This window comes from Rahnella woolbedingensis, from assembly GCF_003602095.1.
GTDB classification, from domain to species: Bacteria; Pseudomonadota; Gammaproteobacteria; order Enterobacterales; family Enterobacteriaceae; genus Rahnella; species Rahnella woolbedingensis.
In genome coordinates this window covers 57,672-115,342 of sequence record NZ_RAHH01000001.1, presented here as the reverse complement: position 1 = coordinate 115,342, position 57,671 = coordinate 57,672, and the positions used below count along the sequence as shown (strand labels likewise).

At 53.3% G+C, this 57,671-nt stretch carries 51 protein-coding genes and 3 tRNA genes (2 of these 54 cut by a window edge); 29 read left to right on the top strand and 25 right to left on the bottom strand.

Annotated features, from left to right (window positions below):
- Window positions 1-110: the final stretch of a type II toxin-antitoxin system tRNA(fMet)-specific endonuclease VapC gene (gene vapC, locus D6C13_RS00515; protein WP_120130900.1), read on the top strand. It extends 310 nt beyond the left edge of the window; 110 of the gene's 420 nt are visible here — the last part of the coding sequence; its start codon lies beyond the left edge, outside the window; its stop codon occupies window positions 108-110.
- Here the strand turns inward: vapC and D6C13_RS00510 are convergent.
- Window positions 96-1,298 carry a glutamine amidotransferase-related protein gene (locus D6C13_RS00510; RefSeq protein WP_120130899.1) on the bottom strand — a complete coding sequence of 401 codons (1,203 nt, stop codon included), beginning with the start codon at window positions 1,296-1,298 and terminating at the stop codon, window positions 96-98. The two genes, vapC and D6C13_RS00510, sit on opposite strands and share 15 nt — an antisense overlap.
- Before the next feature lie 270 nt (window positions 1,299-1,568).
- Between D6C13_RS00510 and D6C13_RS00505 the strand changes: the two genes are divergently transcribed.
- The 5 genes from D6C13_RS00505 (at window position 1,569) to D6C13_RS00485 (ending at window position 7,229) form a co-directional block, all read left to right on the top strand.
- Window positions 1,569-1,644 (top strand) — tRNA-Asn (locus D6C13_RS00505).
- 132 nt (window positions 1,645-1,776) lie between these two features.
- Complete coding sequence (locus tag D6C13_RS00500) at window positions 1,777-2,475, top strand: RluA family pseudouridine synthase (protein WP_120130898.1); 699 nt, start codon at window positions 1,777-1,779, stop codon at window positions 2,473-2,475.
- Window positions 2,476-2,675: 200 nt separating this feature from the next.
- Window positions 2,676-3,995 carry a shikimate transporter gene (gene shiA / locus D6C13_RS00495; RefSeq protein WP_120130897.1) on the top strand — a complete coding sequence of 440 codons (1,320 nt, stop codon included), beginning with the start codon at window positions 2,676-2,678 and terminating at the stop codon, window positions 3,993-3,995.
- Between the two features lie 120 nt (window positions 3,996-4,115).
- A complete protein-coding gene (locus D6C13_RS00490) occupies window positions 4,116-5,564 on the top strand; it encodes an AMP nucleosidase (protein WP_120130896.1) in 1,449 nt (482 codons plus the stop codon).
- A 234-nt stretch (window positions 5,565-5,798) separates the two neighbouring features.
- A complete protein-coding gene (locus tag D6C13_RS00485) occupies window positions 5,799-7,229 on the top strand; it encodes an EmmdR/YeeO family multidrug/toxin efflux MATE transporter (protein ID WP_120130895.1) in 1,431 nt (476 codons plus the stop codon).
- A 9-nt stretch (window positions 7,230-7,238) separates the two neighbouring features.
- Here D6C13_RS00485 and D6C13_RS00480 read toward each other — a convergent pair whose 3' ends face one another.
- Together D6C13_RS00480 and D6C13_RS00475 are read right to left on the bottom strand one after the other, a co-directional pair.
- Window positions 7,239-7,925, bottom strand: a complete 687-nt coding sequence (locus D6C13_RS00480) for a response regulator (protein WP_167457964.1) — start codon at window positions 7,923-7,925, stop codon at window positions 7,239-7,241.
- Window positions 7,926-7,932: 7 nt separating this feature from the next.
- Window positions 7,933-9,576: an ATP-binding protein gene (locus D6C13_RS00475; protein ID WP_120130893.1), complete on the bottom strand. Its 1,644-nt coding sequence runs from the start codon at window positions 9,574-9,576 to the stop codon at window positions 7,933-7,935.
- 367 nt (window positions 9,577-9,943) lie between these two features.
- On the opposite strand from D6C13_RS00475, the gene D6C13_RS00470 reads away from it, so the two are divergent.
- The 9 genes from D6C13_RS00470 (at window position 9,944) to D6C13_RS00430 (ending at window position 18,027) form a co-directional block, all read left to right on the top strand.
- Entirely contained in the window at window positions 9,944-11,308 is a 1,365-nt protein-coding gene (locus tag D6C13_RS00470; RefSeq protein WP_120130892.1) for a 2-hydroxycarboxylate transporter family protein, read from the top strand.
- A 35-nt stretch (window positions 11,309-11,343) separates the two neighbouring features.
- Window positions 11,344-12,213, top strand: coding sequence for a fumarylacetoacetate hydrolase family protein (locus tag D6C13_RS00465; protein WP_120130891.1), 870 nt, complete (start codon window positions 11,344-11,346; stop codon window positions 12,211-12,213).
- A gap of 86 nt (window positions 12,214-12,299) precedes the next feature.
- Window positions 12,300-13,394, top strand: a complete 1,095-nt coding sequence (gene citC / locus D6C13_RS00460; protein WP_120130890.1) for a [citrate (pro-3S)-lyase] ligase — start codon at window positions 12,300-12,302, stop codon at window positions 13,392-13,394.
- A gap of 15 nt (window positions 13,395-13,409) precedes the next feature.
- Window positions 13,410-13,700, top strand: a complete 291-nt coding sequence (gene citD, locus D6C13_RS00455; RefSeq protein ID WP_120130889.1) for a citrate lyase acyl carrier protein — start codon at window positions 13,410-13,412, stop codon at window positions 13,698-13,700.
- Window positions 13,697-14,572 carry a citrate (pro-3S)-lyase subunit beta gene (gene citE / locus D6C13_RS00450; protein WP_120130888.1) on the top strand — a complete coding sequence of 292 codons (876 nt, stop codon included), beginning with the start codon at window positions 13,697-13,699 and terminating at the stop codon, window positions 14,570-14,572. Before citD ends, citE begins: the two co-directional genes overlap by 4 nt.
- Before the next feature lie 30 nt (window positions 14,573-14,602).
- Complete coding sequence (gene citF / locus D6C13_RS00445; RefSeq protein WP_120130887.1) at window positions 14,603-16,129, top strand: citrate lyase subunit alpha; 1,527 nt, start codon at window positions 14,603-14,605, stop codon at window positions 16,127-16,129.
- Window positions 16,129-16,668, top strand: a complete 540-nt coding sequence (gene citX / locus D6C13_RS00440) for a citrate lyase holo-[acyl-carrier protein] synthase (RefSeq protein WP_120130886.1) — start codon at window positions 16,129-16,131, stop codon at window positions 16,666-16,668. Before citF ends, citX begins: the two co-directional genes overlap by 1 nt.
- Window positions 16,646-17,485: a triphosphoribosyl-dephospho-CoA synthase CitG gene (gene citG / locus D6C13_RS00435; protein ID WP_120130885.1), complete on the top strand. Its 840-nt coding sequence runs from the start codon at window positions 16,646-16,648 to the stop codon at window positions 17,483-17,485. The genes citX and citG overlap by 23 nt, the downstream gene beginning before the upstream one ends.
- Window positions 17,482-18,027, top strand: a complete 546-nt coding sequence (locus D6C13_RS00430; RefSeq protein WP_120130884.1) for an RBBP9/YdeN family alpha/beta hydrolase — start codon at window positions 17,482-17,484, stop codon at window positions 18,025-18,027. Before citG ends, D6C13_RS00430 begins: the two co-directional genes overlap by 4 nt.
- 16 nt (window positions 18,028-18,043) lie before the next feature.
- Here the strand turns inward: D6C13_RS00430 and D6C13_RS00425 are convergent, their stop codons facing one another.
- Window positions 18,044-18,520, bottom strand: coding sequence for a DUF805 domain-containing protein (locus D6C13_RS00425; RefSeq protein ID WP_120130883.1), 477 nt, complete (start codon window positions 18,518-18,520; stop codon window positions 18,044-18,046).
- A 63-nt stretch (window positions 18,521-18,583) separates the two neighbouring features.
- The gene (locus D6C13_RS00420; protein WP_120130882.1) at window positions 18,584-19,654 is read right to left on the bottom strand and encodes a LacI family DNA-binding transcriptional regulator; all 1,071 of its coding nucleotides are present in this window, start codon (window positions 19,652-19,654) and stop codon (window positions 18,584-18,586) included.
- Window positions 19,655-19,932: 278 nt separating this feature from the next.
- Here D6C13_RS00420 and D6C13_RS00415 point away from each other — a divergent pair, with 278 nt between their 5' ends.
- A complete protein-coding gene (locus D6C13_RS00415) occupies window positions 19,933-21,189 on the top strand; it encodes a maltoporin (protein ID WP_120130881.1) in 1,257 nt (418 codons plus the stop codon).
- 287 nt (window positions 21,190-21,476) lie between these two features.
- Here D6C13_RS00415 and D6C13_RS00410 read toward each other — a convergent pair whose 3' ends face one another.
- The 6 genes from D6C13_RS00410 to D6C13_RS00385 all read right to left on the bottom strand — a co-directional run bounded on the left by D6C13_RS00410 (window position 21,477) and on the right by D6C13_RS00385 (window position 28,711).
- On the bottom strand, window positions 21,477-21,794 hold the full coding sequence (locus D6C13_RS00410) for a PTS sugar transporter subunit IIB (RefSeq protein ID WP_120130880.1): 318 nt from the start codon (window positions 21,792-21,794) through the stop codon (window positions 21,477-21,479).
- A gap of 77 nt (window positions 21,795-21,871) precedes the next feature.
- Window positions 21,872-23,941: a beta-galactosidase gene (locus tag D6C13_RS00405; protein WP_120130879.1), complete on the bottom strand. Its 2,070-nt coding sequence runs from the start codon at window positions 23,939-23,941 to the stop codon at window positions 21,872-21,874.
- A 64-nt stretch (window positions 23,942-24,005) separates the two neighbouring features.
- Window positions 24,006-25,157, bottom strand: a complete 1,152-nt coding sequence (locus tag D6C13_RS00400) for a glycoside hydrolase family 53 protein (protein ID WP_244212606.1) — start codon at window positions 25,155-25,157, stop codon at window positions 24,006-24,008.
- Between the two features lie 64 nt (window positions 25,158-25,221).
- Window positions 25,222-26,073, bottom strand: coding sequence for a sugar ABC transporter permease (locus D6C13_RS00395; RefSeq protein WP_013574912.1), 852 nt, complete (start codon window positions 26,071-26,073; stop codon window positions 25,222-25,224).
- 13 nt (window positions 26,074-26,086) lie between these two features.
- Complete coding sequence (locus tag D6C13_RS00390) at window positions 26,087-27,388, bottom strand: carbohydrate ABC transporter permease (protein WP_120130877.1); 1,302 nt, start codon at window positions 27,386-27,388, stop codon at window positions 26,087-26,089.
- Window positions 27,389-27,484: 96 nt separating this feature from the next.
- Window positions 27,485-28,711, bottom strand: a complete 1,227-nt coding sequence (locus D6C13_RS00385) for an extracellular solute-binding protein (protein ID WP_120130876.1) — start codon at window positions 28,709-28,711, stop codon at window positions 27,485-27,487.
- 276 nt (window positions 28,712-28,987) lie between these two features.
- On the opposite strand from D6C13_RS00385, the gene D6C13_RS00380 reads away from it, so the two are divergent.
- From D6C13_RS00380 to D6C13_RS00365, 4 genes are all read left to right on the top strand, one after another.
- Window positions 28,988-30,091 carry an ABC transporter ATP-binding protein gene (locus D6C13_RS00380; RefSeq protein ID WP_120130875.1) on the top strand — a complete coding sequence of 368 codons (1,104 nt, stop codon included), beginning with the start codon at window positions 28,988-28,990 and terminating at the stop codon, window positions 30,089-30,091.
- Window positions 30,092-30,243: 152 nt separating this feature from the next.
- Window positions 30,244-31,398: an ABC transporter substrate-binding protein gene (locus D6C13_RS00375; RefSeq protein ID WP_120130874.1), complete on the top strand. Its 1,155-nt coding sequence runs from the start codon at window positions 30,244-30,246 to the stop codon at window positions 31,396-31,398.
- A 47-nt stretch (window positions 31,399-31,445) separates the two neighbouring features.
- On the top strand, window positions 31,446-33,419 hold the full coding sequence (gene cirA / locus D6C13_RS00370; RefSeq protein WP_120130873.1) for a catecholate siderophore receptor CirA: 1,974 nt from the start codon (window positions 31,446-31,448) through the stop codon (window positions 33,417-33,419).
- A gap of 84 nt (window positions 33,420-33,503) precedes the next feature.
- On the top strand, window positions 33,504-34,463 hold the full coding sequence (locus D6C13_RS00365) for a D-2-hydroxyacid dehydrogenase family protein (RefSeq protein ID WP_120130872.1): 960 nt from the start codon (window positions 33,504-33,506) through the stop codon (window positions 34,461-34,463).
- 63 nt (window positions 34,464-34,526) lie between these two features.
- On the opposite strand, the gene tmaR is transcribed toward D6C13_RS00365, so the two are convergent.
- Together tmaR and D6C13_RS00355 are read right to left on the bottom strand one after the other, a co-directional pair.
- Complete coding sequence (gene tmaR / locus D6C13_RS00360) at window positions 34,527-34,859, bottom strand: PTS system regulator TmaR (protein ID WP_120130871.1); 333 nt, start codon at window positions 34,857-34,859, stop codon at window positions 34,527-34,529.
- Between the two features lie 157 nt (window positions 34,860-35,016).
- Entirely contained in the window at window positions 35,017-36,114 is a 1,098-nt protein-coding gene (locus tag D6C13_RS00355) for an FUSC family protein (RefSeq protein ID WP_120130870.1), read from the bottom strand.
- Window positions 36,115-36,340: 226 nt separating this feature from the next.
- Here D6C13_RS00355 and sbcB point away from each other — a divergent pair, with 226 nt between their 5' ends.
- On the top strand, window positions 36,341-37,768 hold the full coding sequence (gene sbcB, locus D6C13_RS00350; protein ID WP_120130869.1) for an exodeoxyribonuclease I: 1,428 nt from the start codon (window positions 36,341-36,343) through the stop codon (window positions 37,766-37,768).
- Window positions 37,769-38,030: 262 nt separating this feature from the next.
- On the opposite strand, the gene D6C13_RS00345 is transcribed toward sbcB, so the two are convergent.
- Entirely contained in the window at window positions 38,031-39,407 is a 1,377-nt protein-coding gene (locus D6C13_RS00345; protein WP_120130868.1) for an APC family permease, read from the bottom strand.
- A gap of 462 nt (window positions 39,408-39,869) precedes the next feature.
- Window positions 39,870-41,288, bottom strand: coding sequence for a glutamine synthetase family protein (locus D6C13_RS00335; protein ID WP_120131029.1), 1,419 nt, complete (start codon window positions 41,286-41,288; stop codon window positions 39,870-39,872).
- A gap of 340 nt (window positions 41,289-41,628) precedes the next feature.
- Here D6C13_RS00335 and puuD point away from each other — a divergent pair, with 340 nt between their 5' ends.
- From puuD to D6C13_RS00320, 3 genes are read left to right on the top strand one after another with little or no spacing between them, the layout of a single operon-like run.
- Complete coding sequence (gene puuD / locus D6C13_RS00330; RefSeq protein ID WP_120130866.1) at window positions 41,629-42,432, top strand: gamma-glutamyl-gamma-aminobutyrate hydrolase; 804 nt, start codon at window positions 41,629-41,631, stop codon at window positions 42,430-42,432.
- Between the two features lie 4 nt (window positions 42,433-42,436).
- Window positions 42,437-42,994 (top strand): HTH-type transcriptional regulator PuuR, encoded by a 558-nt coding sequence (gene puuR, locus D6C13_RS00325; RefSeq protein ID WP_120130865.1) that lies wholly within the window; start codon window positions 42,437-42,439, stop codon window positions 42,992-42,994.
- A 50-nt stretch (window positions 42,995-43,044) separates the two neighbouring features.
- On the top strand, window positions 43,045-44,358 hold the full coding sequence (locus tag D6C13_RS00320; protein WP_120130864.1) for an NAD(P)/FAD-dependent oxidoreductase: 1,314 nt from the start codon (window positions 43,045-43,047) through the stop codon (window positions 44,356-44,358).
- Window positions 44,359-44,403: 45 nt separating this feature from the next.
- Here the strand turns inward: D6C13_RS00320 and D6C13_RS00315 are convergent, their stop codons facing one another.
- Entirely contained in the window at window positions 44,404-44,598 is a 195-nt protein-coding gene (locus tag D6C13_RS00315; protein ID WP_120130863.1) for a hypothetical protein, read from the bottom strand.
- 194 nt (window positions 44,599-44,792) lie between these two features.
- On the opposite strand from D6C13_RS00315, the gene D6C13_RS00310 reads away from it, so the two are divergent.
- A complete protein-coding gene (locus D6C13_RS00310) occupies window positions 44,793-46,520 on the top strand; it encodes a potassium/proton antiporter (protein WP_120130862.1) in 1,728 nt (575 codons plus the stop codon).
- A gap of 42 nt (window positions 46,521-46,562) precedes the next feature.
- On the opposite strand, the gene osmE is transcribed toward D6C13_RS00310, so the two are convergent.
- Window positions 46,563-46,895, bottom strand: coding sequence for an osmotically-inducible lipoprotein OsmE (osmE, locus tag D6C13_RS00305; protein ID WP_112291944.1), 333 nt, complete (start codon window positions 46,893-46,895; stop codon window positions 46,563-46,565).
- 243 nt (window positions 46,896-47,138) lie between these two features.
- On the opposite strand from osmE, the gene D6C13_RS00300 reads away from it, so the two are divergent.
- Entirely contained in the window at window positions 47,139-47,738 is a 600-nt protein-coding gene (locus tag D6C13_RS00300; protein ID WP_120130861.1) for a cupin, read from the top strand.
- Window positions 47,739-47,745: 7 nt separating this feature from the next.
- Here the strand turns inward: D6C13_RS00300 and D6C13_RS00295 are convergent, their stop codons facing one another.
- The 5 genes from D6C13_RS00295 to D6C13_RS00275 form a co-directional block, all read right to left on the bottom strand.
- Complete coding sequence (locus D6C13_RS00295; protein WP_120130860.1) at window positions 47,746-49,371, bottom strand: methyl-accepting chemotaxis protein; 1,626 nt, start codon at window positions 49,369-49,371, stop codon at window positions 47,746-47,748.
- 97 nt (window positions 49,372-49,468) lie between these two features.
- Window positions 49,469-50,539, bottom strand: a complete 1,071-nt coding sequence (locus D6C13_RS00290) for an ABC transporter ATP-binding protein (protein ID WP_120130859.1) — start codon at window positions 50,537-50,539, stop codon at window positions 49,469-49,471.
- Complete coding sequence (locus D6C13_RS00285; RefSeq protein WP_120130858.1) at window positions 50,532-52,301, bottom strand: ABC transporter permease; 1,770 nt, start codon at window positions 52,299-52,301, stop codon at window positions 50,532-50,534. Before D6C13_RS00285 ends, D6C13_RS00290 begins: the two co-directional genes overlap by 8 nt.
- Window positions 52,302-52,377: 76 nt before the next feature.
- Window positions 52,378-53,466, bottom strand: a complete 1,089-nt coding sequence (locus D6C13_RS00280; RefSeq protein WP_120130857.1) for an ABC transporter substrate-binding protein — start codon at window positions 53,464-53,466, stop codon at window positions 52,378-52,380.
- A gap of 198 nt (window positions 53,467-53,664) precedes the next feature.
- Window positions 53,665-54,555 carry an SDR family oxidoreductase gene (locus D6C13_RS00275; RefSeq protein WP_120130856.1) on the bottom strand — a complete coding sequence of 297 codons (891 nt, stop codon included), beginning with the start codon at window positions 54,553-54,555 and terminating at the stop codon, window positions 53,665-53,667.
- Window positions 54,556-54,692: 137 nt separating this feature from the next.
- Between D6C13_RS00275 and D6C13_RS00270 the strand changes: the two genes are divergently transcribed.
- Window positions 54,693-55,637, top strand: a complete 945-nt coding sequence (locus tag D6C13_RS00270) for an AraC family transcriptional regulator (protein ID WP_120130855.1) — start codon at window positions 54,693-54,695, stop codon at window positions 55,635-55,637.
- Between the two features lie 66 nt (window positions 55,638-55,703).
- On the opposite strand, the gene D6C13_RS00265 is transcribed toward D6C13_RS00270, so the two are convergent.
- Window positions 55,704-55,791, bottom strand: a tRNA-Ser gene (locus D6C13_RS00265).
- A gap of 195 nt (window positions 55,792-55,986) precedes the next feature.
- Window positions 55,987-56,074 (bottom strand) — tRNA-Ser (locus D6C13_RS00260).
- A 269-nt stretch (window positions 56,075-56,343) separates the two neighbouring features.
- Between D6C13_RS00260 and yccA the strand changes: the two genes are divergently transcribed.
- Window positions 56,344-57,009 carry an FtsH protease modulator YccA gene (gene yccA / locus D6C13_RS00255; RefSeq protein ID WP_120131028.1) on the top strand — a complete coding sequence of 222 codons (666 nt, stop codon included), beginning with the start codon at window positions 56,344-56,346 and terminating at the stop codon, window positions 57,007-57,009.
- Between the two features lie 107 nt (window positions 57,010-57,116).
- On the top strand, window positions 57,117-57,446 hold the full coding sequence (gene tusE, locus D6C13_RS00250; RefSeq protein ID WP_120130854.1) for a sulfurtransferase TusE: 330 nt from the start codon (window positions 57,117-57,119) through the stop codon (window positions 57,444-57,446).
- Between the two features lie 6 nt (window positions 57,447-57,452).
- Here tusE and yccX read toward each other — a convergent pair whose 3' ends face one another.
- A protein-coding gene (gene yccX / locus D6C13_RS00245; protein ID WP_120130853.1) for an acylphosphatase crosses the window boundary here: on the bottom strand, window positions 57,453-57,671 show its 3' portion. Its footprint extends 60 nt past the window's final position; the window shows 219 of its 279 coding nt (coding positions 61-279); its start codon lies off the right edge, out of view; it ends in the stop codon at window positions 57,453-57,455.

Sequence of the window (57,671 nt, the reverse complement as noted above, 5' to 3'; positions counted from 1 at the left end):
AGGCACGCAGCGCTGGCATGGTAATGGTGACCAATAATATGCATGAGTTCACCCGTGTTGACGGACTGCTGACGGAGAATTGGGTGGGTCCGTCTTTAACGGCGCTGTGAGCCCGCTGCTTTTAAAAAAGCTACCAGCAATGGATGCGGTTTCACTCGCAATGACGACAGTTCCGGATGCCCTTGTACCCCGAGATAAAACGGATGGTGTGTAAACTCAATGCCATCAGCAATTTTCCCAGAGATATCAGTTCCGCTGATGCACAACCCGTACTTCTCCAGATCGGGTTTCAGTTCAGGTTCAAGATGAAAAAGATGGTTGTAGCGCACCGTACATTCATCGCCGAGGATATCATTTAACCTGCTGCCAGGGCGACAATGCATCTGGTGATCCCCAAGGCGATGAACCGGAAATGTCGGCGTATCCGTCAGCGGTACAAAGGTTTTAATTTCGGCATCTGGATCAGCTTCTGCCAGATTGGCTTTCGTCGAACCTAACATTTTCTGCACGATGGCCGTGGTCATGATTTGCATGCCCAGACAAAGCCCGAGAACAGGAATATTACGGTTCAGCGCGTAATGCGCCGCACAGGTTTGTCCGGTAACATTGCACATAGCCGAACCTCCCGGCAGCAATATCCCATCAACGTTTTCCATCACCTCATGCAGATGATCTTCCAGCGCCTGAGGTGCGGCGTACACCATATCCAAAGATAACGACAGCGCATCTGCGGCGTCCCCCAGAGCAGCCAGGGTGGCAGGGTAAATACTGCACTGGTCAGACTGAGTACCGACCAGTGCAATGCGCAATGACGGTCCGGTCTGTGGCGGCATGTTCTGATTTATCCAGCGCCCGTAGCGGTCACGCCACCAACATCCTGACGTTTCATCGGTATGACCGTGACGGTTGAATGCATAGCCCTGATTGGCGCGTTCAACCGTAACCAGTTCATAATCCAGCGCGTTGTCCCGCACCTGTCGGGCGATTTGCGTGAACTGGATAATCTGCATCGGCCCGAGCGGAATCACCACATCCTGTGTGCCGTAAGTGTTGAGCAGGTCTCCAAGTTCCATGATTTTTCCGGCGCTCTGTGGATTCATTCGCTCAGTCCACAACAAACCGCTGGTCATCAGTTGTCCTTCGCCGATAATGTGCTGGCAGGCATCCGGATAACGTGCGATATCCCAGCTCACCGGCAGATGGGCTAACGGTATGTGCTTAAGTGCCGCCAGTATTGCCGCCATCGCTGCGTACAACGATGGTTCAGGTGTGTCATGTGCAACAAAAATAAAAGACATAAGACAACCTTGAAATAGAGAAGAGAAATTACAGCATTTTGCCGATCCCGAAGTCACTCAGATAAGCTGCCGTGCTGTATCTGCGGCGCAACCACGATGACACACACCACCATGATTAAGTTTAATCGCGAAAACGAGGAGCGCAAAAACAAGCCCTTTTGACTCTATTGTCAACAACTTGACCAAAGTATCAGCAAACGAACACATTTATAGATTTTCCCCTTTGACATGCCACGGGGCAGTCGCTATTATTCGCCCCGTTCCAACGATTCCTCTGTAGTTCAGTCGGTAGAACGGCGGACTGTTAATCCGTATGTCACTGGTTCGAGTCCAGTCAGAGGAGCCATATTAGAAACGCCCGCTTAAGGAAACTTAAGCGGGCGTTTTGCTTTTGTGTTTTTAGCGTCTGTCCGGTTAACGTCGCCACCCGCTTTAAAATTCGTTATCATCCGCTTCCACTCTGCCGCCGGTTTTCCTGATGTCTGCGATTATTGATACCTTTATTGCCCCGCCTTGCCATGAAACGATCGAGATTCTCTTGCAGGACGAGCATCTGGTGCTTATCAATAAACCCTCAGGATTACTCAGTCTCTCGGGGAAAAGTCCGTTAAATCTGGATTCTGTTCATCACAGGCTGGTCAAGCTATTCCCCGGCTGCACCCTGATCCACCGTCTGGATTTCGGCACTTCCGGCCTGATGGTGCTTGCCCGCAATAAAGTGATCAATGCCGCCCTCTGCCAGCAGTTCAGCCAGCGCGCAGTGACAAAAGTGTACAGCGCACTGCTCTGCGGACATCTTGATCAGGACGAAGGAACGATAGACGCACCGATTACTAAAGACCCTGCGTTGTTCCCGCTGATGTCAATTGGTGCGGCCAACGGCAAGCCTGCGCGCTCCGGTTATAAGGTGGTGGAGCGCTTTTATCACGAACTGGCAAACGGAACGTCACTGCCATTAACCCGGGTCCAACTGATGCCGGAAACCGGGCGCACTCACCAGCTTCGTATCCATTGTCAGCATCTGGGCCACCCTATTTTTGGCTGTGATCTGTATGGCGGCCTCCTGCAACCCGGCACTGAACAGACTCCAAGACTGATGCTGCATGCCAGTGAACTGCACTTCGTTCACCCCGTCAGCCTTGAGCGGATCGCAGCACGCAATGACAGCCCGTTCTGAAAACGAAAGTTTCTGCAGCGCTCCCACATACTCCATTCCCCTGCGTTAAATTCCCCTTCAATTAGCAAAAGCGTTTTTAACCTGGCGGTTGACGCTGTAGTCTCAGTAGCGGTTTTATTTAGCTGCGCGCCGGATAAAACCCAATTACCTATTTTAATAACTAAAAAAAATTAAAAATTTTAGAAACGGACAGGACAATTATGGACTCTATGCTCACCGCCCCCCGCCCCGATCAGAAGACGCCTTCCTATCAACGTGCCCGCCGGGCAGCCTGGGGCAGCTTCGTTGGAGCAGTCGTAGACTGGTTCGATTTTTTACTTTACGGCATCACCGCCGCGCTGGTGTTTAACAGCGAGTTCTTCCCGCAGATCGACCCGGCAATGGGCACGCTCGCCGCGTTTGCCACCTTCGGCGTCGGCTTTTTATTCCGCCCTCTCGGCGGCATTGTCTTTGGCCATTTCGGCGATCGTCTGGGCCGTAAACGCATGCTGATGATGACCGTCTGGATCATGGGCATCGCCACCGCGTGCATCGGTATTCTTCCTTCTTTCGCGACGATTGGCTGGTGGGCTCCGGCGCTGCTGGTCACCCTGCGCGCTATTCAGGGGTTTGCGGTCGGTGGTGAATGGGGCGGCGCAGCACTGCTGGCCGTTGAAAGCGCACCTTCCGGGAAAAAAGCCTTCTACAGCAGCGGCATCCAGATGGGTTATGGCGTCGGCCTGTTGCTCGCGACCGGCCTGGTATCGCTGATAAGCAGCCTGACAACGGATGCGCAGTTTATGAGCTGGGGCTGGCGTTTGCCGTTTCTGTTCAGCGTGTTACTGGTGCTTGGCGCACTGTGGGTGCGTAATGGCATGGAGGAATCGGCCGAGTTTGAACGTGCTCAGCAAGAGCAGCCCAAAGAAGCAAAAAAACGCTTACCGGTATTCGAAGCACTGTTTCGCCATCCCGGCGCTTTTTTGAAGATAATTCTCCTGCGCCTGTGCGAATTGCTGACGATGTACATCGTCACTGCATTCGCCCTCAACTACTCGACACACAATCTGGGAATGTCGCGGGAACTGTTTCTCAACATCGGGCTGCTGGTCGGCGGCATCAGTTGTGTGACGATCCCGCTGTTCGCCTGGATGGCAGACAGGTTCGGGCGCCGCCGAATCTACATCACCGGCGCATTAGTCGGCGCACTGAGCGCCTTTCCGTTCTTTATGGCACTCGAAGCCCGGTCCATTGTCGGCATGGTGGTCTTCTCGTTGCTGCTGGCAAATATCGCCCACGATATGGTGGTGTGCGTGCAGCAGCCTATGTTTACGGAAATGTTCGGGGCGGGTTATCGCTACAGCGGCGCGGGCGTGGGTTATCAGGTCGCCAGCGTGGTAGGTGGCGGATTTACACCCTTTATTGCCGCCGCATTACTGACTTTCTCAGGGGGGGCATGGCATTCTGTCGCCCTCTATCTGATGGCCGGTTGTGTCCTCTCGGCACTCACGGCGATATTTATGAAAACGTCTCAGCCGCACTGAACAGCAAACCTGTTAAAAAAGCATCATCCGGCTCGGATGTCCGAATAAAACATTGGCGGCACGGGCCAGACAAGCCATATTTAGAGTGACTGATGATGAACGAAGCACAAAGGAAAACGTATGAATAACAAGTCCCTCACCGCTTCACAGGCGATTGAGAAGCTCGAAGAGATGTACAACAACTCTGTGGCCGCACTGCGGGTGGCGATTAAAGACTTCATCGTTGAAGGGACGCTGCCTGAAAGTAATGCGCGTGCCGCCGGGCTGTTTGTTTACCCGGAATTGCGCGTCACCTGGGACGGTGTAACGCCAGCTAAAAATCCGACCCGTGCCTATGGCCGTTTCTCCCATCCCGGCCGTTATGCCAACACCATCACGCACCCTGAATTGTTCCGTCACTATCTGCTTGAACAGCTTTCCCTGCTGGAAGAAGAATATGAAGCGGTGATCGAAGTCGTCCCTTCCCAACAGGAAATTCCGTATTCATATGTGATTGACGGCTCGGATCTGATGCTTGACCGCTCGATGAGCGCCGGTCTGGCGAAGCATTTCCCGACTACTGAACTCTCGCAAATCGGCGATGAAACCGCAGACGGCCTCAGTTATCCCGGCGATATCTTCCCGCTGTCGCATTTCAATGCCCTGCGTGCTGATTTCTCGCTGGCGCGCCTGCGCCATTACACCGGCACGCTGATCGAACATTTCCAGCCGTATGTGCTTTTCACTAACTACACCCGTTACGTCGATGAATTTGTAAGCTGGGCGTGCGCGCAGATTGCCGATCCTGACAGTCCTTACGAAGCGCTGGCGTGCGCGGGAAGCGTATTCATTACCGCTGAGACACAGAACCCGGAACAGGCTGTGTCTGATCTGGCCTGGAAAAAGCATCAGATGCCGGCCTATCACCTGATTGCCCGCGATGGCGCAGGCATTACGCTGGTCAATATCGGCGTCGGCCCGGCCAATGCTAAAACCATTTGTGACCACCTGGCGGTTCTGCGCCCGCATGTCTGGCTGATGATTGGACACTGCGGCGGATTACGTGAAACGCAGTCGATTGGTGATTATGTTCTGGCACACGCCTATCTGCGTGATGATCATGTTCTGGACGCCGTTCTGCCACCGGATATCCCGATCCCAAGTATTGCCGAAGTGCAGCGCGCGCTGTACGACGCCACGAAAAAGATGAGCGGAATGCCGGGTGAGGAAGTGAAGCAGCGTCTGCGTACCGGTACGGTTGTAACCACTGACGACCGGAACTGGGAATTGCGCTACGCGGCGTCGGCACTGCGCTTTAATCTCAGCCGCGCCGTCGCCGTCGATATGGAAAGCGCGACAATTGCCGCGCAGGGTTACCGGTTCCGCGTCCCTTATGGCACGTTGCTGTGCGTATCGGATAAGCCACTGCACGGTGAAATCAAACTGCCTGGTCAGGCGAACAAATTCTACGAAGGCGCTATCTCAGAACATCTGCAAATTGGTATCTGCGCTATCGACCTGCTGCGCGCCGAGGGCGATCACCTGCATTCACGCAAATTGCGCACGTTTAATGAGCCGCCGTTCCGCTGAGAACCACGCCAAACTTCCCTAAACAGCTCGGGTTGCAGCCAGGCGGCAGATGTGACAATTCCGATGAGCTGACATTAAGTCAGTGATTCGGGTTGTTAAACGCAGCCAACGCCTCTGCGGCAACAAATATGACGGGGAATTAAGGATTTCCTTAAAAAAGACTTTGCATAATGCAGAGTCTTTTACCATCATAAATTAAAACGCTGTTCTACTTTCTTCCACACTGGAACTCTCTTGCAAAACGTCATCGTCTCTTTGCGCAAAGCCATCGAGCGCACGCCCTGGTATCCGAAACGGCGTTCTTACCGTACGTTGTTCTGGCGCGAAATCACGCCCCTCGCTGTCCCCATCTTTTTTGAGAATGCCTGCGTCCTGCTGATGGGCGTGCTGAGTACTTTTCTGGTCAGCTGGCTGGGCAAGGAAGCAATGGCGGGCGTCGGTCTCGCTGACAGCTTTAACATGGTGGTGATTTCATTCTTCGCGGCGGTCGATCTTGGGACGACGGTCGTCGTGGCCTTCAGTCTGGGTAAACTGGATCACGAACGCGCCCGCGCAGCCGCACGTCAGTCGCTGGCCATCATGACCGTTTTCGCCGTGCTGCTGGCCATACTTCTGCAATTTTCCGGGCATGTGATCATCGACATGATCGCCGGCAATGCAGAGCCGGAAGTCAAAGAACTGGCGCTCTCTTATCTGCAGATGAGCAGCTGGAGCTATCCGGCGGCAGCCATCGCGCTGATCGGTTCCGGTGCTTTGCGGGGAGCGGGTAACACCAAAATTCCGATGTTGCTGAATGGCGGAATGAATATCCTCAATCTGGTTATCAGCAGCGTGCTGATTTATGGTTGCTTCGGCTGGCACGGGTTGGGCTTTATCGGTGCCGGTCTCGGGCTGACGATCGCCCGTTATATCGGGGCGATTGCGGTCATTTTCGTGCTGATGGTCGGGTTCAATCCGTCGCTGAAAATCTCGCTGAAAAGTTATTTCCTGCCGCTGAATACCAATATTTTGCGTGAAGTGCTGGGTATCGGTATTCCGGCCAGTATCGAATCGGTGCTGTTTAATGGCGGCAAATTGCTGACACAAGTTTTTGTCGCAGGTATGGGTACCAACGTCATTGCCGGTAACTTTATTGCCTTCTCGATTGCCGCACTCATCAACCTGCCGGGGAATGCGCTGGGTTCCGCCTCGACCATCATTGTCGGTACGCGTCTGGGCAAAGGACAGATTGCACAATCCGAGCGACAGCTACGCCATATTTTCTGGTTATCCACTTTCGGGCTTTGCGTGCTGGCCTCCCTTTCTGTGCCGTTTGCCGGTTTGCTGGCGCGGTTTTACACCAACGAGCAGGACGTCATCGACGTCGTAAAAATTCTCGTCTGGCTTAACGCCGCCTTTATGCCGTTCTGGGCGGCTTCATGGGTATTACCTGCCGGACTAAAAGGCGCCCGCGACGCGCGCTTCACCATGTACGTATCGATGCTCGGCATGTGGGGCTGCCGTATTGTGGTCGGCTATTTCCTCGGAATTGTTCTCGGCTTTGGCGTGGTCGGCATCTGGCTGGGGATGTTCCTTGACTGGATTGTACGCGGGATATTCTTTTACTGGCGCATGGCGAGTGGTCGCTGGCTGTGGAAATACCCGAAAACGAAAAGAACCGAATAGTTTTAATTACTATGCCCGCCGGTACATACGGCGGGGATGGCCGATTTTTCCGTACAGCATTTCGACTTTCAAATCCCCTTTCTGCACGCAATGTTCAAGGTAGCGACGGGCAGTGGTTTTACTCAATCTCGTTTCACTGACCACTTCATCTACGGAATAGCAACGTCCGCTGTCCTGCATAAAGATGCCTTCCACCAGATTCAACGTATTTTCCTCGATGCCTTTATTGCCCGCTTTAAGCGTAAAATCTTTCGCTTGCAGCTGGTAAAGACTGTCTACGTTCTGCTGATCCACCACTTTCCATGCCCGCTGCGTCTGGCTGAACTGAATAAAGCGTTCCAGCGATTGTTGCAGCCGGTTCCACGACACAGGTTTCAAAATATAATCAAACGCCCCGCAGCGTATCGCCTGACTACACGTATTCATGTCACTGGCCGCCGTAATAAAAATCACCGAACAGTGAGTGTTTTTGAGCAGGTCATTTTCTATTAGCGAGATCCCCTGCCCGTCCGGTAAATAGTTATCCAGCAGCAGAAGTTGCGGGCGTTTATCTTCAATAAGCATTTTGGCTTCACGTAGCGTAGTCGCCACGCCCGCCAGCCTTAACCAGGGGTGATTATCAATAAGCTCGGCATAGAGTTTTGCCAGCCTGTTCTCATCTTCTACAATCATTACGTCAATTATTTCCGCTTGCATCATTTATTCACTTCCGTTTTTCCGGTTGAAGGAACTCTGCTGGATTATCTGAAGCCCCGACATCGATGGGGATAAAAACAGAGAAAATAGCGCCGGTTGGCGGGTTATCAGAAACCTCAATGCTACCGCCAGCATGGCTGACATAGCTGGCGACCAGATGAAGCCCCAGCCCGTGATCACCCTCCGGCTTTGAGGTCACACCCATCGAGAATATTTCTTCCCGCCGTTCCCGCGTAATACCCACTCCGTGATCTGCCACTTCAATTACCAGCTCATCTTTTCCGCCAACGATATACACCTCGACGGGCCCGGCTTCGCAGCCACGCAGTAAGGTCGCTTCAATGGCGTTATCCAGCAGATTGCCGATGACTGACATCAGCTCAGTTTCACTCAGGGCAGCCGGTAGCCGGGTTATCTCGCAGGCCGGATCAAACTCCAGCCCGATGCCTTTCTCCCGTGCGCGGGCATATTTACCGAGCAACAATCCACACAGTCTGGGTGAGCAAAAACGCGCAGAGACAAAATCCAATATTTCCTGCGCATTTTCTGATTGTGCTTCGATGTATCGGATAGCCTCGTCATAGCGCCCCATATGCAGCAAACCCGCTAATGTCGCCGTCCAGTTAAGTTGTTCGTGACGCATTACCCGCAGATTATCGGCATAACGCTGCACCTGGCTGAGCTGAATGCTGAGCCGGTCGATATCGCTGCAAGCCCGAAAAGTAATCACCCACCCCTGCAACTGATTTTCCAGCATGATCCGCACCCGACTGGCAATCACCGTCAGGTTATTGAACAGGCAGATTTCATCGTGAATGTCCTTTTCCAGCATCACTTGCGGATTGAAAAAGCTGACCGCTGCGATGACCTGACTCAGTTGCTGTCCGCGAAGTTCACGTGAAGGCACCGTGAGATTGAGCAATTTTTTAGCCGCCTGATTCACCACAACCACACGCTCCTGACTGTCGATGGCTATCACACCCTCATAAATCGATTCCATCAGCGCTTTTTGCTGACGCACTAACAAGCCAATATCTCTGGGTTCAAGCGAAAACATCTGCTTTTTGATTGAGCGCGAAAAGAACCATGAGAAAGCAAATAAGGCCAGCAACACTGCGGCAGCAGCCAGTAAAATGCGGATAGTTTTCGCCACAGTCAGGTTATTAATATGACTGATGAGATAACCTACCGAAACGATGCCAACCACCTTACCTTCAGCATTAAATATTGGCGCTTTACTGCGCAGCGACAGCCCTATCCCGCCAAGCCGGATGGTGGTAATACTTTTCCCCGCCAGCACTTCTGCGTTGTCTCCGCCGACCAGAGTCTGCCCTACACGATCGGTATAAATTGAATGAAATAAATGCATCGCGTCACTGTCACCAATCACCATATAACTGGCATCACTGTGGGCGGAAATATTGCTCATTAAACGATTAATTTGTGATATATCTTTATTTTCAACCTCTCTGATTAAAGAAGGAATAAGGGCAATTTCTTCAGCCTGAACTTTGGCGCGCATTCCTAAATCTTCATATAACTGGCGCTCAACATCCTGATAGTAATAAATTCCTGCGCCCGAAAACAGCGTCACAAATAAAACAACAAGATAAATAAAAAGTTTTATCTGAAAAGAAAGACGGAACCACATTGGGGACCCTGCTACATGAATAAAGATATAAACAGTCATGGCACTTTATCATCTGGTGATATTCCTGCCAGAGCGGAAATCCAAAGTTGCGAGACGTGCCGCAGAACAAGCCCAGACGCAGCAAGCTATGCAAGAACACACACATAATTCACAACAGTTATTTCACCACTAATTAACAGTAATATTATAATTACAAATAACACCATAAAAACCACAGCAAATATAACCCCATCCGATTCAGAGTTTAATTAAAACCATAAAAACCTTTCGCACCTTTAAAATATCGATTCTAATTTGCGGCACCTCACATAATAACCGTTATTAGTTCCCTTACACTCCCTGCACAAATTGATACAGGGGATTCATCATGAGTACAACCGACGACACCTATTCTGTTCCCACGGGTTCTTCTTTTGCAAAACAGCTCACATTAAAAGAAAAATGGTGGCACATTCTCGACACCTGGAAAGTAGGCATTATTCCATTGCCTTTATTTGTCATGGCTGGCGTACTTATCGCGATTGATTGCCTCGATGGAAAACTGCCCAGCGACATCGTGGTAATGGTCGCCACTTTAGCTTTCTTCGGTTTCGCCTGCGGCGAGTTCGGCAAACGCCTCCCGTTGATTGGCAAGATGGGGGCAGCGGCGATTTGCGCCACCTTTATTCCTTCCGCGTTGGTGTATTACGGCCTGCTGCCGGATGTCGTGGTGGAATCCACCACTAAGTTCTATAAAAGCACCAACATTCTGTATCTCTACATCTGCTGCATTATCGTTGGCAGTATCATGAGTATGGATCGCAAAGTGCTGATCCAGGGCTTCATGCGTATCTTCTTCCCGATGGTATGCGGCGAAGTCATTGGCATGTTTGTTGGCATGGGCGTCGGACTGGCGCTGGGGATGGAACCCTTCCAGATCTTCTTCTTCCTGATCCTGCCGATTATGGCGGGTGGTGTGGGTGAAGGCGCGATCCCACTGTCCATCGGCTACGCCACTATCCTGCATATGGATCAGGGCGTGGCACTCGGCCGCATCCTGCCAATCGTGATGCTCGGGAGCCTGACCGCCATCGTTATCTCCGGCAGTCTGAACCAGCTCGGTAAACGCTACCCCCACCTAACCGGTGAAGGCCAGCTGATGCCGTCTGCAAAAAATGCCTCTGCGGGAACCAGTGCGCTGAGCGGTGCCAGTGCAAAAACTGACGTCACCACGATTGCCGCAGGCGCCCTGCTGGCGGTACTGCTCTACATGGTCGGGATGTTGTTACACAAACTGATTGGCCTTCCTGCACCGGTTGGCATGTTGTTTGCGGCGGTAGCCCTGAAACTGGCACACGGCGTTTCACCCCGTCTGCTGGAAGGTTCTCAGGTGGTTTACAAATTCTTCCAGACTTCCGTTACCTACCCGATTCTTTTCGCCGTCGGTGTAGCAATCACGCCGTGGAATGAACTGGTCGCCGCATTCACCCTTTCCAACCTGCTGGTCATTATCAGCACCGTCAGCGCGCTAGTCGCCACTGGCTTCTTCGTCGGTAAGAAAATTGGTATGCACCCGATTGATGTGGCCATCGTCTCCTGCTGCCAGAGCGGCCAGGGCGGAACCGGTGACGTCGCCATTCTGACCGCCGGTAACCGCATGCAACTGATGCCATTCGCCCAAATCGCCACCCGTATCGGCGGCGCGATCAACGTCTCCGTGGCGCTGCTGGTGCTTGGCAACTTCCTCGTCTGAGGTTTTGTGAAACTCTCTTTAAATCAGGACACATTATGAAACTGGCAAGCTATCTCTATCAGGGGCGCAAGTCCTACGGCATCGCGAATGCTAACGGCATGATCGACCTGGGCCGGCATCTCGGTCAGCGTTTCCCGGATCTCAAAGCCCTGCTGGCCGGCAATGCGCTGTCGCAAGCTCAGGAACTGGCCACACTGCCCGCTGATCTGGATTTCGCCGACATCACTTTTCTGCCGGTGATTCAGAATCCGGAGAAAATCCTCTGCGTCGGCATGAACTACGCCGAAAAGCGTAAAGAGTTTGATCAGCATAATCCGGCACCGACGCTGTTTGTGAGGTTTGCTGACTCTCAAACCGGACATGCCTCCCCGATTATCAAACCGAGACAATCCGTTGAATTTGACTATGAAGGCGAACTGGCAGTGATTATCGGTTCTGCGGGCGAGAATATCTCCCGCGAAGACGCTCTTTCGCATGTCGCCGGATACAGCTGTTACATGGACGGTTCCGCACGCGACTGGCAACACACGTGGTTTACTGCCGGTAAAAACTGGCGACAGACCGGGGCATTTGGTCCGTGGATGACCACCGCCGACGAGATCCCCGACCCGCATACGCTGGCGATCCGCACCTGGCTTAACGGCCACATGGTGCAGGACGACAACACCCGCAGCATGATCCATAAAGTCGCCGAACTGATTGAGTACATCAGCACATTTACTTCGCTGAGTGCCGGTGACGTAATCATTACCGGTTCTCCGGGAGGTGTGGGCAAAAAACGTGTCCCACCGCTGTTCATGAAACCCGGTGATCGCATCGAAGTGGAAATCGAAAAGATAGGGCATCTTAGCAATGTAATCGTTGCGGCTGAATGCCGTGAGATCCCTGTTCCGGCGATGCACTGACCCGATAAAACGACAACATTAAGCCGGGTATTATACCCGGCACATTAAGCATCGTTTGATACAACACCCACTATCAGGAACGCATTATGTTCAGCCGTGACGAACCGGACTTTCACGTCATCTCTGTCAGTCAGCCTGCGCCAGGCATGCTGGAAAATATCCGCACGTTGTTGCAGCAAAACAACTTAGGCATGGATGACGACATCGGGCAGTTCGTGGTGGCCTGTTCCGGCCACAGGGTAATTGGTTGCGCCGGTCTGGTGAGTAACACCATTAAATGTGTCGCCGTCGCATCCGACTGGCGCGGCGAAAATCTCAGCGCCAGACTGCTCGGTGAAGTCGAGAACCTGGCGGTGCAGAGAGGTAATTTCCACCTGTTTCTCTATACACGGCCAGGCAATCTTGAACGTTTTCGCGGTTGCGGGTTTTATCCGCTGGTGCAGTGGGACGACGTCGCCGTGCTGATGGAAAACACGCCTGTGGGCATCAGTCATTACTGCCGTTCGTTGCAACGTCATTTTCACCCGGGTCGGCGTATCGGCGCGGTAGTCATGAATGCCAATCCGTTTACTCTGGGTCATCGTTATCTGGCTGAACAGGCGGCCGCAACTTGCGACTGGTTGCATGTGTTTGTAGTGAGCGAAGACGTGTCGTATTTCCCGTTTCAGGAACGTCTTGAAATGGTGCGTCAGGGCGTTGCGGACTTGCCAAATGTCACTGTGCATGCCGGTTCTGAATATCTGATTTCCCGCGCAACTTTTCCTGGCTATTTCCTCAAGGAAGCAGGACTGGTCAATCAGGCCTGGAGCGTGATGGACTTACTGATTTTCCGTCAGTACATCGCTCCGGCATTAGGCATTACCCACCGCTTTGTCGGCAGCGAACCTTTCTGTCCGGTCACCCATCAGTACAACTGCGATATGCATGACTGGCTGGAAACGCCCGCCCGATCAGCGTCACCTGCGTTGAACGTCATCGAATTACCACGCAAACGCCATGCCAGTGGCAGAGCTATTTCCGCATCCGAAGTGCGCGCGTTACTCAAAACGCACCAGCTGGCGCGTATACGCGACATCGTTCCGCCCAGCACTTATGCGCACCTTGAACAATATTATTGCGCCACTGCGCCGGCTGAAACGGCGCACAACGAAGCACTGACTATCTCACCCTCACTTTGTTAACAGCAGGAAAATTTTATGAAAATTGTGAAGGAGGCGCTGGCAGGCACGGTTGAATCCAGCGATTTGCTGGTAAAAATCGCCCCGGCCAGTGATCTGACTGTGATCATCAACAGTGAAGTCATCAAACAGTTTGGCGACCAAATCCGCAGCGTAGTGGATGAAACCCTCAGCGCTCTCGCAGTCACCGACGGTTTACTGATTATCGAAGATAAAGGCGCGCTCGATTGCGTGATCCGCGCCCGCGTACAAAGTGCGGTCCTGCGGGCAGCTCAGGCTGAAGAGATTAACTGGGAGACATTACGATGAAAAAACTACGCCGCAGTATGCTGTTCCTGCCCGGAGCCAGCGCTGCCATGCTTTCCACCGCATTTATCTATCGTCCCGATTCCATCATGTTTGATCTCGAAGATGCCGTTTCCCTGCGTGAAAAAGATACCGCCCGCATTCTGGTATTTCATGCCTTGCAACACCCGATGTATCGCGACATTGAAACCGTGGTGCGCATCAATCAGCTCAGCACACCGTTTGGTCTTAAAGATTTAGAAGCCGTGGTACGTGCTGGCGTGGATGTGGTGCGTTTACCGAAAACCGATACACCGGAAGATATCTTTGAGCTGGAAGCGCATATAGAACGCATCGAGAAAGACTGCGGGCGCGAAGTGGGTTCGACCAGGATAATGGCTGCCATCGAATCGGCCATCGGCGTGATTAATGCCGTGGCGATCGCCCGCTGCTCGCCGCGCCTGATTGGCATCGCGCTGGCCGCTTTCGACTACGTCATGGATATGCAAACTGAGCGCGGCGACGGTACCGAACTGTTTTACGCCCGTTGCGCCGTCTTACACGCGGCACGCGCCGCCGGAATCGATGCCTTCGACGTGGTGTATTCCGACATCAACGACGAGGCCGGTTTTCTGCGTGAAGTGGAGCTAATCCGCAAAATGGGTTTCAACGGAAAATCGCTGATCAACCCGCGCCAGATTGAGCTGCTGCATAACGCTTATGCGCCGACCCGCGAAGACGTGGATTATGCAAAACGGGTAATTGCCGCTGCAGAGGAAGGTGAACGCAAGGGGCTGGGGGTGATTTCGCTCAACGGCAAGATGATCGATGGTCCGATCATTAACCACGCGCAGGTGGTACTTGAGCGCGCCAGCGCGTCCGGCATCCGCCGCTAGCCTTCAAATTTGCACAGGAATATCAATACAATGAGTCATTTAACTGAAATGTTGCACAGCGAATATCCGCAGTTAAAACACCTGGTTGCCTTTGACGGCGCGCACCGGACCACTCCTTATCTTTCTGACTCCGATGCCCGCCTGCACCGTAAACTTTGCACTTCGCTGGAACAGGCGATTGCCCGCAGCGGCCTGAAAGACGGCATGACCATTTCCTTCCACCATGCATTTCGCGAAGGTGATCAGGTCATTAACAACGTTGTCGCCACGCTCTCAAAACTCGGCTTTAAAAACCTCACCCTAGCTTCCAGCTCGCTAATGTCTTGCAATGATGCGCTGATCGAACCTATTCGCAGCGGTGTCATCAGCCGGATTTATACTTCGGGAATGCGCGGCAAACTGGCCGACGCCATTTCTCACGGGCTGATGGAAGAGCCGGTGCAAATTCACTCCCACGGCGGAAGGGTGAAATTGTTGCAAGACGGCGAACTGAACATTGATGTCGCCTTTCTCGGCGTGCCATGCAGTGACGAATTCGGTAATGCCAACGGCACGCACGGGAAATCCTGTTGCGGTTCGCTGGGCTATGCGATGGTTGATGCGCAGTTCGCTAAAACTGTCGTGTTGCTGACTGAAGAACTGGTGCCCTTCCCTAATATGCCAGCCAGCCTGATGCAGGATCAGGTGGATTACATCGTGAAAGTCGAGCAGGTTGGCGACCCGGCGAAAATCAGCGTGGGTGCCGCGCGCGTGACCAGTAATCCGCGCGAACTGATGATTGCCCGTACAGCCGCTGAAGTTATTGAGTATTCAGGATATTTCACACCTGGATTTTCAATGCAAACCGGCTCCGGCGCAGCTGCTACAGCCTGCACCCGTTTCATGGAAGAAAAAATGGAACGCAGCCAGATCACCGCCCGTTTTGCCCTCGGAGGCATCACCGGCAGTCTGGTGGATTTGCATGAAAAAGGCCTGATTGAAACGCTGCTGGATACCCAATGCTTTGACGGTCAGGCGGCGGCTTCACTCAGCCGTAACCCGCAGCACATCGAGATTTCCACCAATGTTTATGCCAATCCGGGAGCCAAAGCAGCGAGCTGCGATCAGCTGGATATTGTCATTCTCAGCGCGCTGGAAATCGACACCGGTTTTAACGTTAACGTGATCACGGGTTCCGACGGCGTGATGCGCGGCGCTTCCGGCGGTCATTGCGATGTCGCCAGTGCCGCCAATCTGACCATCGTTGTCGCGCCGTTGTTGCGAAGCCGCATTCCTACGGTAGTGCGTCGTGTCACCACCCGGGTGACACCGGGGGAAAGTATTGATGTGCTGGTGACCGATCACGGCATCGCGGTGAATCCGGCACGTCCGGAAATCCGCCAGCGACTGGAAGACGCCGCAATGAAAGTGATGGACATCGAAGCCCTGTACCAGCGCGCCATTTCACTCAGTGGTGAGCCCAAACCGATTGAATTCACCGACCGTGTTGTGGGGGTGATCCGCTATCGCGACGGTAGCGTGATAGACGTCGTTCATCAGGTAAAAGAGGACGCATAATGACAATCGTGACGCCTGCAAAAGCAGGCGTCAGTCTGGAAGATTTGCTGGCGGCAAAGGAAATGCGTGCCAAACGGCAAACCGACTGGCTGACACAATTCTCACAACCGCTGATTTCCCTCACGCTGGTCACGCCGGGGTCGGTGAAAGATTCGGTGGCTTATCGTCAGGTAATGCGCGAGGCACTGCAACGTGCCGAAATCATGCTGCTGCAACATGGCTGGCCGGTGCTGAAACATCAGGTTTTCTGGCAACCCACCGGTGCCGAAGCATTTTGGTGCGTGGATCATCCCGCACCAGAATTGAAAGCAGCGACGGTTGCACTTGAGCAATCACACGTCCTCGGACGTTTATGGGATTTCGATGTTATCTGCCCGCAGGCGGGTGTGGTGGGCCGTCGTTCGCTCGACAACGCCAGCCGCAGGTGTCTGGTGTGCGACGGCCCCGCCCATGCCTGTGCCCGCTCGCGAAAACATCCGCTGCCGGAAGTGATGACAAAAGTGGAGGCACTGATTGATGGCTGGCATCGCACACTCTGAACCTCTTTCAGTTACCTGTATCGCCCTGCTGGCGGCTGACGCGTTGCGAAGTGAAGTGTGGCTGACACCGAAACCTGGGCTGGTGGACAGCGTCAATAATGGCTCGCACAGTGACATGGATTTACCGCTGTTTCTGCGTAGCATCGACGCCATCACGCCATGGTTGCATCAGTTTTACGCTCTCGGCCTGCAGGATTTTTTGCAACCCCCGCAGGCCATGCTGATGCGGATCCGCCCGACAGGAATTGCTTGCGAGCAGGCAATGTTCGGTGCCACGCAGAGTGTTAACACGCACAAAGGCGGCATTTTTTCACTGGGTTTGTTGTGTACGGCGGCAGGCAGAATATCCGCGCATCGCCAGCCACTTACTCGTCACGGGATGTGTTCCGAGGTGGCGGCTATGACACAGGGTCTGGTTGAGCGTGAATTGAAAAACTGTCGCCAACCGTCGACGGCGGGTGAACGGCTGTTTTTGGCACACGGCATGACCGGCGCGCGCGGCGAAGTGCAGAGCGGGTTCCTCACCCTGCGCCGTCACGTTCTGCCTTACTGGTATCAGGAAGATAATCCTGAGCGCCGCAGCCTTAATGCCCTGTTGCGCCTGATGGCGTATAACCCTGACACGAATCTGGTGGCACGAGGCGGGATGAGCGGACTGCATTTTGTGCAGGATTATGCCCGCAGGTTGCTCAAATCAGGCTGGCAGAAAGAGGATTTGCAGGAGATGGACAGGCAGCTGATTATCCGTCATCTCAGCCCCGGCGGCAGTGCTGATTTGCTGGCAATTGCCACTGTGCTGATGGCTTTTCCGCAATGAACATGATGCCTGAAATAACCCTGATGCTGGTTCCCGGATTGCGGGACAGCGGAAGCGGACACTGGCAAAGCCTTTGGCATCAGTCGAATCCCCACTGGTTGCGCATCCGTCAGCGCAGCTGGGAACAGGTTGATCTCGAAGCCTGGGCAGACGCCATCAGCCGGGAACAGCAACGGGCAAATACCCCCCTTTTACTGGTGGGTCACAGTTTTGGGGCGCTGGCCAGTCTGGTATGGGCGAACCGGCATCCGCAACTGACCGCAGGCGTGATGCTGGTTGCACCCGCCGAACCAATGCGTTTCGGGCTAGACGACGAGATACTACCTCATTCGCTGAAGGTACCTGGGCTGATAATTGCCAGCCATACGGACCCCCTGCTCTCCTTTGCACGCGCGCAGTATTGGGCACAGGCGTGGGGCTGTGAACTGGCAGATATTGGCGAGGCGGGGCATATCAATGTGGAATCGGGATTTGGCGAGTGGCGATGGGGACTTAAAAAACTCGAGGAGTTTGCCGCGCAGATGGCGGCAAACCTGACATGACGTAAAAAGGCTGACGTTACTCAACGATACGGGTCTGTACTTCCTCCGGCGGCCGGGATTTCTGACAACACAAATAAATCATTCCCAGCAACGGGATCCACCCCAGCACAATCCCGAGCACCACCGTCATCCAGGCATAGGTTTCCGGGGACGCGTATTGCTGCAAGATCATATTCAGCGACCGTGACAACACGCCTGCCAGATAGACTCCGCCAAACCACCAGCCTGAGCGGTTGATGTCATGCATACGTCGGATACCCACCGACAGCAGCGGTAAAGCCAGCACCAGTGCAAACAGGGTGTAGGCCATTCCTGCATATAAAACGCTGTAGGGATTTCCCATCAGCGTGTACACAAAGGCCACGCCTGCCGTCAGTACGACCATCAGCAGAATATTCACCAGCGAGAAAACCCAAAACTCCTTACGGGTCGCCCGGCCACTGAATTTCACATACCCTTTCCAGCCCTGCACATAACACTGCCATACCGTCATTGCTTCACTTCCTTTTGCTGTTCAGTCGTTTACTTAAAATCGTTCGGGGATTTAACCGGTTTATCACTGACCACGCAACTGCCGGGCCAGAATATCGAGCTGATCGGCTATCTGATTGAGATCTTTATCCTGCACACCCGGCGCACTGGTGGAGTTGCGTACCACCAGTCGGGCGGGCAGCACTTTCGAAGGCATCTCTTCTTTCTCCTCTGCCAGTAAATGCGCAACCGCTTCTTTGCTTTGCAAATCGAGATCCAGAGAAACGGTGGTCAGTGCCGGATGGAAGAATGCGCTGTCGTAGGTGTCATCGTAACCGATGATCGATACCTGCTGCGGGATAGCCACATTGTGCTGATGCAGGGCACTGATCACGCCAAGCGCCATCTGGTCGTTCCCGACCAAAATGGCGGTAAATTGCGGCGTTTCGCGCAGCATCTGCAATGCGCTGTAGTAACCACTTTTCGCACTCCAGTCGCCGTGAACAATAGTGACCGGCGCAATGCCCCTCTCTGCCAGAGTTTCCTGCCAGCTTTGCAGCCGCAAACGTGAAGAAACCGAATCATCCGGCCCCGCCAGTAAGGCAAATTCCTGGTGTCCCAGCCCCAGCAGATACTCCATGCTGGCGCGTGAACCGTCGGCCGGATTGAAGCACACATTGAAAACCGGACTGGTCGGATCGACATCCAGAAACAGGCAAAGAATGTCGCGGTTGTTTTCGAAGATACGTTCAGCTTCGGCGCTCTCCAGCGGAATATTGATAATGACCTTTTCGACGCGCTGAGATTTCAGCTCATTGATGGAATCCTGAATGCTCTGATTCACGTCCTCATCAATCATGGAAATCAGTACCTGATAACCCGCCTGATGCGCGTATTTTTTGACCGATGCGGCAATCTGGGAAGGCGCGTGCAGCGCCAGAGACGTCGTGACCAGCCCCAGCGTAAAGCTTTGTTTTCCCACCAGTTGCTGCGCCAGCCGGTTCGGCACATAACGCAGAACTTCAATCGCCTGCTCAACTTTTTGGCGCGTGGCGTCGGATACGTTAGCCGACTTGTTTAACACCCGCGAAACCGTCTGATAAGAAACACCGGCATAGCGGGCAACATCTTCTAATGTCGAACTTTTTGATTTCATTCTTTCCCCAGCATGCAACCCGTGATGTAGCCCAATCTCATGATAATCCAGCCAAAGTAAGGGATCTCATTTAAAAGTTCAATCTGGAGCCGCATGCAGCCCATAAGTTATACGTTAACATTTCTAATATTCGTGATTTATATCACCAGACGCTTATTTTAAACACACAGGTTGTGGATCTAACTCACAATTCAGGATGTGTGAAATTGATCATTATTGTTTCTGGGTATCTTATAGATTTCGTTAATGTGAACGTCATACAATTATAAGGAAAATAAATGAAACACGATGTACGCACTCTGGCTGTGGCGGTTTCCCTCGCCCTTACGGCAACGCCTGCAGTGGCAAACGATATTGATTTTCATGGGTATCTGCGTTCCGGGCTTGGGGTTTCCGGTGGCGGAAGTCTGGAGCAGTTCCAGAAAAACAAAGTCGGTCGTCTGGGCAACGAAAACGATACTTACGGTGAAGTAGAACTGGGCAGCGAAGTCTACAAAAAAGACGACGTCAGTTTTTATGTCGATTCCATGGTCAGCATGGTTTCAGACGGTTCAAACGATGATGAAAGCACCGTCAATGACGATGCGCAGTTCGGCCTGCGTCAGCTGAATCTGCAAATTAAAGGGCTGGTGCCGTGGGACAAAGATGCGGTGATCTGGGGCGGTAAACGTTATTACCAGCGCCACGATTTGCACATCATCGATACCAAATACTGGAACATTTCCGGTGCCGGTGCGGGTATTGAAAACCTGAAAATGGGTGAAGGCGCGCTGTCTCTGGCATGGATCCGTGGCGACGCCAATGACGTGGATTACCGCGTGGACGGCAATAACGACGTGAATATCAACTACATTGACGTACGTTATGCCGGTATCAAACCCTGGAGCGGCGCATGGATGGAAATCGGTGCCGACTACGCCATGCCAAATTTGTCGCATGACCAGAAAGAGTACGGCGGCCTGTACGACGCGGATAACGGTGTGATGCTGACCGGTGAAATCAGTCAGGATATGTGGGGCGGCTACAACAAACTGGTGTTGCAGTACGCCAACAAAGGCCTGGCGCAGAACATGATTTCCCAGGGCGGCGGCTGGTACGATATGTGGAACTACACCAATGACGCCACCGGTTATCGCGGCATCATCACCGGCCTTATCCCGATCACCAGCAAGTTCAGCCTCAACCATGTGCTGACCTACGGCCACGCAGAAAACATCACCGATTATACCGACACCACGGAGCTGGTTTCTCTGGTGGGTCGTGCGCAATACCAGTGGACGGATTATGTGCGTACCATCGGTGAAGCCGGTACTTTCTACCAGAAAGACGATTACAAGAACGGTTCGAACTACAAGCAAGGCGGTCAGAAATATACGCTGGCGATGGGGCTGGCAGCCGGTCCTGAGTTTATGTCACGCCCTGAACTGCGCGTGTTTGCGTCCTATCTGAATGATTCTGAGCATGGCAATACGTTTGATGACCATACCAAAGCCGATACGTGGAACTTTGGGGTTCAGGTGGAAGCCTGGTGGTAATTTTCCCGTCGTACTTGAAGCCGCGGCTGCGTTCGCTTGCCGCCTTGCCCCGACTCCAATTACTTAGGTGAAAATGAAGTACTATGTATTAAATGAAATATTATGTTTTAAAAGAAATATCCTCATTGTGATAAAGCGACAGATAAAAACTTAATTTCTCTTGTAGGGGAACGTGACGTTTTTTCTCCGCACAGCATCATCATTATTATCCGCAATAAAAAGAAGAAATAATAAAGGCAGCCTTGTGTCGGGCTGCCTTTATTATTAGCGTGATTTAAACATCAATTTTAATTGCCTTTTAAGCCAAATTTCTCAGTCATTAATTTCTTCAGGCTGTCGGATTGTTTACCAAATATCGCATGCACTTCCTGACCGATGATCACCACGCCAATCGCGCCAGTCTGCTGGATAGCGCCGGAGTTCACCCGCTTCAGTTCCTTTACGGTTACACGCAGACGGGTGATGCAGGCATCGACGCAAACGATATTATCGCGTCCGCCCAGCGCCTCAATTAATAATGCCACATCAGTCGATGGCGGAACTTCATTTTCAGGGGCTTTATTCTTCGCAGAGAATACATGCATAAAGTCTTTTATATTTACCATGATGAACACTCTCTTTCAGGAATGAAAAAAACGTGCAACCGGAAATCCTGATTGCACGTCGGTATTAAAATAATGAATTAAGAAATGACGGATAAACGACGTGTCAGGACTTGATAACCAAATGCTGGAAGCGTCAGTTTGCGCGGTAATATTCCGCCTTGCACCATGTCGCTGTAATCCGCCGTCAAGGTGATGGTCTGACCCTGCGCCGCATAGTTTTGCAGGAAGATAAATTCACTTTCTCCGTCAGTTCGGCGTGCTGCCGTCAACCCTTCCGGCAACGTCGCTTCCAGTGCCCGTGGCAACTGCATTTCTTTCGCCAGCGCAGTATAAAAATCGGTGTGGAATGCCAGATCGTTGCGGGAAGCCAGATAATACGCCTGCCCTTTGCCAAACAGATTCACAGTCACGGCAGGCGTTCCGGCGTAGAAATCATCGCCGTACGTTGCCAGCGCCGCCGCGCCTTCCAGATGAATAACGTCGCACAAATCAGAGGCGCGGTACGGACCCTTTAGCCCGAGCGCATTGCCTTCCACGCCGCCGACGCTGTTGTACTGATCGTCGGTCAGGCTGTCGATTTCTTCCGACCAGATACCCAGCACCGCACGCAACGGGCCGGGGAATCCGTTGAGGAAACACAGATCGCTTTCATTAACAATGCCGCTCCAGTACGTTGCGACGAACCGGCCACCGGCCTGCACATAAGCGGTGATCCGCTCACCGACGCCTGCCCGCACCATATACAACATCGGCGCAATAACCAGATCGTAACCGCTTAAATCGCAGTCGGCGTTGATCACGTCCACCGCAATGCCCTGTGCCCACAGCGCGCGGTAATGTCCGGCGACGGTGTTTTCATATTCCAACCCCTGATTGCGCGGGCCGAGGGAATCGTCCATCGCCCAGCGGCTTTCCCAGTCGAAGATAATCGCCACTCTGGCTTCCACGCAGCTACCCGCCACCGGTGCCAGTGCGGATAAAATCCCGCCCAGTTCAGACACTTCGCGTCCAACGCGGGTATCGATATGCCCGACGTGGTCGACCACCGCACCGTGGAATTTCTCTGAAGAGCCGCGGCTTTTACGCCACTGGAAATACTGCACCGAATCCGAACCGTGCGCGACCGCCTGCAACGAAGAAAGAATGTGCATACCCGGCTTTTTCAGTTTACTGACCGGCTGCCAGTTGGTGAAACTTGGCGTCGATTCCATCAGCACAAACGGCCGGCCTTGTTTCAGCGTGCGCATCAGGTCGTGATACATCGCGGTGTACGCCGCCAGACCGATATCATCTTTGCGCGTGTGCCACATCGGATAGCTGTCCCACGAAATGAAATCCAGCACGCTGGCGAGTTTCCAGTAATCGTAATCGTAGAAATATTCCATGAAATTGGTGGTTGCCGGTAACGCCGGGTTCTCCGCTTTCAGCGGGCGAATTTCTTCGCTGCAAAAACGCGTGACCTGATCGGTATTAAAACGGCGCCAGTCCAGATTCAGGCCGTGAACGCCGCTTTCGCCCTGCGGCGACGGCGATTCTATCTGCGCCCAGTCGGTATACGAGTGGCTCCAGAAGGTGCTCCACCAGGCTTTGTTCAGTGCATCCAGCGTCACGTAACGGGCTTTCAGCCAGTCGCGGAAACGGGTCTGACAGTAGTTACAGTGGCACTCGCCGCCGTATTCATTGGAAATATGCCAGCCGATCACCGCCGGATGATGGGCATAACGCTTCGCCAGCGCGCTGTTCATCAGCTGCACTTTTTCGGCATACACCGGCGAACTCATGCAGTGATTATGACGCCCGCCGTGCAGCGCTTTTACGCGGTCACGCCCGACGCGCAGAACTTCCGGGTATTTTTGTGACATCCACGCAGGACGCGCGCCGCTTGGCGTGGCGAGAAAGACCGAGATACCGTTTTCATGCAATCTGTCCAGCACCTGATCCATCCAGCCAAAGGTGAAGCGCCCTTCTTCGGGTTCCAGCGCCGACCAGCTGAAAATCCCGACAGACATAACATTACAGCGTGCCTCTTTCATCATTTCGACATCGCGGATCAGGACATCAGGGCTTTCCAGCCACTGTTCCGGGTTGTAGTCCGCGCCATGCAACAGGCCGGAAATTTTACTGCTCAGAAGAGGAAACTTCTTCATGTTGGGTCCTTAGGAACTTTAAGAAAGTTAAACTCCCCGGCCAATGGAGCCGGGGAAAAAGGGATTAATTGAAGACTTTGATGGAAGGAAGAACCTGACCGTCACAGCTGAACAACGCCTGGTTTTCGCGGGCATTGCCCTCTTTCCAGTGATCGTTGATGTAGGTCATACCGGCCGGTGTCGCCCAGCCTGCGCCGTCCACGGCAATCCAGGTCGGTTCCAAGTAGAACATCCCTTTGCCGCGATGGTCCGGCACTGCGACCAGGCTTTTGATCATGTCGCTGAGGAAATCGGCCTGTCCCTGCACCGTGGCAGGATAGCCGCCGTCTTTGGCTTCTTTTTCCGTAAAGCTGTTTTCAGCCGCGTCGCAGTTTTTGGTGGTGTAGCCATAGGCCACTTCAACGACGATCACGTCCTTGTTGTAGCGCTTGCTGATGTCGTCCATGTTGGCCTGTAAGGCAGAAATCGGACCATTCCAGTAGGTATAAAACGACAGGCCGATGACGTCGTAAGGCACTTTGCGCTGATTGATTTCATCGAACCACCAGCGGAAGGTATCGTTCTTGGTGCCTTCGGCCAGATGCAGCATAATTTTGATGTCAGACGGATTTTTTTCATCGGCACGCACGCCGGCAATCGCGGCATTCAGCAGCCCGGCCAGACGGTCAAATTCACCGCCGCCCGCGCCCCAGCTTTTGCCTTCCGGCCACAAAATCCCGCCGTTCATTTCGTTGCCGACCTGCACCATATCCGGCACCGTCCCCTGCTCGCGGAATTTAGCGATCACTTCGCGGCTGTAATCATGAATGGCCGTTTTCAGCTGCGGGTAATCCATTTTCTCCCAGCCTTTCGGTTTGAACTGTTTACCGGGATCGGTCCAGAAATCGCTGTAATGGAAATCGAGCAGGATTTTAAAACCCTGCGCTTTGGCGCGCTTTGCCAGTTCCAGCGTGGTGGCGAGGTCATTATTACCGCCACCATACGGATGACCCTGCACGTCTTTCGGATCCACCCATAAGCGCAAGCGCACATAGTTGAAACCGTTCTGTTTGAGGACAACCATCGCATCGGTTTGCTTGTGGTTTTGATCAAAGAACTTGCCGCCGTGTTTTTCCACATCAATCAGCGTGGAGATATCCGCACCTTTGATGAAATCTGCCGGTACGTTGGCGACTTTTTTAATCACAACGTCCTGCGCCACAGCAGAAAACGACATCGCCAGCAGCACGCAGGCCATTGCGCTTTTATTAAAATTCTTCCCAGAAAAGAGAGTCATCGGATTATCCTTTTGTACTGCCAGCCGTCAGGCCGGAAACGAAGTATTTTTGTAAGGCGAGATAGAAAATGGCGACCGGCACGGCAATCAGCACCGCGCCCGCAGCGTACATGGTGTAATTGGCCCCCATCTTCTGCGCGACCAGGTTGTAAAGGCCAATCGGCAGCGTGTACTTATCCGGCGTACGCAAAATGGTGCTGGATAGAATGAAATCACCCAGCGGTCCGGTGAAGGAAAACAGCGCTATCACCGCCAGTATCGGTTTCGATAACGGCATGATGATTTCGATGAAAATGCGGAAATTTCCCGCACCGTCCATGCGCGCCGATTCATCCAGATCTTTCGGGATCGCGTCGAGATAGCCTTTCATCAGATAGGTGTTCATCGGGATCATGCCGCCGACGTAAATCAGCACCAGCGCCAGATGGCTGTTTATCAGGCCGAGTAACTGCGCCAGCACAAAGATGGCGATCAGCGCCGAAAACTGCGGGATCATCTGCAATAACAGAAACAGCATCAGCCCGTCTTTGCGGCCTTTAAAACGAAAACGCGAGAAGGAATAGGCGGTGAAGCTGACGCAAATCAGGGTCAGGATCATGGTCAGGAAACTGATTTTCATCGAATTCCAGTACCAGCCGACGTAATTCACTTCGCCGTTAAACAAGTCTTTGTAATGCTGGAACGAAACGTTCTCCGGAATAATCGACGTACTAAGCAGGCTGTTACCGGCATTCAGCGATGCGCCGACGGTCCAGATCAGCGGATAAATAATAATGACCGCCACGATCAGTAACAGGAAATAACTCAGTCCCAGGCGGATAAACCGGTTTCTTTTAATACTGCTGTTCTTACTCATACCCTTCTCCCGGTTACGCCATATCATCTTGTTTAAATGAATTCGTTGAACGGAATTGCCACAGCGCAATACCGACCACAAATATCGACAGCAAAATCGTAATGGTCGCGGCAATGGCATATTGCGAAGATGACATGGTGAGTTTATATATCCACGACACCAGAATATCCGTTCCGCCTGCATTCGAACCGGCTACTGCCGGGCCACCGTTATTAAACAGATAGATAATATTGAAGTTATTAAAGTTGAAGGTGTATTGCGTGATAATAATCGGTGCAATGGAGTATAAGACCAGCGGCAGCGTAATGGTTTTCAGCTTCTTCCAGGTGCTCGCCCCGTCCATTGTCGCCGCTTCGTATAAATCGTTCGGAATAGCCTGCAATACGCCAGTGGTCATCGCAAACACAAACGGGAAACCCAGCCAGGTCTGCATCAGGATAAGCGCAGTTTTGGTCCAGAACGGATCCGTCAGCCACGCCTTCGGCTCAATGCCCAGAGCGGACAAAATGCCGTTATTGATAACGCCGAATGAATCGTTGAACATACCGGCGAATACCAGAATGGTGACAAAACCGGGCACTGCCCACGGCAGAATAAGCACGGTGCGGATCAGCGCCTTGAAGCGCAAATCTTTCTGATTGACCAGGATCGCCAGCATCACGCCCACCGTACATTGCAGCGTGGTCGCCAGCACGGTCCAGACCACCGTCCATTGCAATACGTCCAGCAACGTTGAGCGCCAGATATTAAGGGTGAAGATGTTAATAAAGTTTTTGAATCCCACCCAGTCAACTAATTTAGCCGGTGGCGTGTGATACAAATTGTAATTGGTAAACGCGATAGAGAAACCGAATATAATCGGAAAGACCACCACAAACACCAGTAATATAAAGCCCGGTGTAATCATCAGATAAGGGAAACCTTCGCGCAGCAGCAAATGATATTGCTTACGTACGCTGGGTAATTCCATGCCTTTATCACGGCGTTTACCGTTTGCCCACGCATCTCGCAGACTCCAGTAATAAAAACCCACACCAAACGCCCCGATTAATACGCTGATAATGCCTTTGGCCAACAGGAATATCGAGTTATCACGCGGCACTTCTTCGCCCAGCGTATATAACCCCAATAATCCCTGACGCAGGAAATCATAGAACACGCCGGCGAAACAAATAAGAATGATAAAAAACAGTATTCCCTTCGGCCATTGCCGGTTATAGAACTGCCCAAAACCGGGGATCAGCGCCAGTCCCAGCGCCACCGGTGCATGGTGGCTGGCACAGTGTGACGCCTGGTTTTCCTCATGAAGACGCATAGACACAAAGATGTTCCTTTCACTGGTGAGGGCGTGAATTCACGCCCTCCTGTCAGACGTACATAGTCTTTAACGAATTAATTGTGTTTAACCGGATTACTCGTTGCTGGCTTTCGCCGCCTCGATTTGCATCTGAATATTCTTCACCGCATCGTTGAGCGCGGCCCCGACCGGTTGCTTATCGGTCACACCCAGTTGGATACCGTTGTTGGCCGGGCCCCAGACTTCCTGCATTTCCGGGACACCTGGCATCGCCGTTGCGCGGGTAGACTGTTCGGCCACCGCGTTGGCTTTCTCATCGTTTTTGATCATCGGATCGTTCACCAGTGCGGTCAGTGCCGGGATTTCCTTAGTCACTTCGTAGCGCACCTTGGCGTATTTCGGCTGATTGATGAAGGTGATGAATTTCTCCGCCAGCGGTTTTTGTTTGCTGTATGTCGAGACCGCATAACCTTTCACGCCAAGGAATGAGCTCATCGGTTTGCCGTTTGGCAGCAACGGCAGCGCTTTCACCCCGTAGTTAATGCCAGCCGCTTCATACGGCTGAAAAGCCCACGGACCGGTGATGACCGCTGCGGCTTTCTTCTCGGTGAACAGCGAGTCGATGGCGTTCAGGCCGTTATCGCCGACAATCCCCGCCGGGAATAATCCATCGGCATAGAATTTTTTCAGGTAAGTGATGGCTTCGACGCTGCCCGGTTTGTTCAGGCCGATATCTTCAACGTTGATTTCGCCTTTGGCATCCTTACCAAAAATGTAGCCCCCCATAGAGGCCATCGCGCCGTAGGCGTAATACACTTCGTCAAACTTGGCCAGCAGGCCATATTTGCCTTTCGCCCTTTCCGCTTTCGAGAAGGTGTAATACTCATCGAGCGTCGCCGGAGCCTGTGGCAGCAAGTCTTTGTTGTAAATCAGCACCAGCGTTTCGACAGCTTTCGGCACGCCATAAGTCTGGCCTTTGAGCTGAAATGCATTGATAGCCGATGGCGTAAAGCTGTCGGTAAACGCTTTATCGAGCGTCAGCGGCGCCAGTAAACCCTGCACCACCGCTGTCCCTAACTGATCATTGGGGATGACGACCACGTCCGGGCCGATTCCCGCCGGACCATCCAGTCGTAGTTTCTCCGTTTGCTGTGCATAAGGCGTTTCCTGCACAACGACTTTGACGTTGTTCTCTTTTTCAAAATCTTTCACCGCGTCGGAAATACCGGAAGATTTCTTAATATCTTCCCAGATAAGTAACTGCCCCTCTGCTGCCCGGACGGCCTGGCTGCTAAGGCTTAAAGACATCAGTACCAGGGCAGTAAGGTGTGTAATTTTCATTGTTGCTCCTGAATGTGAAGGTATAACATTTTTGTGGGTTGCGTTACGACATTCAATCTATCACTTAATAAACAAACCCATTAAATACTGATTATATGAAGATAAATGTCGTCATAAAAACTATGTTATACGTTAAACTTACAAACCATAAATCACTACAAAAAGATGCGCATTGTGTGATCTTCTCTCCAAAATTCGAACCCGCCTGTGCAAACGTTTACACAAGGTGGTTATAGTCCGAAACATCAGCGGTATGAATTTTTAATGAGGTCAAACATGTCCAGCATCAGACTTAAAAATGTGGTCAAACGTTTCGATAAAACAGTGACGTTGCATGGCATCAATATTGATATTGAAGACGGCGAATTCACCGTTTTCGTCGGGCCATCCGGATGCGGGAAATCCACCCTGCTGCGCATGATTGCCGGGCTGGAAGATATTACGGAAGGAGACGTTTACATTGGCGAGCAGCGGGTGAATGACGTCGACCCTTCCCGGCGCGGCGTGGCGATGGTGTTTCAGTCCTACGCGTTGTATCCGCACATGACCATTGCGGAAAACATGGGTTACGGGCTGAAAGTGAACGGCGTGCCGAAAGACGAAATTCGCCATCAGGTCGAGATGGTCGCCAAAACGTTGCAGCTTTCTCATCTGCTGGACAGAAAACCGAAACAGCTTTCCGGCGGTCAGCGCCAGCGCACGGCTATCGGCCGCGCGATCGTGCGAAATCCGCAGGTGTTTATGTTCGATGAACCGCTGTCTAACCTCGATGCCGAACTGCGCGTGGATATGCGTTTACACATTTCCAAGCTGCATCAGGAACTCAAAACGACCATGGTTTACGTGACGCACGATCAGACCGAAGCCATGACGCTGGCCGATAAAATCGTGGTGATGAATTACGGCAAAGTCGAGCAAATGGGTGCGCCGATGGACCTTTACTACAATCCGCTGAATCAGTTTGTCGCCGGTTTTATCGGTTCGCCGAAGATGAATTTCCTGCCTGCTGAAGTTGTGAGCTGGCAGCCGGATCGGCTCGAAGTGCGCCTCACGCCGGAGAAAACCCTGACGCTGGCGCTGAGCACCCGCGAACTGGCAACGGGGGATAAAGTGACCCTCGGCATCCGCCCTGAACATCTGCTGTCGCAGGAAACCGAAAACGTGCTGGAATTTAACTGCGAAGTGGTCGAGCGGTTGGGCAACAGCACGTATCTGTTCGGCCAGTGTTATGGCACGGATGGTTTTAAAATGCTGCTGCCGGGCGATATGGCGTTCAATCCTTATCAGAGTCTGACGACCTGGTTTGATGCCAAACGCTGCATGGTCTTCAGCGAAGACGGTCTGCGTATCAGTGCCCCAAGCCTTTCACATCTGCATTAATCTTCTTCATTAAAACAGGCCGCCCTTTCCGGGCGGTTTCCTTCCGCTTCTCATCCATACGCCTGATGCAAAATGTAAACAGCATTGATAATCGTTATCATTTCTTTTAATGTTGCCGCCTCTTCAGGGAAACGTAAAGGAATCGGAAGAAGATGAATTATCAGCAGAATATTTTCAGCAGACTTACAGGCAAGCGAATTGCTGGCGGATTAGCAGGACTCACCTTCGGTTTGATAAGCGTCACGGCGCAGGCTGTCACTGTGACAGACATTGCCGGACGCACGGTTACAGTGCCGGATGATGTTCAGCGCGTGGTACTGGGAGAAGGTCGTTTGTTCTTCGCCCTTTCCCTGCTCGAAGGCCAGAAACCTTTCGACCGCATTGTCGGCTGGCAGGGGGATTTCCGTAAGCTTGACCCGCAAACCTACGCCACCTATCAGGCGAAATTCCCGCAGATCGACAAGATCCCGCTGATTGGCAATACCAGCGCCGACAGTATCAGCCCGGAAAAAGTGCTGACGCTGAATCCGCAACTGGCGATCTTTGGTTTATCGGGCCACGGACCGGGCAAAGAAAGCGAGCTGGTAAAGCAACTTCAGAAAGCCGGAGTGCCGGTGGTGTTTGTTGATTTCCGCACCTCTCCGCTGAAAAACACGCTGCCAAGTATGGAACTGCTGGGCAAAGTGCTGAACCGCGAGAAACAGGCGCAGGCGTATGTCCGCTTCTATCAGGACAATATCAAACGCGTCACCGATGTGACGAAAGACATTCCTGAGCAGGATAAACCGAAAGTCTTTATCGAACTGCGCGCCTCGACGGCGGATGAATGCTGTCGTTCAGCCGGCAACGGCAATATGGGTGATTTTATCAGCCAGGCGGGCGGCGTGAATATCGCCAAACCTCTGCTGCCGGGCCCTCTCGGTCAGGTGAATCTGGAAAAAGTCATCGCCTCGCAGCCGGATGTGTATCTGGTCAGCGGTGGCGCCAAACCGCCGAAAGCCAGCGATCCGCTGCCCGCCGGTTTAGTACTCGGCGCGCAGACTACGCCGGAACAGGCGAGCGCCAGTCTGAAGCCGCTGCTGGCGCGCAAAGGCATCAGCACGCTGAAAGCCGTCGAAGATGGCCGCATTTTTGGCATCTGGCACAACTATTACAATTCTCCGTATAACGTGCTGGCCGTACAGGTCTTTGCCAAAGCGTTTTATCCGCAAAAGTTTGCCGACCTCGATCCACACCAAACACAAAAACAACTTTATAAACAGTTCCTCGCCGTCGAACCGACCGGCACTTACTGGACGCAGTTTTAGGACGTTGCCCCGGGCTGCCGGGGCTTTTTATCTCACGGAGAGAAGAAATGGCTAAGGTTAAACTCACACCGGCGGTTAAAGCCGGGCTGCTTGCACAACTTATTGCTGCCGCAATGCCTGTGATGGCGGAAGAAGCCAGCGAAGTGAAAGAAAAAGAAGAACAGATGGTGGTGACCGCCTCCTCCATCGAACAAAATCTCAAAGATGCCCCCGCCAGTATCAGCGTGATCACCCGCGAAGACCTGCAAATGAAACCGGTGCAAAACCTTAAAGACGTCCTGAAAGATGTGCCCGGCGTGCAGATCACCAATGAAAGCGACAACCGTCAGGGCGTCAGCATCCGCGGACTGGGCAGCGGCTACACGCTGATTTTAGTCGACGGCAAACGCGTCAATTCGCGCAACGCGGTGTTCCGTCATAACGATTTCGATCTGAGCTGGATACCCGCAGAATCGATCGAACGCATCGAAGTGGTGCGCGGGCCGATGTCATCATTATACGGTTCCGACGCGCTGGGCGGCGTGGTCAACATCATCACCCGTAAAGTCGGCACCCAATGGCACGGCACGCTGAGCGCCGACACTACCGTTCAGGAGCATCGCGATCGCGGCGACAGCGGCAACGGCAATTTCTTCGCCAGCGGCCCGCTGGTTGACGATTTACTCGGCGTGAAAGTTTACGGTGCGCTCGGTAAACGCCAGAAAGATCAGGCCAGTTCCGCCAGCGGCAGCACCGGTCAGCCGCGTATCGAAGGCTATACTTCGCGCAACGCCAATGTGGAATTCTCGCTGACACCGACCGAAGATCAGGACATCACCTTCGGCTACGGCGCAGACCGCCAGGATCGCGATTCCGATACGCTGGATAAAAACCGCCTCGAACGTGAAAACTACTCGCTCGGCCACAATGGCCGCTGGGGACTGGCGAATACCGAACTGCGTTTCTACGGTGAAAACATTGAAAACAAAAACGCCGAAACCATCACCTCGAAAAACAATTCTCTCGACGGCAAAGTTGTGGTCCCGCTGGGCGATTACAACCAGTTCCTGACGTTCGGCGGCGAATACCGCAACGACAAACTGGAAGACGGCGTAAACATGAAAAATGGCGGCAGCACACAGGCCAATCAGTACGCGCTGTTCCTGGAAGATGAATGGCGGATCTTCGAAAGTCTGGCGCTGACCGGCGGCGTGCGTATGGATGACCACGAAAACTACGGCGTCAACTGGAGCCCGCGTGCCTATCTGGTCTTCAACGCCACCGATACCGTAACGATGAAAGGCGGCTGGGCATCGGCCTTCAAAGCGCCGTCGCTTTTACAGCTCAGCCCGGACTGGCAAAGCGCCTCATGCCGCGGCAGCTGTAACGTGGTAGGCAGCAAGGATCTGAAAGCCGAAACCAGCGAAAGCGTGGAATTTGGCCTGTATTACGCCGGTCAGGAAGGCGTGCTGCAAGACGTGACCGCCAGCGCGACGGTGTTCCAGAACGACATCGACGATATGATCACCGTGCTGCGCACCGCTAACCGCAGTCTGGCACCGACGTATCAGAACTTTGTCGGTTTCGACGCCAGCGGCAATCCGATCTTCCAGTATTACAACGTCAACAAGGCACGCATCCGCGGGCTGGAAACCGAACTCGGTTTACCGCTGACCGGTCAGCTGAATCTCAAGCTGAATTACACTTACAACGACGCACGCGATCTGAGTAATGGCGGTAATAAGCCACTGTCCGAGCTGCCATTCCACACCAGCAACGCGACGCTTGACTGGAAACCGCTGGATGCCTGGAGCTTTTACCTTTCCGCCAACTACAAAGGGAAAAGCCGCACCACCACTGACGGCAACGCCACGCCGGGCGGATATACTATCTGGAACACCGGCGGCTCGTATGCGGTGAATAAAGCGGTAAAAATTCGTGCAGGCGTACTGAACCTGACGGATAAAGATCTCAACCGCGACGACTACAGCTATAACGAAGACGGTCGCAGATATTTCGCTGCCGTGGATTACAGTTTCTGACAATAACCTCCCGCCGGGACACTTCACGTCCCGGCAGTTTCAGTGCTATATCTCTTTATCACTATTTTCTGATAAGGGATTTCCATGCCGCTGCAATGTCTCATTCTTGATGATTACCAGAACGTTTCCCTTTCGCTGGCTGACTGGCGTTCACTGTCGCCGCAGGTGGAATGCCGCGCACTCACAGAACATATTGATGACGAAAACGCGCTGACCGAATCGCTGAAAGACGCAGAGATTCTGGTGATTATGCGCGAGCGCACGCCGTTCACCGCCGCACTGTTTGCCCGCCTGCCAAAATTGAAACTGCTGATCACGTCCGGAATGCGTAATGCTTCAATAGATCTTGTTGCAGCTAAAAAGCACGGCGTGACCGTATGCGGCACCGGCAGTGGTCAGGCCGCGCCGGTGGAACTGACCTGGTCGCTGATCCTCGGGCTGGCACGCCATCTGGTCACTGAAAGTACCGCGCTACGCCACAACGGCCCGTGGCAAAGCACGCTCGGTGTTGGGCTGAACGGTAAACGGCTCGGCCTGCTGGGGCTGGGCAAAATCGGACAGAAAGTGGCACACATCGCACAGGCGTTTGGTATGGACGTTTGCGCCTGGAGCCAGAACCTGACCGCAGAACGCGCCGCTGAACATGGCGTGACACTTTGCACATCGAAAGAAGAATTGCTGCAAACCAGCGACGTGGTATCCATTCATCTGGTGCTTGGCGACCGCACGCGCGGCTTGCTGGGTACGCAGGAACTGGCGCAGATGAAACCCTCCGCCCTGCTGATCAATACCTCGCGCGCGGCGATTGTCGATCAGCCCGCCCTGCTTAATGCGCTGCAAAACGGTGTGATTGCCGGTGCGGGACTGGATGTGTTTGATATCGAACCGCTGCCCGCTGACCACCCTTTCAGAACACAACCCAACGTGCTGGCGACGCCGCATCTGGGCTACGTTTCCGACGGCAACTATCAGGTGTATTTCACCGAAGCCGTGGAAGACATTCAGGCGTTTCTGGCGGGAAATCCACTGCGGGTTTTGCAATAACCTGAATTGCAGGCATTAAAAAACCGGGCATAAACCCGGTTTTTGCTTTGAGCGGCGACGAAATTACTTCGTTTCGTTGGCTTTGATTTCGCCCATCGCTTTCAGCTTTTTGGACATTTCACGACGTTCTTTCGACAGGTCTGCATTGCGGATGATGTAATCATCAACACGATCTTCATAGTCGCCGCGCATGCTGGCAATGATCGCCTGAATTTCGTCGATGCTCATACCTTGTTTGATGTAATCGCTCAGGTTGTCGAGCAGCAGAACACGTTTCTGGTTGTCACGGATTTTCTTTTCGTTGTCAGCAATTTCACGTTGTAATTTGTTTTTACGACGGAAAATGCGCACAAACTCCAGAACGTCCTGGAAACTCGGCTTATTGATATTGTCCATTTTAACACCTTCGATTAAGTTACACAGATTCAGTGACTGACTTGTCGCGACCCGTTTTGCCAGCAGAAATAGTAGCGTAGCAAAGAATGGTCAGCGCGCTCAGATAATCGTCCAATGGCTTTATCTTACCCGTTTTAGGCCACAGACAAAAATCCCATCATGCTTTCGTTGTTTTACCGCTGTTTATTTGAGCTTCTTCTTTCTGCATTGTCATGGTGATAAGGTCACCCATGGACTTCAGTTGCTCCGCCACCTGCGAGCTCAGCCACACATAACCATAGACCTGCGCTTCCAGATGATTTGCCGCATTCATTTCCGCCATCAGTGCTTTCAGTTCTTCAGCAGATTCATTGAGCTGATGATTGATCGTCAGTTCATCACCTTTCGTGCCGTTCATCAGCATCAGACTAAGTTTTTCCAGCGTGCTGAGCATCAGCAATTGTGCACTGCGCAACGTACGGGCGTTAAGCATCAGAAAGTGGCTTTCGCGCGAACTCCAGTAAGCATCTGCCATCAGTTCCATCGTACACAGCAGATTACGGCTCAGTGTCTGGATCGCGTCAAACACCTCGCGCGGAATATGTGATTCTTTACTGGCGGGCGCGAACAGAGAACGCATCTTGATCATCTGGCTCATAGACGTTTTCATTTTGCCATGCAGATGCGGGCGTTCGAGCATGTTCGGCGACAGCCACGCGCTATAAAGTTTATTCAGCGACATCAGATAATCCGCCATCTGCATACGCCAGTGAACAAACGCGCGCTGCGGATAAATACTGGCGAACAGCAGCGCCAGAAAAGAACCGAAAATCACATCGCCCGACCGCCAGAGCGCCATTTTCATATCACCCGGCCCGGCCCCGCAGACCACCGCCAGCGTAATACCAATCAGCAATGCCATATACGGACGTTTGCCAAGCGTCAGATAGCCGCAGGCAAACATCACTAAGCCGCACCACGCCAACATCAGCGGAAATGAATACAGCTCAAGCCACAAGGCAATCAGCCCGGAAGCTGCGCCAAGGACGGTCCCGCTGACGCGCTCCAGTACGCGCTGAACGACATTTCCCCAAAACGAAATCGGCCCCATCACCACAACCAGGGTGATCAGCGGCCAGGCGCCTTCGGGGACTTCAGTCAGCCGGACAATCAGGAATGTCAAAATGAACGCCACCGCGATACGCAGGGCGTGAGTAATTCGATAATTACGGTAAATGACATTATCCAGCGGAGAAATTTTCTTGTCGAGACGCACGTTAGGCCTGCCGTAAGGCTTGAATTCAGATTAGGCGGTAGTTTAGCCGAGATATCACAGGCATTCACCCCTGTTATGTCAGGGTTTTGGCAAATTGGTATTGAAGAACGCGCAGTTTTTGACGATGTGTTCCACGCTTGCGCATTTTGTCATGACTTCATTGTGGCGGATGGTATTCTAGTCGCCGTCGATTTTATTATTCCGCACTGATTAAGGTTATTTCGTAATGTCAGACAAGCCGCAAAAAACTTTCTACTTCCACGATTACGAGACCTTCGGTAAGAATCCGGCGCTGGACAGACCGGCGCAGTTTGCCGGAGTAAGAACCGACGAAGATTTCAATATCATCGAAGAACCGCTGGTGATTTATTGCCGCCCTTCTGACGATTATCTGCCAGAACCTGAAGCGGTGATGATCACCGGAATTACGCCACAAATCGCGCTGGAACGCGGCGTGATTGAAGCCGAGTTCACTGCGCAAATCCATCAAGCCTTTAGCGTGCCGGGCACCTGCATTGTCGGGTATAACAACATCCGTTTCGACGATGAAGTCAGCCGTAATATCCTTTATCGCAACTTTTACGACCCTTATGCCTACAGCTGGCAGAACGGTAATTCCCGCTGGGATTTGCTGGACGTGATGCGTGCCTGTTATGCACTGCGCCCGGAAGGTATTAACTGGCCGGAAAACGATGACGGTTTCCCGAGTTTCCGCCTGGAACATCTGACCAAAGCCAACGGAATCGAACATGAAAATGCCCATGACGCGATGGCTGATGTGTACGCCACCATCGCCATGGCAAAACGGGTGAAACAGGCACAGCCACGTCTGTTCAGTTTCCTGCTGGAACACCGCAGCAAGCATAAGCTGAATACGTTAATCGACATTCCTGCCATGGCGCCACTGGTGCATGTTTCCGGTATGTTCGGCGCTGCACGTGGCAATACAGCGTGGGTCGCGCCGCTGGCCTGGCATCCTGAAAACAAGAACGCCGTGATCATGTGTGACCTGGCCGGTGATATGTCGACGTTGTTAGAACTCAATCCTGATGAAATGCGCGAACGTCTGTACAGCCGCCGCGATGCGTTGCAGGCCGGGCAATCCCCGCTGCCGATCAAACTGGTGCATATCAATAAATGTCCGGTGCTGGCTCCGGCCAAAACGTTATTACCGGAAAACGCCGAACGTCTGGGCATTGATCGTCAGCGTTGTCTTGAGAATTTGCAGTTACTGCGCCAGAACCCGCAGGTGCGCGAGAAAGTGGTCACGATGTTTGCCGAGGCCGAACCGTTTACGCCCTCCGATGACGTGGATGCGCGCCTTTACGACGGTTTCTTCAGCGATGCCGATCGCGCCGCGATGCGCATCATTCTGGAAACCCGTCCGGAGAATCTCCCGGCTCTGGATCTGACCTTTAACGATTCCCGCATCGAGCCGCTGCTGTTCCGTTTCCGTGCACGTAACTACCCTGCCACGCTGACCGATGCCGAACAAAAACGCTGGCTGGCGCATCGTCAGGACAAACTCACGGACGAACGTGTGCAGGCGTACATTTTAGAGCTGGAGGCGCTCTATAACTTGCATGAAGGGGATAGTGAGAAGATGGCGCTTCTCGGGGCGCTGTTTGAATATGGGAAGAAGCTGGTCGGGTGATTTGGTTTGGGCCTTCCCCAAATTCCCCTTTTAACTGCGGATTGAGATAATTTCGGTTTCTCACGTGCAGTGATCAATTGTTACGCTGCGCCGAAACCGTCCAAAGGAGGGAAGTGCTTTTCCTCTCTCGTCGGTTTCGGCGCGAAAGGCCATTTGACAACCGTTATTGAAAAACCGAAATTTTCATAAATCTGGCTTTTGAGGCCGCCATTGCAGCGGCCATCTGCAAAGAAAGTTTCCTGCCCTTTTCAAAGGGCAAAAATCAAGCTTCCGGCGCAATCTCTCCGCTCATCTGCGGAGGCTGCTTGCGAAACGCATTGGTGATAAACGCCAGATACCCGAGGCCAATTGCGCCCCAGACTAAGCCCAGTGTCATTGAGCTGGCTTCCAGGTTCAGCCACAGCGCACCGACGGTCAGCGCACCAATCACCGGCAGGACCAGATAGTTGATGTGATCTTTTAGCGTGCGGTTACGTTTTTCACGGATGTAGAACTGTGAAATCACTGACAGGTTCACGAAGGTGAACGCCACCAGCGCACCGAAGTTAATCAGCGCCGTTGCCGTCACCAGATCAAAGGTCACCGCAGACATCGCCACAACCCCGACCAGCAGCACGTTGAAGGTCGGGGTGCGCCATTTCGGATGCACATAACCGAACAGTTTTTCCGGGAATACGCCATCACGCCCCATCACGTACAGCAGACGGGAAACACCTGCATGCGCGGCCATACCGGATGCCAGAACGGTCACACAGCTGAAGCACAGAATGACGGACTGGAAGAACTTACCGGCCACGTAGAGCATGATTTCAGGCTGTGAGGCATCCGGATCTTTAAAGCGCGAGATGTCCGGGAAGTACAGTTGCAGGAAGTAAGACACCACGACGAAGATCACGCCGCCAATCAGTGCGGTCAGGAAAATCGCTTTCGGGATGACTTTGCCTGCGTTCGGGGTTTCTTCAGACAGCGAACTGATACCGTCGAAGCCCAGGAACGAGAAGCAGAGTATGGTCGCACCGGTAATCATCGGCACCACGTGCGCATTCTCACTGAAGAATGGCTTGGTGGTCGCCAGCGTGCCCATGCCCTCGCCCATGTAAACGCCACGGACTAACAGACCCAGGAAAACCACCATGATCGCGACCTGCACCACAACGATAATGCTGTTGAGGTTAGCGACAACCTTGATACCACGCAGGTTGAATGCGGTCATCATGGCGACCAATGCCACTACAAAAATCCACGACGGCACGCCCGGGAAGATGGCTTCCAGGTAGATTTTCGCCAGCAGGATGTTGATCATCGGCATGAACAGGTAGTCCAGCAGAGAGGACCAGCCGACCATAAAGCCGACGTGCGGGCTGATGGCTTTTTGCGCGTAAGTATATGCAGAACCGGCAGACGGGAAACGCTGCACCAGTTTGCCGTAGCTCACGGCGGTAAACAGAACGGCGATCAGCGCGAAGATGTACGCCGTCGCGACGTGACCATCGGTCAGGCCGGAAACGATGCCAAACGTATCGAAAATGGTCATCGGTTGCAGATAGGCAAGCCCCATCATCACAACCTGAACCAGTGTCAGAGTTTTACGTAGCTGGACGCGCTGAGTGGCCGGAGCGGCAGATGTATTAGCAGACATGGCTCAGCCCTCCCTGGATTGCAGACACCGGGCGCTTAAACGCCTCTGAAAGCAACGAACAGGGAAAACTTCGTGAGTTATTACCAGTAAACGGGGGATAGATCTTCACGTCGCTGATTGCAGAGGTGAAGGCTGTGCGAATGTGGCCGCAGCTGAAAGAAGCACCGGCGGGCACCGGTACAGGTTTGAAGTATTGCCCCATGTTACATTTCCTCATAGTGGCGACCGTTTTTAATTTGGGATCGCACACGAACCTTGTTATCTATCCGGATCTGGGTCCGGCCTCTGTTGAATTAGTTTGGGTACTGCTAATACAAAAAAAATAACCGGCGCCTTTAAGCGTCGGTTATCTGCAGTGCGGCGTATTTTGCACAAATCACGCATAAATGACAACATTCAGAGGCGTCGAGTTACGAATTCTTTTCCAGTTTTATACATTCGTGCATATGCATTAACCACTTCCTACGCGTTTTTCAGCATCCAGTCTATTTCCGTTTCCGTTACGCGCCGTTCAAACTGCAACAACTCGTCCGATTTACAGCTGTGATAGACCTGCGAGAAACGTTCGCCGAGGATTTTTTTCAGCGCAGGTTGATCGTCGAAATCATACAGCGCATCGCTCTGGCGGATAGGCAGCGGAATACCTTCCTGCTCCAGACCGTTACCGGTCACCGGCTCGGGTAAGGGCAGATCGTTATCCAGCCCGTACAACATGCCCGCCAGCACAGTGGCGACCACTAAATAAGGGTTAGCATCGGCACCGGCCACGCGGTATTCCACACGGTGATCGGCGGTTGTGCTACACGGAACGCGCAGCGCAACGGTGCGGTTATTGTGGCCCCACGACGCCTGCGTCGGTACATACATCCCCGGCTGGAAACGACGGAACGCATTCACGTTCGGCGCTAACACCGCCATCGAGGCAGGCATCAAAGCAATCATTCCGGCGAGAGAGCGCTTCATCAGCTCGGAATCTTCGCCACCGGCACCGGCAAACAGGTTTTTGCCGTTGTCGTCGAGCACGCTGAGATGGATATGCATCCCGCTGCCCGCATATTCATCGTACGGTTTTGCCATAAAGGTGGCGTCCATCTCGTGATTTTCAGCCACCAGCCGCACCAGGCGTTTGAGCATCAGGGCGTAATCGCAGGCGCGCAGAATATTTTCGCTGTGATGCAGATTGATTTCAAACTGTCCCGGCGAGGACTCCGCCACCGCACCATCCGCAGGTAATCCCTGGATGTGCGCCAGACGGTCGATATCACTGAGCACATCGGCAAAGTGGTCGAGATTATCGACGGAGTAAACCTGGGTATGCATGCTGCGTTCCTGCGTCCCCGGTGTACACGGCGGCTGAATATAGCCTTCCGCGTCGCGCTGCCTGTCGAGCAGATAGAACTCCAGCTCTACCGCTACCACCGGGAACAGGCCCCGCTGGCGCAATGTTTGCCAGATATGATTCAGCACATTGCGTGGTTCAACGTTAAAGGGAGTGCCATCTTCGTCAAGCATGGTCAGAAGCAACTGGCCGATGTGTTCAGGGTCGGAAGCCGAAGGCGTTAAAGTGCCGGGAACCGGAATACAGGTACGGTCGGGTTCGCCCAGTTCCTGACCTAATCCGGCTTCTTCCACGACATTACCGAGAATGTCCATGGCGAAGACCGATGCCGGGAAATAACAGCCTTTTTCGAGTTTACGGAGTGCTGAGACGGGAATGCGTTTGCCGCGGAAGGAGCCATTGAGATCGGTGAGCAGGACGTCGACGTGAAGGGTTAGCGGGTGACGCTCCAGGTACTGAGTAACTTCATCCTGGAACGCGCTACTTCGCTCTTCAGCGTGCTTAGCGAGGGGGTCGCTAATCTCTTTCTTGATTTCATTCATCAGTTCAGTCGCTTGCATAGGTTTTCCGCCATTTGCTGGTTTCCGGCATATCAGGCACCACTATGATGCCAGCCGGTCATGCTTTACCGGGTCATTAGTCTGTTCAACGCAGTGCTCTCATGTTGTCGCGATCCTCTCGTGTATTGCTCAAAATAACGGCCATATGATTAACCCTAGCCTTAACATTAATTATTTGCAACATCTACATTAGCGCAACATATCCGTTTGAAAAGCGACCGTGGCGCTGCTAAATTGGTCAATAACAGGTCAATATTCTGAGCAGTCACGTGCAGGGAGACGCGTGCTGTCAGCAAATTCATCTACTCGACGAGGCGGTATTATGGGCAATATATTTTCCACGACATCTGCGGGAAAAGAGACGCGCTACAGACCGATCATTGGGGTAGTGATGTGTGAGAACACGGTCGATGAAAATCCTGCCCTGACTGTCCACGAAAAATATCTGGACGCCATTTTTAACGCCAACGCCCTTCCCGTCTGTCTGCCCCATGAACTGGCAGCACGTGAAGGCGCGATAGACCAGATTCTGCGCGGTCTGGACGGCATCTTCCTCACCGGCAGCCCCAGCAATATTGAGCCCCATCAGTACGGTGAAGAAGGTGTCGAGGAGCTGGCCGATCCCGGCCGCGACCGCCTGAGTTTGCAGTTAATCCGCGCGACGCTGGATAAAAAAATCCCGTTATTCGCCGCCTGTCGCGGATTGCAGGAACTGGTGGTCGCTACCGGCGGCAGTTTGCACCGCAAAGTGCAGGACGTGCCGGGGTATAGTGATCACCGCGAAGACACGACTTTGCCTCACGACGAGCAATACGCCCTGGTGCATCCGGTGCATATCGAACCCGGCGGCTTACTTTCAGAATTGTTACCCGATTATCAGCAGTTTCAGGTGAACTCCCTTCACGGTCAGGGAGCCAACCGTCTGGGCGAAGTACTGACCGTGGAAGCACGCGCACCGGACAATCTGGTGGAAGCCGTGAGCGTCCGCAATCATCCGTTTGCCCTTGGTGTGCAGTGGCATCCGGAATGGCACAGTCTGACGGATCCGGTATCCCGTCAGCTGTTTGAGGCTTTTATCGCTGCCTGTCGCAAAGGCCATCAGGCCCGGAGCGCACAAGAGGAATAAACGGATGAGCGAAGTCAGTCTGGCGCCTGGTCGCCGGCTTTCTGAAATTCGCCAGCAACTCGGTATGTCCCAACGCAAAGCCGCCGAGTTGTCTGGCCTGACACACAGCGCCATCAGTACCATCGAACAGGACAAAGTCAGCCCCGCCGTCAGTACGTTGCAAAAGTTATTGCGGGTTTACGGGTTGTCGCTTTCAGAGTTTTTCGCCGAAGAGCATAAAAGTGATGAGCCGCGAATTGTCATTAACGCGGCAGATTTAATTGAGATCGGCAGCCGCGGTGTTTCCATGCGCATGGTGCACAACGGCACGCCAAACCACACCGTCGCCATGCTGCTGGAAACCTATCAACCCGGCAGCACCACCGGCGACAAAATCAAACATCAGGGCGAGGAGGTCGGCACCCTGTTAGAAGGAGAGATAATCCTCACCGTCAACGGTCAGAGTTACCCGCTGCGAGCGGGACAAAGTTACGCCATTAACACCGCGAACCCTCACAGTTTCAGTAATATTTCGACGCGGATTTGCAGGATTGTTAGCGCACATACCCCTAATACCTTCTAGTTGTCATCGGTTCTGGGCGAGGCAACGGAAACCCAAAGAAGGATGTCACCATGAGTGCTCAAACAGCAAGTCCCCGCGCTGCCAGTGTGCCGCACACCGACAGCTATTACGCCAGTTCCGTCAACGACCATGCACCGTGGCCGGAGCTGACTGACAATATTGAGTGCGATGTCTGTATTGTCGGTGCCGGTTATACCGGTATTTCTTCTGCCTTATATCTTTGTGAAGCCGGTTATGACGTGGTGGTGCTGGAAGCTGCCCGCGTCGGCTGGGGCGCCAGCGGGCGCAACGGCGGACAGGTCGTTAATTCCTACAGCCGCGATATTGATGTGATTGAAGAACGCTACGGACGTCAGACCGCCGATATGCTAGGCAGCATGATGTTTGAAGGCGCCAGTATTATCCGTCAGCGCATCGACCAGTACGCCATTGACTGCGACTATCGTCCCGGCTGTATTTTTGCCGCACTCAGTGCACGCCAGCTGGCAAGACTGCGTGACCAGCAAAAGCTGTGGAACCGTTATGGTCACACAGAACTGACGCTGCTCAATGAAAGCACGGTGCGTCGTGAAATCGCCACCGACCGTTATGTCGGCGGCCTGCTGGATAAGAACGGCGGCCATCTCCACCCGCTCAATCTGGTGCTGGGTGAGGCCGAAGCAGTAAGGCGTCATGGCGGGCGGATTTTTGAAGGTTCGGCGGTGACGCGTATTGAACACGGCGACCCGGCGCGGGTGCATACGGCGAAAGGTCAGGTGAAAGCGAAGTATGTGATTCTGGCGGGCAATGCATATCTGAGTCAGCAGCTGGCACCGCGCCTGACGCGTCTCAGCATGCCATGCGGCTCGCAAATTGTCGCCACCGAACCGCTGTCGGATGACATGGCCCTCTCGCTGCTGCCCAATAATTACTGCGTGGAAGACTGCAACTATCTGCTCGATTATTTCCGCCTGACCGCCGACAACCGCATGCTGTATGGCGGCGGCGTGACCTATGGCGGTAAAAATCCGCCGAATATTGATTCGGTGATCCTGCCCAAACTCAACCGCACCTTCCCGCAGCTAAAAGGCGTGAAGATTGATTACCGCTGGGGCGGCAATTTCCTGCTGACATTATCCCGCCTGCCGCAATTCGGGCGGCTGGAAAATAACATCTATTACATGCAGGGCGACAGCGGGCACGGCGTAACGCTGACGCATCTGGCCGGAAAGCTCATCACCGAAATGCTGCGTGGCGATGCCGAACGGTTCGATGCGTTCGCGCGCTTACCGCACATGCCCTTCTTTGGTGGCCGCAACTTCCAGGTGCCATTTACCATGCTGGGCGCGGCGTACTATTCCCTGCGCGACCGTTTAGGCGTCTGATCCGGCTCGTTCCCCGCAGGTATTCTGCGGGGAGTTTTGCTTTTTTCAGCCTTTGCCCGCCACCGGGAATTCGCTGTCAGTGCCGACTTCGGGCAACTCATTCAGATCTGGCTCGATCCCCTGCGAAATGTAATCTTTTGCCGCAATCGACTGTTCGTTGCCCGCCGCATCACGGATAAGCACATGTTTGATCGCCCCGTCTTTCATCACTTCGCGGTGTACACCGGTAAATTCACTCATTGTGGTTTCCTTTTATATGAACTGCGCATAGACATTGCTCATCTTTAAGCATAGTTTTTTATTCTTAAGTGCAACTAATAAAAATCCCAAATGAGCCCAGCAACGCGCTCATTTTCCTGATAAATTAGAGGAATTGTCACTGATGACGAAACCGCACACCCCCGCACCACTCATGCCTTACAAGGAGAACGCTCTTGGACGCCAGCACGATTAATACTCTTTTCTTTATTGGCGCCCTGTTAGTCGCAGCGAGCATTTTGCTCAGTTCGTTCTCTTCGAAGCTTGGCATCCCTATTTTGGTCATTTTCCTCGCCATCGGCATGCTGGCGGGCGTCGACGGAATTGGCGGTATTGCCTTCGATAATTATCCCGCCGCGTATCTGGTCAGTAACCTGGCGCTGGCCGTCATTTTGCTCGACGGCGGGATGCGCACCCGCGCCTCATCTTTTCGCGTTGCGCTATGGCCCGCCCTGTCGCTGGCCACCGTCGGCGTGCTCATCACCGCCGGTCTGACCGGACTGGCGGCTGCGTGGCTGTTCAATATCAATCTGATGCAGGGTTTGCTGATTGGCGCGATTATCGGCTCGACCGATGCCGCAGCCGTTTTCTCATTGATTGGCGGTAAAGGCCTGAACGAACGTGTCAGCGCCACGCTGGAAATTGAATCCGGCAGTAACGACCCGATGGCGGTGTTCCTAACCATTACCCTGATCGACATGATTTCTAAAGGTCAGCACGGCCTGAGCCTGATGTTTGTGGTTGATGTGGTACGCCAGTTTGGCCTTGGCATCGTGTTTGGTGTCGGCGGCGGCTGGCTGTTGCATAAGCTCATCAACAAAATTACGCTGGCGACCGGCCTGTATCCGCTGCTGGCTTTCAGCGGCGGTCTGCTGATTTACGCTGCCACCACCTCGCTTGAAGGCAGCGGCATTCTGGCGGTTTATTTGTGCGGGCTGATGCTTGGCAATATGCCGATCCGCAACCGTCACGGCATTTTGCAGACCTTTGACGGGCTGGCATGGCTGAGTCAGATTGCGATGTTCCTGGTGCTCGGCCTGCTGCTGACGCCAAGCAATCTGCTGCCGATTGCGCTCGCCGCACTGGGGCTCTCTCTGTGGATGATCCTGCTGGCGCGCCCGCTGTCGGTGTTTGTCAGTCTGATCCCGTTCAAAAACTTTACCCTGCGCGAGCGCTTCTTTATCTCGTGGGTGGGATTACGCGGCGCGGTGCCGATCATTCTGGCCGTTTTCCCGATGATGGCCGGTCTGCCTAACGCCACGCTCTATTTCAATGTCGCGTTCTTTATTGTTCTGGTCTCTCTGCTGCTTCAGGGTACATCTCTGGGCTTTGCGGCGAAAAAAGCCAAAGTGCTGGTGCCGCCGCAGCCGACGCCGATTTCACGTGTCGGGCTGGATATCGATGTGTACAACGACTGGGAGCAGTTTATTTATCAGCTGGGTTCCGAGAAATGGTGCGTCGGTGCCGCGCTGCGCGACCTGCAAATGCCGCAGGCGACACGCATCGCGGCTCTATTCCGTGGCAAAGAGATGCTGCACCCGACCGGCAGCACGCGACTCAAAGAAGGCGATATTCTGTGCGTCATCGGACGGGAAAAAGATTTACCTGAGCTGGGCAAACTGTTCAGCGACACGAACAAAGTGGTGCTGGATGACCGCTTCTTTGGTGATTTTATTTTGCAGGCTGAAGCTCCGCTGGGTGCCATTTCACAACTCTACGGCCTGAATCTGGAAGAGTCAGTGGATCAGTCGCAAACCCTGGGACATTTCGTGATCAGGCTGCTCGGCGGTGAACCGGTTATCGGTGACCATATCGAATGGGACGGGCTGACGTGGACAATTGCGGAAATGGACGGGAATCAGGTGAGTAAAGTCGGCGTGAGGATTGTAACGCAGAAGGCTTAAATTCTGTACGGCTTCCCCTCTCACGAGGGGAAGCCGTTTAGATTACTGACCAGCCTGCGGGTCTTTATCGTAGTCTGAACAAGACTGGTAGCCTTTGTTCATGACATGACCGGTGTCGTTATAACTAACGAAGTAGGTCTGAGCTTTACCATCACGCGGAGCAACCGCATAAGTCTGGCAAGTCCCTTTCGCATGGATAAGCGTGGCTTCAGTCGATGGTGGCCCTGCAATTGCACGAACCTGAGATTTGGTCATACCGACCTTCACATCGCTGACGACCGGCTCTTTCACATAACTCGCCGCACGATCGTAAGTCTGACACCCTGCCAATACAGAAACTGCTGTAGCAACCACAAGTAACATTTTCTTGTTCATAAACTTCTCCTCCTGAGTACTTTTTGTATTGATAAGCATAGAGGACATAAAGGATTTCGCCAGCCAATATGACTTTTATATGTTGATTGCTACAGATTTTAAGCTTTTTCTGATAACCGCCCGCAGCCCTTCCCGCGACGTTCTCAATTCTTTTTTTATGTTTCCAAAAGAGGATTTTCAGCTTTTTCTGTTCTATACATGAAAGGGGTAAGCCATTGATTGCGCGATAAGGAGCCATGCCTGATGCTTTTGGATCGACGCCGGTTTGTTGCTTTGCTGGGCGCATTCGCCCTGATGCCGATGCCCCGTATGGCCTTCGCGACTGCCAGAGAGGTTGCTGTGGATACTCTGTTGATAGATAAACCCGACAGCGGTGTGCCGAATAACAAATTACCGGTACTGATTTATCACCGCGTCATTCCGCCCGATACCGCCGATAATGCCGAATACCTCGAACACCTTTTCCGTACCAACGGATGGCCGCCGCAGTGGCGTTATCCGGTATATACCTTTACGCATTTTCACTCCAACACGCCTGAAGTGCTGGGCGTTTATGCCGGTACGGCGAAACTGCAATTGGGGGGCGAGCACGGCAAAATCATTGAGGTGAAAATCGGGGATGTGTTGTTGCTTCCGGCCGGGATCGGCCACAAACAGATTTCTGCCGATGAAGATTTCATGCTGGTCGGCGCGTATCCGCCGGAGGTAAAAGCCAACCTGTGCCACGACGAACTGCCATTGCTGGCGGCGCGTACTAAAGCGGTCAATGCCGTGTCGCTGCCCGCGACGGATCCGGTGACCGGACACACCGAAGGCAGCATGCTGGCGTGGCACAAACAATAAACGCCGTTTACGTCGCCGTCAGGGCAAAGCGTGCTACGGCTTTTTCCAGTCGCTGCGACTGATCCAGCAATTGTTGCGAAGAAGCCGCCGCGTGATCGGCAAGCTTGCCGTTTTGCAGCGTGACCTGATTCAGTACGGTGATGCGTTCAGAGACATCATGAACACTTTGCCCCTGATACAGAGTCGCTTCTGAAATCTCACTCACCAACGCACTCAGGCCATTGAAGATGTGGATAATCTCCTCCAGGCTCTGACTCAGCACCGAAACAGACGCCGAACCACGGCCAATCTGCTGCACGGAATCATCAATCAGCTGATGGATACCGCGTGTCGAATGGCTGCTCTTTTGCGCCAGCAGGCCGATCTCTTTGGCCACCACCGCAAAACCGCGCCCGTGCTGACCGGCGTGCGCCGCTTCAATCGCCGCGTTCAGCGCCAGAATGTTGGTCTGGAATGCCACACCGTCAATCATCGACACGATGCTGCTCATTTCTGAGGACTGGCTGACAATCTCTTTCATCGCCATATCCACCTGCCCCATCACTTCGCCCCCACGGGTCGCCACGCCTTTCGCCTGCTCAGCCTGTCGGGTGGCCTGTTGCGCATGGGCGGCGTTTTCTTTCACGCGTTCATTGAGATGAGTGATGTGCTCGGTGGCGGCGCGCAGTTCATCGCTCTGAATGGCTGCCTGCGCGGATAACTCTTCATTACCCTTCGCCATCTGGTTGATATTGAGCATGATATGCCCTGAGGCGTCGCGGACTTCGCTGACCAGCTTTTGCAGACCGCGCTGCATGTTGCACAGACTGACGCCCAGCTCACGGACTTCAGTCACCCGCGCATTGTCGTCTGCTACATCACGCGATAAATCCCCGGCGGCCAGCACGCTGATATGCCCGATCATGCGTTGCAGCGGGCGAATAATCCACGCCGATACGCCGCGCCAGACCAGTACCGCAATCACCGCCAGAATGACCAGCGCGCCCATAAACAACGTTTTCGCCTGCGTCAGAGCGCTCAGCAAACGGTCGCTGAGGGAAACTGCCGTATGCTCGTTCACCGCAAGATAGGCATAGTACTTCTGGCTGAAATCATCCTGAAAAGCCTGGATCGGCACCTCAAAGAATGAATCGATATTGTTGTTTTTTTGCAGGCCATCCGCCTGTTCGCGCAGGCCATCGAAAAACATCTGATAGCTGGCTTTGAGTTCCGTCGCCGCCGTATCGCTCTGTTTCGTCATGGCCTGAAACTGGGCAAAGGCTTTCTGCGAGGCGGTAAGGGAGCCGAGCGACTCTTCCATCAGGCTGTTCCAGCTGCCGACCGAACCGGTTTCTTTATCCTGCATGTAATAAATACCGGCGCGGTTGAGTTTGTCACTGGCCATCAGCAGTTCCATGCGGGCTTTATCCATCACGGCCTGTTGCTGGCGCAAACTTTCGGTGGAAATAACGTTGTTGCGGGCGTCCTGAAGGATTTTAGTGAGGACAACAGTTGAGAAAATCTGTAAAGCAGAAAACAAGGCGATAACGCAAATTACGCCGAAAAGTATGCCACGCGGACGCTGAGTGAAAACAGATCGAAATAATCTGCTAAAAGTCGGTGCCGAGGGGAAGGTGCCTAAGGTTAATTTCATGATTATTCTGCGTTATTTGGAAAAGAAGCAGAATTTTACGCGCAGGAAATGACAGAAATATTTCAGGGAGCGGCACAAAACCGCTCCCTGCGATCAGTTACTGTTTTGGAAAAATCCAGACATGTTGTTCAGGTAACTTCAGGTGGCAGTGCTGCGGATCTCGCACATCGGTGCCGTAGGCGCGAATCACAAAATCATCGCCCGCCGTGCGGAACAGATATTCCCAGCGGTCACCGAGATACATGCTGGTCAGCAGCGGTAATTCCAGCTGATTCTCCCCTGGCCCGTCGGCAAGTACCACGCGTTCTACGCGGATCACCGCCGTGCCTTCCTGCCCGGTTTGCACGCCTTCGCCAGCTTGTCCCCACAGCACCCAGCCGCTGCCTTCGATACGCGCTTTACCGTCGCGCACTTCGGTGACTTTGCCATGAAGACGGTTATTACTGCCCATAAATTCTGCCGTAAACAGGGTTTTCGGCGAGCCGTACATTTCCTGCGGCGTACCCTGCTGTTCGATTTTGCCGTTATTGAGCAGCAGGATGCGGTCTGAAATCGCCATCGCTTCGTTCTGGTCGTGCGTCACCATCAGCGCCGACAGCCCGAGTTTGATGATCAACTCACGCAGGAACACGCGGGCTTCCTCACGCAGTTTGGCATCGAGATTCGACAGCGGTTCATCGAGCAGGATCACCGGCGGGTTATAAACCAGCGCACGTCCAATCGCCACACGCTGTTGCTGACCGCCGGAAAGCTGATGGGGATGGCGTTTGCCCAGATGCCCCAGCCCCAGCTGATTCAGTACGTCCTGCACACGCTGAGTGATTTCACCGGCTGAAACTTTACGCAATTTCAGCGGATACGCCACATTCTCGAAAACGGTTTTGTGCGGCCACAGGGCGTAAGACTGAAACACCAGCCCGAGATTGCGTTCTTCCGCCGGAATTTCGCTACGCGGGGTGCCGTCGTAAACTTTGTTCTTGCCGATGACGATGGTGCCTTTCACCGGCTTTTCCAGCCCGGCGACCGCACGCAGTAAGGTGGTTTTTCCACTGCCCGATGGCCCGAGCAGTGACACTACTTCGCCACGTTTCAGATCCATCGAAACGCCTTTCAGCACCGGATTGTCGCCGTAGGTTAAGTGCAGATTGTCGACCGATAATTCAATCATGTAATTTCACTCCAAAACGAAGGGCAATACCCAGACCTAACACCACCAGCAGGATGTTAATAAAGGAGAGCGCGGCCACGATATCAATGGCGCCCGCCGCCCACAGGGAAACCAGCATCGAACCGATCGTTTCCGTGCCCGGCGAAAGCAGATACACACCGGTGGAATATTCGCGTTCGAAAATCAGGAACATCAGCAGCCACGAGCCAATCAGACCATAGCGCGACAAAGGAATCGTGACGTGACGGGTGATCTGCCCGCGGGTCGCACCGGTACTGCGCGCCGCCTCTTCCAGTTCCGGCCCGACCTGCAACAGCGTCGAGGAAATCAGCCGCAGACCATACGCCATCCACACCACGGTGTACGCCAGCCAGACGCTGAAAATCGTACTGCGCAGCGATCGCAGCCAGACCACCAGGTTATCGCGCAGCCACTGCGACCACGGCATACCTGAAAGCCAGCCGGATTTGAGCGCGTTATCGAGCCACATTGGCAGGAACAGGAACACCCACAGGAACGCCAGACCCGCCAGCAGCCCCGGAACTGCGCGCGGTACCAGTACGCTGTAATCGAGGAAACGGGTGACGCCGTCCGGTTTACGGTGCATCGCGATACCAATAAACAAATAACAGGCAACGGCGAGCGCACCACCGATCACACCAATCGCCATGGAGTTGACGATGGCGCGCAGCAGATTCGGCTGTTCCCAGATAGTGCGGAAAGTATTAAGCGACAGCTCATCCCAGATGGATACACCAACACCCCAGTTAGAGATAAACGCTCGCAGCATCACGCCAACCAGCGGAACACCAATGGTCACCGTCAGCCAGAATGCCACCACGGCACCGGCAACCCAGCGCCATTTCCCCAGCGGTAAGGCGCGCGCCTGCGACGCTTTCCCCTTCACTGTGACGAAACGGTTAGCGGTACGCATCAGACGGCGCTGCAACATCACCAGCGGAATAGTGATACAAATCAGCACTACCGCTACCGCAGCCATCAGGTGATACGACGGCGTCCCGAGTTTATTGGTCAGCTGATAGAGATAGGTCGCCAGCACCATGTTGCCTTCCGGGTCGCCGAGTACCAGCATCAGCCCGAATACTTCCAGCCCGAGGAAGAACAACAATACGGTGGCGTAAAGAATCGACGGGCGCACCATCGGCAGGCTGACCGCGGTCATCACCTGCAACGGCGAGGCACCGGCGGTTCGCGCGGCTTCTTCAACATCCGACCCGACGCTGCGCAGCGCCGAGGAGATATACAGATAAGCGTGCGGAACGTGCGTCAGACCGGCGATCACCACGATGCTCGACATGTCGTAGATATTCCACGGTACGAAGCCAAAAATGCTCTGCGCCCACAGCGAGAAGAAGCCCACCGGACCGGCAGCCACTACGTAGCCGAAACCTAATACCATCGGCGAAACGAAAATCGGCACCAGGATCAGCGGTTCAATCACGCGTCTGCCCGGTAAATCCGTGCGCACCATCAGGAACGCCAGAATACCGCCGAGCGGAATAGCAATAACGACAAGCCCGAAAGCCAGAATAAAGCCGCTTCTCAGCGCCTTGTAGAAATCCGGATCGGTGAAGATGAATCCAAAGGATTCGAGGCTCCATTCTTTTGACGGAGAAAAGAACGGTGCGGAGAGAAAACTTTGTATCACGATGAACGACAATGGAATGTAGATAACCAGCGCCGTTATCAACACCACAATGCCGCGCGGCAGGCTCTGCCACTTTCTGCGCAATGCATTCATGCTACTTCCCTTCGGTTAACAGCGAAATCAGGCAAGAGAAAGGGAGGCGTGCGGCGTTAAACGCACGCCCCAATTGCTATTTTTTGGCAGCGGTGCGCCACTCTTTGATGTAATCCAGGCGTTTTTTCTGTTGCAGGTATTCCAGCAGGGTTTCATCCACCGGGATGGGTTTAAGTGCCTTGCCCAGCATTTTGGTCATGCCGTCGATGTCGTTTTTACCTTCGATATCATTACGAATGGAAGGAATGTCAGCCTGATTGGCCAGAATGCTCTGCCCTTTCTCAGACAGCACGTAGTCCAGCCACAGTTTGGCGGCGTTGCTGTTTTTCGATTCCTGACTGATGAAGGAAACGCGGGAAAGCACCAGGGTGTAATCCTTCGGATAGGAGATGCCGAGCGACGGATCCGTTTTGGCGCGGGCTTCGGCGTAGGAACCGAGGATGTTAAAGCCGATCAGGTTTTCGCCGGAAGAAACACGTTCCATCATGGTGCCGGTGGAAGACTGCACCGCTAAGCCGCCTTTGGCGACGTCAGCCAGCGTTTTGAAATAATTCGGATCGGCTTTGAAATCCTGCACGGACAACATGAATCCGAGGCCGGATTTCTCGATATCATACGTGGTGACTTTTTTGTTGAATTTTTCGGTCTGGCTGGAAATCAGTTTTGCCAGCGCCGCGTGGGAATCTGGCACGTCACCGGCCGGGATCAGACGCTTGTTATAGATAAACACCACCGGCTCATACGTCGTGCCGTAAGCTTTGTCTTTCCACACCGCCCATTTTGGCAACTGCCCCTGCTCAGGGGATTTGTATTCCTGCGCATAGTCGGTCGCCAGCTTCAGCGCAGTGTCCATGGAGGAACTCCAGACCACGTCGCCGCTGGTGCCGCCTGCCGCCTGTTCACTGATATAACGGTTGTAAAGCTCGGTGCTGTTCATGTCGTTATATTCGACTTTGATGCCCGGATAAGTGGCCTCGAAGCCCTGGATCAGCGGGCCTGCGGCTTTGGTATCGGTCGTGGAATACACCACGACTTTGCCTTCTTTGGTCGCCGCATCGACGATTTTTTGATAGTCGGCCGGATAGCCCTGAGGTAATGCAGACATTGCAGAGGAAGACATCATTACAGCCACAGCAATCAGAGAGATACGTAATTTATTCGACATTATTGTTAACCTCTAGTTACATTTGGGAAACTAAAAATCAACATAACGCATAACATCGGACAGGCAATAGGGTAACGTTTTTATCTTCCCGATTTGTGATTCGGGGCGTTTTTTAGGCAATTAACACCATTAAAACCACGGCGAAAAAAGCAAAACAGGCCATCTGAATGACCTGTTTTGGATGTCAGAAAACGGGAGTTATTTAAAATAACCGGCGGTATCCATATCGGTCAGTAAATCCTGATGCACCGGTTTCCAGCCCAAAATATCGCGGGTGATCTGGCTGGACGTCGGGTTATTCAGCGAAGCGAAATGCGTAAACCAGCCAAAATGCGCCGCCAGATCTGGCCCGTTTTTACTCACCACCGGCAGGTTTAGGTGCCTGCCAATCAGTGCGGCAATCTCCCGAAATGGCACGCCTTCTTCTGAGTTCGCGTGATAAGTCGCGTTCTGCGCGCCCTTCTGCAGCGCCAGCACAAATACCCGTGCGGCATCAAAACGGTTCACCGCGGGCCAGAGATTTTCGCCATTACCAGGATAAGCCGATTCCCCTTTTTCGCGTGCCATCGCAATAATCGCTGGCACAAATCCATGATCACCCTCGCCATGCACGGACGGCGGGAGGCGCACCAGAGAAACCCGCACGCCTTGCTCTGCGAGCCGGGCAACAGCCAGATCAGACGCCACGCGCGGATTCTGACCTTGCGGATCGGGTAAATCGTTTTCCGTCGCCAGACGGCCGGTATTCACCAGCGCGGTGCCGGAGGTCACCACCAGCGGTTTATGGGTTCCTTTCAGCGCCGCGCCCAAAGCACCAATCGCCAGCCGGTCTTTTTCACAGTTTTCCAGAAACTTCGAAAAATCATGGATAAAGGCGGTGTGGATCACGCCGTCGGCCTGCGCCGCGCCGGACGCCAGACTCTCCAGATCTTCAATACTGCCGCGAAGCACGTCGGCACCGACGTCAGTCAGCGCCTGCGCTGAGGCCTCTGAACGCGCTAAACCGAGCACCTGATGACCCGCGCGCAATAATTCCTGCACCACCGCAGAACCGACAAAACCTGTTGCACCTGTCACGAATACACGCATTGCGAATTCCTCTGTTGTTGGCTCAATCTTTTGTTAGCCGAAACGGCTAATCCTGACGTAACCGAATATAGGCGTTGTAGAAAAGACGATCTATGCGCTAATGTCCGCATTATCTTTGCAATCGTCCGGAGTCTCTGATGGATCCTCTTTCCGATGTGTTGTCACTGCTCAAACCGCGCAGTTATATGTCCAAGGGTTTTGAAGCAGGCGGCGAATGGTCAGTACAATTTCCCGACCATTATCAGTCGATTAAATGTAACGCGATCATTACCGGTGAATGCTGGCTGGCAGTTGATGGCGTGCCCGCAGCGGTGCATCTGCAGGCAGGCGACTGTTTTGTATTACCCAGCGGTCGCCCGTTCCGGCTGGCCAGTGATTTAAGTATTCCTGCTGTCGATGCCGTGCCGATTTTCGAGAAGGCACGCGATGGCGGGACGGTATCCTGCAACGGTGGCAAAGATTTCTTTCTTACCGGCAGCCGGTTTGCAGTCAGCGGCGCAAACGCCTCGACCCTGCTGGCGATGCTGCCGCCCGTGGTGCATATCTCGAAAGAATCTGACAGGCAGAGTTTACGCTGGGCAGTGGAATGCATGATGCAGGAACTGCGTGATGAACGGCCGGGCGGATTGCTGATCGCACAGCATATGGCACACATGATGTTGGTGCAGGCGCTGCGGATGCACGTCGATAACACGCAGAAAGGAGAAAACAGTGGCTGGTTTGCGGCGCTGGCCGATAAGCAACTGTCTAAAGCGCTGAATGCGATGCATGAAAATCCTGCACACCGCTGGACGGTACAGATGCTGGCGGAACGGGCAGGCATGTCGCGCTCGATTTTCTCTCTGAAATTTAAACAAGCCACCGGCAGCGCGCCTCTGGAATACCTGACACGCTGGCGGATGTTGCTGGCCGGAGACCGGCTGGCGAACAGTAAAGAACCAATATCGGCCGTGGCGCTTTCACTCGGGTACGGATCAGAAAGTGCGTTCAGTACGGCGTTCAAACGCACGCTTGGGTGTTCACCAAGGCAATACGGGCAGAAAGAAGAAGCGGGCGTAGAAGATAAAGCAATTGCGGAGTGAGACGACTTCCAGATTCCAGACACAAAAAAAGCCGCTAATTACTTAGCAGCTTTGATGTGTTGTTTATGGCGGAGGAGGAGAGATTCGAACTCTCGAATGGTTTCCCATCGCCGGTTTTCAAGACCGGTGCCTTCAGCCGCTCGGCCACCCCTCCGTAAACAACAAGTACTTTACGACATCAGTCGTTCAGTACGGGGCGTAGTATACAAGACCGAAGAAAAGATGCAAACATTATTTTCTGTCTAGTTTGTTGATTTTATGAGCATTTAAACTTGTCAGTAAATCTTGCCACTAAATCGCAGATACAAAAAAAGCCGCTAATTTCTTAGCAGCTTTCTTGTGTTGTTTATGGCGGAGGAGAAGAGATTCGAACTCTTGAATGGTTTCCCATCGCCGGTTTTCAAGACCGGTGCCTTCAGCCGCTCGGCCACCCCTCCGCAACGAAGCGAACTATAAACAGTGCCGATCCGCTTGTAAAGTCTGATTCTGTTTGTTTGCCTGAAAAACAGGCATTCGGCTTGCAAGCGGCGATTTAAGCATCATTTCGGTGATTTTGAAGCCAGGAAACCGCGCCCTGCCCGCCCTGAGCAGGTAAAGAAGGGTAAAACGTCTTTAATGACGCCCCGCAACTACTTACACTGCAACCTGTTTGTATTTTCACCGACTCCAACTTTTTGTTAAGAGTGAGAATTTTATTATGAACCGCATGGATCGTATCGTTGCATCTTCGTCATCATCACGCGCTGGCTCGCTGCTAAGCACGCACCGGGTGCTGCGTAATACTTATTTCCTGCTGGCGCTGACGTTGGGCGTTTCCGCGATTACTGCGACGGCAAGTACGGTTCTGAGATTGCCGTCTCCGGGCTTTCTGCTGACGATCGTCGGATTTTATGGCCTGATGTTTCTGACCTACCGTACGGCGAATAGCCTGGCAGGCATTTTGTCAGCCTTCGCGCTGACCGGCTTTATGGGTTATACGCTCGGACCGTTGCTGAGTTCGCTGCTTTCTGTCGGCGCAGGTGACATCATTATGCTGGCGCTCGGCGGTACAGCGCTGGTGTTCTTCTGTTGTTCGGCCTATGTGCTGACCACGCGCAAAGACATGTCGTTCTTGTCCGGCATGATGATGGCAGGTTTTGTGGTGCTGCTGGTGGCAGTGATCGCTAACCTGTTCCTGCAAATTCCGGCGCTGTCACTGGCCATCAGTTGCCTGTTTATTCTGTTCTCTGCGGGTGCGATTTTGTGGGAAACCAGCAACATCATTCATGGCGGCGAAACCAACTATATTCGCGCGACCGTAAGCCTGTATGTGTCGCTGTACAACATCTTTGTCAGCCTGCTGAGCATTCTGGGCATGTCATCACGTAACTGATAATACGTGCAATGAATTGCAGCCCCGCCCTCGTGCGGGGCTTTTTATTTTGTCTGACCGGCGTTTTTGTTAAACTGGCCGCCGCATTTTTACGGGTTTGAGGTGGTATGCTGGAGTTTGAAGGTCAGGTTATTGAAACCGACGCTCAGGGTTACCTGAAAAACAGTCAGGAGTGGCAGGAAGGTATGGCGCCTCTGCTGGCGAAAGAAGAAGGCATTGAGCTTACCGACGCTCACTGGGAAGTCGTGCGCTTCGTGCGCGAGTTTTATCTCGAATTCAATACGTCGCCTGCCGTGCGTATGCTGGTAAAAGCGATGGCGCAGAAATATGGCGAAGAGAAAGGCGACAGCCGCTATCTGTTCCGGCTGTTCCCGAAAGGTCCGGCCAAACAGGCAACCAAAATTGCCGGTCTGCCAAAGCCGGTGAAGTGTCTCTGAAAACCTTCAGTATTTGATTTTAAAATCGCTGTAATGGCCGGGTGCGGTCGGCTCACTGAGCACGCGATCCACCCGTGCATGCTTCGGACCGCCCTCTTTTAACCAGGCCAGCAGCTTATCTACCTTTTCCTGTTCCCCGCTCGCCACGACTTCGACGCTGCCATCCTCAAGATTTCTTGCGTAACCGGTCAAACCTAAACCGGTTGCCTGATGTTGGGTCGCAAA

Bases quoted from the DNA above. Each gene is read 5' to 3' on its own strand.
- D6C13_RS00510 (WP_120130899.1), bottom strand. From the start codon at position 1,298: ATGTCTTTTATTTTTGTTGCACATGACACACCTGAACCATCGTTGTAC.
- D6C13_RS00500 (WP_120130898.1), top strand. From the start codon at position 1,777: ATGTCTGCGATTATTGATACCTTTATTGCCCCGCCTTGCCATGAAACG.
- shiA (WP_120130897.1), top strand. From the start codon at position 2,676: ATGGACTCTATGCTCACCGCCCCCCGCCCCGATCAGAAGACGCCTTCC.
- D6C13_RS00490 (WP_120130896.1), top strand. From the start codon at position 4,116: ATGAATAACAAGTCCCTCACCGCTTCACAGGCGATTGAGAAGCTCGAA.
- D6C13_RS00480 (WP_167457964.1), bottom strand. From the start codon at position 7,925: ATGCAAGCGGAAATAATTGACGTAATGATTGTAGAAGATGAGAACAGG.
- D6C13_RS00475 (WP_120130893.1), bottom strand. From the start codon at position 9,576: ATGTGGTTCCGTCTTTCTTTTCAGATAAAACTTTTTATTTATCTTGTT.
- D6C13_RS00470 (WP_120130892.1), top strand. From the start codon at position 9,944: ATGAGTACAACCGACGACACCTATTCTGTTCCCACGGGTTCTTCTTTT.
- D6C13_RS00465 (WP_120130891.1), top strand. From the start codon at position 11,344: ATGAAACTGGCAAGCTATCTCTATCAGGGGCGCAAGTCCTACGGCATC.
- citC (WP_120130890.1), top strand. From the start codon at position 12,300: ATGTTCAGCCGTGACGAACCGGACTTTCACGTCATCTCTGTCAGTCAG.
- citD (WP_120130889.1), top strand. From the start codon at position 13,410: ATGAAAATTGTGAAGGAGGCGCTGGCAGGCACGGTTGAATCCAGCGAT.
- citE (WP_120130888.1), top strand. From the start codon at position 13,697: ATGAAAAAACTACGCCGCAGTATGCTGTTCCTGCCCGGAGCCAGCGCT.
- citF (WP_120130887.1), top strand. From the start codon at position 14,603: ATGAGTCATTTAACTGAAATGTTGCACAGCGAATATCCGCAGTTAAAA.
- citX (WP_120130886.1), top strand. From the start codon at position 16,129: ATGACAATCGTGACGCCTGCAAAAGCAGGCGTCAGTCTGGAAGATTTG.
- citG (WP_120130885.1), top strand. From the start codon at position 16,646: ATGGCTGGCATCGCACACTCTGAACCTCTTTCAGTTACCTGTATCGCC.
- D6C13_RS00430 (WP_120130884.1), top strand. From the start codon at position 17,482: ATGAACATGATGCCTGAAATAACCCTGATGCTGGTTCCCGGATTGCGG.
- D6C13_RS00425 (WP_120130883.1), bottom strand. From the start codon at position 18,520: ATGACGGTATGGCAGTGTTATGTGCAGGGCTGGAAAGGGTATGTGAAA.
- D6C13_RS00420 (WP_120130882.1), bottom strand. From the start codon at position 19,654: ATGAAATCAAAAAGTTCGACATTAGAAGATGTTGCCCGCTATGCCGGT.
- D6C13_RS00415 (WP_120130881.1), top strand. From the start codon at position 19,933: ATGAAACACGATGTACGCACTCTGGCTGTGGCGGTTTCCCTCGCCCTT.
- D6C13_RS00410 (WP_120130880.1), bottom strand. From the start codon at position 21,794: ATGGTAAATATAAAAGACTTTATGCATGTATTCTCTGCGAAGAATAAA.
- D6C13_RS00405 (WP_120130879.1), bottom strand. From the start codon at position 23,941: ATGAAGAAGTTTCCTCTTCTGAGCAGTAAAATTTCCGGCCTGTTGCAT.
- D6C13_RS00400 (WP_244212606.1), bottom strand. From the start codon at position 25,157: ATGTCGTTTTCTGCTGTGGCGCAGGACGTTGTGATTAAAAAAGTCGCC.
- D6C13_RS00395 (WP_013574912.1), bottom strand. From the start codon at position 26,073: ATGAGTAAGAACAGCAGTATTAAAAGAAACCGGTTTATCCGCCTGGGA.
- D6C13_RS00390 (WP_120130877.1), bottom strand. From the start codon at position 27,388: ATGCGTCTTCATGAGGAAAACCAGGCGTCACACTGTGCCAGCCACCAT.
- D6C13_RS00385 (WP_120130876.1), bottom strand. From the start codon at position 28,711: ATGAAAATTACACACCTTACTGCCCTGGTACTGATGTCTTTAAGCCTT.
- D6C13_RS00380 (WP_120130875.1), top strand. From the start codon at position 28,988: ATGTCCAGCATCAGACTTAAAAATGTGGTCAAACGTTTCGATAAAACA.
- D6C13_RS00375 (WP_120130874.1), top strand. From the start codon at position 30,244: ATGAATTATCAGCAGAATATTTTCAGCAGACTTACAGGCAAGCGAATT.
- cirA (WP_120130873.1), top strand. From the start codon at position 31,446: ATGGCTAAGGTTAAACTCACACCGGCGGTTAAAGCCGGGCTGCTTGCA.
- D6C13_RS00365 (WP_120130872.1), top strand. From the start codon at position 33,504: ATGCCGCTGCAATGTCTCATTCTTGATGATTACCAGAACGTTTCCCTT.
- tmaR (WP_120130871.1), bottom strand. From the start codon at position 34,859: ATGGACAATATCAATAAGCCGAGTTTCCAGGACGTTCTGGAGTTTGTG.
- sbcB (WP_120130869.1), top strand. From the start codon at position 36,341: ATGTCAGACAAGCCGCAAAAAACTTTCTACTTCCACGATTACGAGACC.
- D6C13_RS00345 (WP_120130868.1), bottom strand. From the start codon at position 39,407: ATGTCTGCTAATACATCTGCCGCTCCGGCCACTCAGCGCGTCCAGCTA.
- D6C13_RS00335 (WP_120131029.1), bottom strand. From the start codon at position 41,288: ATGAATGAAATCAAGAAAGAGATTAGCGACCCCCTCGCTAAGCACGCT.
- puuD (WP_120130866.1), top strand. From the start codon at position 41,629: ATGGGCAATATATTTTCCACGACATCTGCGGGAAAAGAGACGCGCTAC.
- puuR (WP_120130865.1), top strand. From the start codon at position 42,437: ATGAGCGAAGTCAGTCTGGCGCCTGGTCGCCGGCTTTCTGAAATTCGC.
- D6C13_RS00320 (WP_120130864.1), top strand. From the start codon at position 43,045: ATGAGTGCTCAAACAGCAAGTCCCCGCGCTGCCAGTGTGCCGCACACC.
- D6C13_RS00315 (WP_120130863.1), bottom strand. From the start codon at position 44,598: ATGAGTGAATTTACCGGTGTACACCGCGAAGTGATGAAAGACGGGGCG.
- osmE (WP_112291944.1), bottom strand. From the start codon at position 46,895: ATGAACAAGAAAATGTTACTTGTGGTTGCTACAGCAGTTTCTGTATTG.
- D6C13_RS00300 (WP_120130861.1), top strand. From the start codon at position 47,139: ATGCTTTTGGATCGACGCCGGTTTGTTGCTTTGCTGGGCGCATTCGCC.
- D6C13_RS00295 (WP_120130860.1), bottom strand. From the start codon at position 49,371: ATGAAATTAACCTTAGGCACCTTCCCCTCGGCACCGACTTTTAGCAGA.
- D6C13_RS00290 (WP_120130859.1), bottom strand. From the start codon at position 50,539: ATGATTGAATTATCGGTCGACAATCTGCACTTAACCTACGGCGACAAT.
- D6C13_RS00285 (WP_120130858.1), bottom strand. From the start codon at position 52,301: ATGAATGCATTGCGCAGAAAGTGGCAGAGCCTGCCGCGCGGCATTGTG.
- D6C13_RS00280 (WP_120130857.1), bottom strand. From the start codon at position 53,466: ATGTCGAATAAATTACGTATCTCTCTGATTGCTGTGGCTGTAATGATG.
- D6C13_RS00275 (WP_120130856.1), bottom strand. From the start codon at position 54,555: ATGCGTGTATTCGTGACAGGTGCAACAGGTTTTGTCGGTTCTGCGGTG.
- D6C13_RS00270 (WP_120130855.1), top strand. From the start codon at position 54,693: ATGGATCCTCTTTCCGATGTGTTGTCACTGCTCAAACCGCGCAGTTAT.
- yccA (WP_120131028.1), top strand. From the start codon at position 56,344: ATGGATCGTATCGTTGCATCTTCGTCATCATCACGCGCTGGCTCGCTG.
- tusE (WP_120130854.1), top strand. From the start codon at position 57,117: ATGCTGGAGTTTGAAGGTCAGGTTATTGAAACCGACGCTCAGGGTTAC.